This window comes from Streptomyces sp. JK94, from assembly GCF_053613315.1.
Map to the genome: position 1 here is coordinate 114203 of NZ_JBSICH010000025.1, position 55719 is coordinate 169921.

A 55719-nucleotide genomic window follows, 5' to 3' on the forward strand; every position below is an offset into this window, starting at 1 on the left:
ACCGCCGAGCGCTGGGCGAGGCTCGCCGAGGCGTGGCTGACGGCCACCCGCACGCCGGGGGTGGTCGGCGGGCGGGACGCGAAGGACCGCACGCTCTCGGCGCTGGGGCCCAACCTGGACCGTTCGGCGGCTCCGGAGGTACGGCGCCGGGTGCTGGGGCTGCTCGCGGGGCTGCCCGAGGGCGCCTCGCCCACCGAGGAGTCGGTGCTGGCGCGGCTGCGCTGGGAACGCCCGCCGCGTGGACCCCAGCGGGAGCAACGGGAGCCTCGGGAGCCTCGGGAGCCTCGGGAGGAGGACCTGCGCAGCAGGCTGGCCCGGTGGACGCTGTCCGAGGCCGAGCTGCTGGGTGTCACCGGGCGCGGTGCGCTGGCCGCGCCGGGGCGTGCCCTGATCGGGGCGCCCGAGCCGTTGCGTCCGGCACCGCCGACCGGGGAGCCCGAGGGCCCCGGCGACAAGCTCCCCGTCCACCACCGCGCGCTCCCCTCCACGACTCCCCCGACCCCCGCCGAACAGGCCGCCGCCACCGCGTCCGCCGCCCGGCTCCTCGCACCGCTCTTCCCCGAACCGCTGGACCACGTGCTGCTCCAGGCCGACCTGACGGCGGTGGCGCCGGGGCCCCTGGAGCGTCCGCTGGCCGACCTGCTGGGGGTGCTCGCGGACGTGGAGTCCAAGGGGGGCGCGACCGTGTACCGGTTCACGCCGGGCTCGGTGCGCCGTGCGCTGGACGCCGGGCGGACCGCCGCCGACCTGCACGCCGTCCTCGCCCGGCACTCCCGCACGCCGGTGCCGCAGCCGCTCACGTACCTGATCGACGACGTGGCCCGGCGGCACGGGCGGCTGCGGGTGGGCGCGGCCTCGGCGTACGTGCGCTGCGACGACGACACGACCCTGGACGAGATCCTCGCCGACAAGCGGGCGGCCGGCCTCGGCCTGCGCCGGCTCGCGCCGACCGTGCTGGCCGCGCAGGCCGACCCGGCGGCGCTGCTGGAGGGGCTGCGGGCGATGGGGTTCGCGCCGGCCGCGGAGTCCGCCGCGGGTGATGTGCTCATCGCCCGCGCCGACGCCCACCGCACGCCGCCGCGTACGGCACCGGAGCCGGTCCCGGACGGCCCGCCGGTCCCCGACGACACCCTCCTGACGGCGGCGATCCGCGCCGTCCGGGCCGGTGACCTGGCCTCGACGGCCCCGCGCAAGCCCGGCCCGGGTGCCGCCGGGGGCGGTGGCCCGGCCGCGGGTGAGCTGCCCCGCACCGGCGCCGCCGAGACCCTCGCCACCATGCAGGCGGCCGTCCTGACCGGCGAGGCGCTGTGGATCGGCTACGTGAACGCCGAGGGCGCCGCCAGCCAGCGCGTCGTCGCCCCGATCCGGGTCGAGGGCGGCTTCGTCACGGCGTACGACCATACGGCGGACGAGGTGCGCACCTATCCGCTGCACCGGATCACCGGCGTGGCCGAACTGGCCGACGGGGCGACCTGACCGGCCCCTCTTTCGGGCGTACGGGCCGGATCATGCACGCCACGCCGGGTGATTAGCACCTGCGAGGGAGCTTTTTTCATAAAGCGCATCGACCTTCCGGGCCTCGGGCAGCCACCGGGTGTCCTGCACCCAACCGAAAGGAACAGCCTGATGCGTGCCGTTCGTCGAGTCGCCACCGTCCTGACCTCCACCGCCGCTCTGCTGGCGGCGTTCGCCGCCGAGGCCGCGGCCATCGGCATCGACCTCGGTGGAGGCCTCACCCTCTGATCCGACCGTCCCGCGTCCCCACCCGCGGGCCGGGCCCCAGCCCCCAGGGCCCGGCCCGCCGGGGGCCTCCCCGGCCCGCCCGGAGCCTCCCCCGGGCCGCCCGGGATCACCTCCCAGCCGCCCGGGATTCCCAGCCCACCCGGGATTCCCAGCCCGCCCGGGATCACCTCCCAGCCCACCCGGGATCACTTCCCAGCCCGCCCGGGGTCTCCTCCCGGTCCGTTCCGGATCACTTCACGGTTCGCCCGGGACCCCCTCACAGCAGCCCGACCCGCGTCCCCTCCCGTTTCCTCCGTGCTCCCCCTTCTCCCCGAAAGGCCCCCATGCGCGCCAAGCCCGTCGATCCCTCCCGTTCCGCCGCCCGTGCCGCCGTCGCCGTCTCCGTCGCCGCCCTGATCACCGCCGCGGCGCTGTTCGGCGCGCTCGCCCCCGAGGCCGCCGCACTGCCGCTGCCCCTCCCCGTCACCGGCATCGAGCCCCTGGTCACGGAGGGGGTCACCATCGAGGGACCGCTGATCAACAACCTGACTCTCCGCTAGCCCCGCTCCGCGATCAGGCACACTGGACGTTTGGCCGAGCCGTCGTCGGCCGCACGCACGCGAAAGGGTGCCGCCCGTGAATGGTCCGCTGATCGTCCAGTCCGACAAGACCCTGCTCCTCGAAGTCGACCACGAGCAGGCCGGCGACTGCCGTCGGGCCATCGCGCCGTTCGCCGAACTGGAGCGGGCGCCGGAGCACATCCACACCTACCGGGTGACCCCGCTGGGCCTGTGGAACGCGCGGGCGGCGGGTCACGACGCCGAGCAGGTCGTGGACGCGCTCGTCGAGTACAGCCGCTACCCGGTGCCGCACGCGCTGCTCGTCGACATCGCCGAGACGATGGACCGCTACGGCCGCCTCACCCTCTCCAAGCACCCGGCGCACGGGCTGGTCCTGACGACCACGGACCGGCCGGTGCTGGAGGAGGTGCTGAAGTCGAAGCGGATCGCGCCGCTGGTCGGCCACCGCATCGACGCCGACACGGTGGCCGTGCACCCCTCCGAGCGCGGGCAGATCAAGCAGACGCTGCTGAAGCTGGGCTGGCCCGCCGAGGACCTCGCCGGGTACGTCGACGGCGAGGCGCACCCGATCGAGCTGGCCGAGGACGGCTGGGCGCTGCGCCCGTACCAGAAGCAGGCGGTGGAGAACTTCTGGCACGGCGGCAGCGGTGTCGTCGTGCTGCCCTGCGGTGCGGGCAAGACGCTGGTCGGGGCGGGTTCGATGGCGCAGGCCAAGTCGACGACCCTGATCCTGGTCACCAACACCGTCTCCGCACGGCAGTGGAAGCACGAGCTGGTGAAGCGCACCAGTCTCACCGAGGACGAGATCGGCGAGTACAGCGGGACGCGGAAGGAGATCCGGCCCGTCACCATCGCCACGTACCAGGTGCTGACCACCCGCCGCAAGGGCGTCTACCCGCACCTGGAGCTGTTCGACTCCCGGGACTGGGGGCTGATCGTCTACGACGAGGTGCACCTGCTGCCGGCGCCGGTCTTCAAGTTCACCGCCGACCTCCAGGCGCGGCGGCGGCTCGGCCTGACCGCGACGCTCGTGCGCGAGGACGGCCGCGAGTCGGACGTGTTCTCCCTCATCGGCCCGAAGCGTTTCGACGCCCCGTGGAAGGAGATCGAGGCGCAGGGCTACATCGCGCCCGCCGACTGCGTGGAGGTCCGGGTCAACCTCACCGACTCCGAGCGGCTCGCGTACGCCACCGCCGAGGCGGAGGAGAAGTACCGCTTCTGCGCGACGACCGCGACCAAGCGGAAGGTGACGGAGGCCATCGTCCGGCGCTTCGCCGGGCAGCAGATCCTCGTCATCGGCCAGTACATCGACCAGCTCGACGAGCTGGGCGAGCACCTGGGGGCGCCGGTCATCAAGGGCGAGACGTCCAACGCCCAGCGGGAGAAGCTCTTCGAGTCCTTCCGCCAGGGCGAGATCAGCGTCCTCGTGGTGTCGAAGGTCGCGAACTTCTCCATCGACCTGCCGGAGGCCACCGTCGCGATCCAGGTGTCGGGCACCTTCGGGTCCCGGCAGGAGGAAGCCCAGCGTCTCGGCCGGGTGCTGCGCCCGAAGTCGGACGGCCACCAGGCGCACTTCTACTCGGTGGTCGCGCGCGACACGCTCGACCAGGACTTCGCCGCCCACCGCCAGCGCTTCCTGGCGGAACAGGGCTACGCGTACCGGATCATGGACGCGGACGAGCTGCTGACCGAGAGCTGACACCGGGGCCGGCTCCGGGGCGCTCACCTGCGTCGGACGCCGGCCTCCTCGCCGTACTCGCCGAGCACGACCACGTCGAAGGCGGCGCCCGCGAACACCCTGACGGCGCGCAGGGCGTCACCGAGCCGGTGCCGGTGGCTGCCGGCCACGGGCGTGGCACCGGACGCGCGGCCCGGTGCCGGGGCGGGGGAGATGGTTGCTGCGCTCATGTCTCCATGGTGCGACCGCGGGCCCCCGTCCGGCATCGGTCCTCGGGCCCGACCTTTCCCCCCGCCCGGTCCACCTCCGGACGGACCCCGACCCTCAGGCCAGAGGGCCCCGTCCCCTAAGGGTCGCGGGGCACGGACCGGCAAGGATCGCGGGGCACGGACCGGAATATCCGTTGGCACCTGCGGACCCCGCTCCCCTACACTCTCCGCTCCTGCCCGCCTCCTCACGGAGTGCCGCCTTCCGGACGGAAACCGGTCGGCCACCGCGCGAACCCGCGCCCACCACCCAGCGGCCCCCGGAGGCACCCCCTTGTCCACGCCCGTCCACGACGACCCCCTCGCGCGCGAGCGCGCGCACCTCGCCGCGTCCCGTTCCGCCCTGCGCGCCATGCGGGAGGACGTCGAGTCCCTCGACATCACCGACGTCACCGCGAACTGGGTCAACGCCGCGGTCCTGGAGAACCAGATCGCGGAGCGCGTCAAGGCGCTCGCCGACCTCAGCGGGACCCCGCTGTTCTTCGGGCGGCTCGACTACCTGCACGCTCCGGGTGCGGAGCGGGCCGAGGGCGGGGAGGGGGAGCGCTTCTACGTCGGGCGGCGGCACGTGCACGACGCGGACGGCGACCCGATGGTGATCGACTGGCGGGCACCGGTGTCGCAGCCGTTCTACCGGGCGTCGAAGAAGGACCCGATGGACGTCGCACTGCGCCGCCGCTTCGGCTACACCGGCGGGGACCTGACGGCGTACGAGGACGAGCACCTGTCCGACCCGGCCGAGGAGGCGGTCACCAGCAAGCTGCTCCAGCAGGAGATCGAGCGGCCGCGTGTCGGTCCGATGCGCGACATCGTGGCGACCATCCAGCCCGAACAGGACGAGATCGTGCGCGCCGGGCTGGCCGGTTCGGTCTGTGTGCAGGGCGGCCCCGGCACCGGGAAGACCGCCGTCGGCCTGCACCGGGTGGCCTACCTCCTCTACGCGCACCGCGAGCGCCTCGCCCGCACGGGCACCCTCGTCATCGGGCCGAACCGGTCCTTCCTGCACTACATCGAGCAGGTCCTCCCCGCCCTCGGCGAGCTGACGGTCCGCCAGGCAACCGTCGACGACCTGGTGGCCCACGTCGAGGTGCGCGGTGCGGACGAGGCGGCGACGGCGGTGGTCAAGGGCGACGCGCGGATGGCGGAGGTGCTGCGCAGGGCCCTCTACTCGCACGTCACCCCGCCCACCGAGGGGGTCGTCGTGGTGCGCGGCTCGCGGCGCTGGCGGGTGGCGGCGTACGAGCTGGAGGAGATCGTCCGCGAGCTGCTGGCCCGCGACATCCGCTACGGTGCCGCCCGCGAGGCCCTTCCCCAGCGGATCGCGCACGCCGTGCTGGTGCAGATGGAGCGGGCGGGCGAAGCGCCGGACGACCGGGTGCAGAACGCGGTGGCCCGCAACGCCGCGGTGAAGGCGGCGGTGAAGGCCGTCTGGCCGCAGGTCGAGCCCGCCAAGCTCGTCCTGCGCCTCCTGTCGGACGCGGACTTCCTCGCCGAGCACGCCGAGGGCGTCCTGACCGAGGAGGAGCGGAAGGCGGTGCTGTGGGTGAAACCGGCCCGCTCGGTGAGATCGGCGCCGTGGTCGCCCGCCGACGCCGTGCTGATCGACGAGACCACCGACCTGGTCGAGCGCACCCACTCCCTCGGGCACGTGGTCCTGGACGAGGCGCAGGACCTGTCCCCCATGCAGTACCGCGCGGTGGGCCGGCGCTGCACCACCGGCTCGGCGACCGTCCTCGGCGACCTGGCGCAGGGCACCACGCCGTGGGCGACCCGCAGCTGGGCCGAGGCGCTGGCCCACCTGGGCAAGGAGGAGGCCGTGGTGGAGGAGCTGACGGCCGGTTTCCGTGTGCCGACGGACGTCATCGCGTACGCCTCCCGGCTGCTGCCGCACATCGCGCCGGGGCTGACGCCGGTGGCGTCGATCCGCGAGAACCCGGGCCTCTTCGAGGTCCGTACGGCCCCGGGCGGTACGGCGGACGTGGTGGCGGCCTGCCGCGAGCTGCTGGAGCGCGAGGGCTCGGTCGGTCTGATCGCCGCCGACGCGCGGGTGGCGGAGCTGGCGGCGGCCCTCGGGACGGCGGGGATCGGCTACGTCGGCCCCGGCGAGGAGACCACGCGGACCACCCGCCTGACCCTGGTCCCGGCCTCGCTGGCCAAGGGCCTGGAGTACGACTACGTGGTCCTGGACGAGCCGCGGGCCGTGGTCGACGGCGAGCCGGACGAGCGGACGGGGCTGCGGCGGCTGTACGTGGCGCTGACCCGCGCGGTGTCGGGACTGGTCGTGACGCACGGCACGGGGCTGCCTCCGCAGCTGACGGCGTAACCCCGCCGGAACCGGCACCCCACAGCACCCCGGCCCCCGGCACGACCGGCACCCGGCCCCACGACGCGCGGACGGCCGGAACGCGGACGACGACGCGCGCGGACGACCGACGCACGGGCAGCCGGTACGCAGAGCGGCCGGCCCACGGACGACCGGCACACGGACAACCGGCGCGCGGACGACCGACGCGCAGAGCGACCGGTACGCGGACGACCAGCACCGGCACACGGGCAGCCGGCCCCCGGCACGACCGGCACCCGGCCCCACGGCGCGCGGACGGCCGGTACGCGGACGACGGCCCACGGACGACCGGCGCGTGTTACGCGTGCAGCACCCGGCTTACGCGTCCAGCACCCGGCGCCACTCCGCCACGGACTCCGCCGACACCGGGCCGCCCCACCCGGAGGGCCTCGCCGCGCCGCCGATGTGGAAGCCGTCGATCCCGGCGTCCAGGAGCCCCGGCACGTGCTCCAGCCGCAGGCCTCCGCCGACCAGCAGCCGCTGCTCGTACCCCGGCTCCCCCCGCCGTCGCGCCTCGGCGAGCAGCACGGGCAGGCCGTCGTCCACGCCGCCCGCCGCGCCGGCCGTCAGGTAGGTGTCCAGGCCGGGGAGGTCCGCGAGCTGCTTGCGCAGGGCGTCCCGGTCAACGGCGCGGTCGATCGCGCGGTGGAAGGTCCAAGGGCACCCGTCCAGTGCCCCGGCGACCCGCTCCACCACCGCGAGGTCCACGTCACCGTGCGCGTCGAGGAACCCGAGCACGAACTGCGCGGCCCCGGCCTCCCGCAGCTCCGCGGCGAGCCGCACCAGCCGTTCGACGTCCCCGGCGGCGAACCCGTCCGCGAGCCGCAGCATCACCCGTACGTCGATGTCGACGGCCGCGCGGACCGCGGCGACGGTCGCGGTCGACGGGGTCAGGCCGTCGGCCGCCATGTCGGTGACCAGTTCGAGGCGATCCGCGCCTCCGGCCTGGGCGGCGACCGCGTCCTCGACGTCGAGGGCGATCACCTCCAGGACTGCTCGCTTGCTCATGGGACCCCATTCGTCGGCCTACTACAGGTCTAGTCCAATCCAAGACTACGCCCAGACGGCCGGGCCGGGCTCCCCTTCGTCCCCCGGACGCTCGCCCGCGCCGCCGCTCAGCCGCCGAAGAGGTGCAGCTCCGCCGCGTCCACCCCGGCCGGCTCGTACCCGGCCGCGCCGTGCGCGCCGTCGAGGGGCCGGCCCGCGTACAGCCGTACGAGGGTGGCGGCGTCCCCGATGTACCGGCCCGGACGGGCGGGCGAGCGGCGGGCAGGGGCGGGCCGTGTGCGCCGGGAACGGGCCGTGAACGGCATGGACCGGGCGGGTGCCCCCGGCCCGCTGGGAGAATGAGCGCATGGCCGACCTCGACGCCCTGCGCTCCCGCTGGCTGCACGCCCTCCTCCCGGCCCGCGAGGGCGCCGGCCACCCCGATCCGGCCCCGTACGCCGACGCGTTGCTGCGCCGGTGGTCCGAGCCCCGGCGGCGCTACCACACGCCGGCGCACCTGACCGCGGTCCTCGACCACGTCGACGTACTGGAGGAGTACGCCGACGACCCGGCCGCGGTCCGGCTGGCCGCGTGGTTCCACGACGCGGTCCACCTCCCCGACCGTTCCGGGAACGAGGAGCGCTCGGCCCGCCTGGCCGAGCGCGCCCTGCCCGAGGCGGGCGTCCCGGCGGCGCGGACCGCCGAGGTGGCCCGGCTGGTCCGGCTCACCGTCACCCACGCCCCGGCGGACGACGACCGCGACGGGCAGGTGCTGTGCGACGCCGACCTGGCGGTACTGGCCTCGCCGCCGTCGGCGTACGCCGCGTACACGGCGGCCGTGCGCGAGGAGTACCACTTCGTGCCGGACGACGCCTTCCGCGAGGGGCGGGCCGCGGTGCTGCGTCACCTCCTCGGTCTGCCCCGGCTGTTCCACACCCCCTACGGGCGGCGCGCCTGGGAGGCCGCCGCCCGCCACAACCTCACCGGTGAGCTGGAGACGCTGTCGCCCGGCGGCGACCCGGCCCCGTAGCCTGCCCGGCATGCGGAGCATGGGCGGGGACCAGGTGGAGGAGGCCGTCGCGGGCGCCGTCGCGCTGCTGCGGACGGCGACCGACCGGGACTGGGAGGCGGTGCGGGCCGGACGGCTGGAGTGGAGCTGCCGGTCCACGGCGGAGCACGTCGCGGGCGACCTCATCGCCTACGCGGGCCGGCTCGCCGGACGCGCCACCGAGGCCTGCGTCCCCTCCGGGATCGCCCTGGAGGAGGACACCGGCAACGAGGACGTCCTCCAGGTGATCGAGACGGCCGGCGCCCTGCTCGCCGCCACGCTCCGCACCACCCCGCGCGAGGTCCGCGCCTTCCACCCGTACCCCTTCCGCAGCGCGGACCGCGAGGGGTTCGCCGCGATGGGGATCACGGAGGTGCTCGCGCACACGCACGACATCGCTCAGGGCCTCGGACTGGCCTACGAGCCGCCCGCCGGGCTGTGCGCGGACGTTCTCGCCCGGATCTTCCCGCACATCCGCCCCCACGCCGACCCCTGGCGCACCCTGCTGTGGGCCACCGGCCGCGGCGACCTGCCGGGACGCCCGGCGGTCACCGGGTGGCACTGGTGCAGCAACCTGGTGATCGAGGCCGCACGCCTCACCCTCCAGGGCGTCACGCCCGCCGCCGCCGGCGACCTGGCCGCGGGCGGCGACGGCGGCTTCGTCTGGGTCGACGGCGGCCCCTTCCAGGGCACCCGGGATGCCGCCGGGATGCTGCTGAAGGCGTACGGGGCGGGCGTGCACCGGCCGGAGTGGGGGGTGTTCGCGCTCGTGCGCCGCGCGGACGGCCGCGCGGTCGGCGGCATCGGCTTCCACGGCGCGCCGGACGAGGACGGCCGGGTGGAGATCGGCTACGACCTCGCCGAGGCCGCCCGCGGCCACGGCTACGCCACCGAGGGCCTGCGCGCGCTGTCCGCGTGGGCGCTGGCCCGGGACGAGGTGACGTCCGTGTGCGCGACCACCGAACCGGGCAACACCGCGTCGCAGGCCGTCATCGCCCGCGCCGGTTTCCGCCGGGTCGCGGTCGCCGGAACGGACCCCGGCACCGGACAGCACGCCTACGAACTGCGCGGCTGACCGGCCCCCTTGCGCCGCCGCAGCCCCGCCCGGTGCAGCAGCCGCACCACCTCGCGGCTGCCGACCTCCAGCGCCCCGGCGGACACGGCGTCCGCGTACCGCTGGGCGGGGATGTCGTAGTGGTCGCGTTCGAAGGCGCGGCGCGGCACGCCCAGGGTCTCGGCGAACGCGTGCAGTTCGGCGTAGGAGACGTCGCTGACGAGGTGGGACCACAGCCGGCCGTGGCCGGGCCAGGACGGCGGATCGATGTAGACGGTCACCGGGCCGTCCTCACGCCAGGGGGGTGCCGCCGGCGGCACCCAGCGAGCCGACCGCGGCGACCTTCACGCCCGCCTTGCCGCACACCCAGTGCGGGTCGGGGCCGAGTTCCGGCTCGACGTCCAGCGCGTGCGGGTCGCCGGAGCCGCAGACCGGGCACAGCGGCCAGCGGCCGTACCGCTCCAGCAGGGCGTCCTGCACGTCCTGGGCGACCAGGCCCGGCACGAACTCCGCGCCCTGCGGCCACTGCTCGACCCACCAGCGCCGCTGCACGACGGACTCCTCGACCAGGGACACGACGTCCGGCTCGGCGACCTGGCCCGCCACCAGATCGGCGAGCACGAGGGCGCGCGCGGCGTGCAGCGTCTGCTCCAGGGGGCTGATGGGGTCCATGCCCCCATTGTGCGCACTCTTGACCCGCGGGCCGAACCGAAAATATCTTTCACGAGTGACCGACGAAGTGAAGGAAACTTTCGGCGGCGGGGGCGGCGCCGCGTCCGCCGGCCGCCGCGGCGCGGGAGCCGGCGGCACCCCGCCCGCACCCGGCGCCCTCGCGGCCAAGGTGCGCACGCTGGCGCCGTCGATGACCCGTTCCGTGCAGCGGGTCGCCGAGGCCGTCGCGGGCGACCCCGCCGGCTGCGCGGCCCTCACGGTCACCGGCCTCGCCGAGCTGACCGGCACCAGCGAGGCGACCGTCGTCCGCACGGCCCGGCTGCTCGGCTACCCCGGCTACCGCGATCTGCGTCTCGCGCTCGCCGGGCTCGCCGCCCAGCAGCAGTCCGGCCGCGCGCCCGCCCTCACGACCGACATCGCGGTCGACGACCCGATGGCCGACGTCGTCGCCAAGCTGGCCTACGACGAGCAGCAGACCCTCGCCGACACCGCCGCCGGACTGGACACCGTCCAGCTCGGCGCGGCCGTCACCGCGCTCGCCGCCGCCCGCCGCACCGACGTGTACGGCATCGGCGCCTCCGGGCTGGTCGCGCAGGACCTCACCCAGAAGCTCCTGCGGATAGGGCTCATGGCGCACGCCCCCGGCGACCCGCACCTCGCCGTCACCAACGCGGTGCAGCTGCGCGCCGGGGACGTCGCCCTCGCGATCACCCACTCCGGGTCGACGGGGGACGTCATCGAGCCGCTGCGGGTCGCCTTCGAACGCGGCGCGACGACCGTCGCAGTCACCGGCCGTCCCGACAGCCCCGTCACGCAGTACGCCGACCACGTGCTGACCACGTCCACCTCGCGGGAGAGCGAGCTGCGGCCGGCGGCGATGTCGTCCCGGACCAGTCAGCTGCTGGTCGTGGACTGCCTGTTCGTGGGGGTGGCGCAGCGGACGTACGAGTCGGCCGCGCCGGCGCTGGCCGCCTCGTACGAGGCGTTGGCCCACCGGCACGGGCATCGCGGGAGACCGTAAGGGCCGTCGGCCTCCACCGGCATCCACCGGCATCCGCCGGCGACCGCGGACCGTGGGTGGCCGATCGCGCCCACACGGCTCAGCCGTGTGTCGACACGTCCCGCGCCCCCGGGTAAGAACAGGCACCGAGTTGGAGAAGAGCCGCCCCTCATGACCTCGACCCCCCGCCACCCCGACCTCCGTTCCCAGCTGGAGAAGCTGACCACCGAAGCGTTCCGGCCCGAGCTGGCCGGGATCGACCGGATGCCCACCCTCGACATCGCCCGGGTGATGAACGGCGAGGACACCGCCGTGCCCGCCGCCGTCGCCGAGCGGCTGCCCGAGATCGCCGCCGCGATCAACGCCGTGGCCGCCCGGATGGCGCGCGGCGGACGGCTGGTCTACGCGGGCGCCGGTACGGCCGGCCGGCTCGGCGTGCTGGACGCCTCGGAGTGCCCGCCCACCTTCAACACCGCCCCCGGACAGGTCGTCGGCCTCATCGCCGGCGGCCCGGACGCACTGGTCACCTCGGTCGAGGGCGCCGAGGACTCGGCCGAGCTGGCCCGCGCCGACCTGACCGCCCTCGGCCTCACCGCCGACGACGCGGTGGTCGGCGTCTCCGCGTCCGGCCGCACCCCGTACGCGATCGGCGCCGTGCGGCACGCCCGCGCCCTCGGGGCCCTCACCGTCGGCCTGGCCTGCAACGCGGGCAGCGCCCTGGCCGCCGCGGCCGAGCACGGCATCGAGGTCGTCACCGGGCCCGAGCTGATCACCGGCTCCACCCGGCTGAAGGCCGGTACGGCGCAGAAGCTGGTCCTGAACATGCTGTCGACGATCACGATGATCCGCCTCGGCAAGACGTACGGGAACCTGATGGTGGACGTCCGCGCCTCCAACGAGAAGCTGCGCGCCCGTTCGCGCCGTATCGTCGCGCTGGCCACCGGCGCCGCCGACGACGCGATCGAGCGGGCGCTGACCGCCACCGACGGCGAGGTCAAGCACGCGATCCTGGTCCTGCTGGCCGATGTGGACGGCCCGACGGCCGCCCGCCTTCTGGAGGACTCCGGCGGCCACCTGCGTGCCGCGCTGGCGGCGGCGCGGGGCTGACCGCACGCTCGGGGGGTGCACAAGGACCCCCATGCCACGGCCGCCGCGCTGCTCCCCCTGGTCGGCGGCCCCGCCAACGTCGTCTCCGTCGCCCACTGCATGACCCGCCTCCGCCTGGGCCTGGCCGACCGGTCCCGGGTGGAGGGCGAGGCGCTGCGCGCGCTGCCCGGCGTCCTCGGGGTGGTGGAGGACGGCGACTCGTACCAGGTGGTGCTGGGCCCGGGGGTGGTCGGACGGGTGACCGAGGCCTTCGAGACGCTGCTGGCGGCCGACGGCGACGACGCCCCGGCGAACCCACCCGCGAACACCCCCACCGGCACCGCGAACACCCCCACCGGCACCACACCCACCTCCGCCACCACCGCGAACACCCCCACCGACCTCGCAGGCGAGCCCACCGACCCCGCAGGCGCCCCCGCAGGCGCCCCCGACGGCACCGCGGACGCCCTCGCCCGCCGGGGCGCCGAACTGAGGGCGCGGCAGAAGCGGCGCAACGCGACCCCCCTGAAGACGGCCCTGCGCCGCGTCGCCGACATCTTCGTCCCCCTCGTCCCCGCCCTGATCGGCTGCGGGATCGTCGCGGGCGTCGGCGGCCTGCTGACGAACCTGGGACTGCTCCCCGGCATCACCCCCGCCCTGACCGCCGTCTCCTCCGCCTTCATGGCGCTGATCGCGGTGTTCGTCGGCCACAACACGGCGAAGGAGTTCGGCGGCACACCCGTGCTGGGCGGCGCGGTCGCCGCCGTCGTCGTCTACCCGGGCGTCGCGGAGGTGCCGGCGTTCGGCGCCACGCTCACCCCCGGCCAGGGCGGTGTCCTCGGCGCCCTGGCGGCGGCCCTGCTGGGCACCTGGATCGAGAAACGCTGCCGCGCCCGCCTCCCCGGCACCCTGGACGTCCTGCTCACGCCGACCCTGACGGTCCTGGTCTCCGGCCTGGTCACGCTGTACGTCCTCATGTACGCGGCCGGCGAGGTCGCCACGGCCGTCGGCACGGCCGCGGACCGGCTCCTGTCGAGCACCGGGGTCCTGGCCGGGCTCGTCCTCGGCGGTCTCTTCCTCCCGCTGGTGATGCTGGGCCTCCACCAGGCCCTCATCCCCCTCCACACCACGCTCATCGAACAGCAGGGCCACACCGTCCTGCTCCCGGTCCTGGCCATGGCGGGAGCCGGGCAGGTCGGCGCGGCGGCGGCGGTCTACGTGCGGCTGCGCCACGACACGTCCCTGCGCGCGACGATCAGATCGGCGCTCCCCGCCGGCCTGCTCGGCGTCGGCGAGCCCCTGATCTACGGCGTCTCCCTGCCCCTCGGCCGCCCCTTCGTCACCGCCTGCGTGGGCGGGGCGGCTGGCGGCGCCTTCGCCGGCCTGTTCGCGATGCTCGGCACCGACGTGGGGGCGACGGCGATCGGCCCGTCCGGCTGGGCGCTGTTCCCGCTCCTGGCGGGCGGCGGCGGATGGGCGGTGACGGCGGGGGTGTACGGCGGCGGGCTGCTCACCGGGTACGTGACCGGCTTCGCGGCGACGTACTTCTTCGGTCTGGGCGCGGGCACCGTCCGCGCCGTGTGCGACTCTGGGGAACATGAACCACGCCCAGCTGACCGCCCTGGGCCGCGCCCTGCGTCTCCTCGGTGAGCACGGCGAGGCCCTGACCGCCGACACGCCGGACGCCAAGCTGCACGAGGTCCGCGCCGACCTGAAACGCGCGCTGGACCAGCTGGAGGAGAGCGTCGCGACGAGCGCCCCCAGCACCCGCTGCCCCGAGCATCCGAACGGCCCGGTCGACAAGGCGGCCCCCGACCTGTGCCTGCTGTGCGAGACGCGGCGCCGCGCCGCCCGCCGCGCCGAGTACAACGGCGGCCCGCTGCCCACCCGGCCCGCCGAGCCGGTCCAGTCCCGGTACGGGATGCGCGGCGACCGGCCGCAGCCCCAGCAGCGCTGGCTGCCCGAGCTGTGGAACGGGCAGGCGTGGCAGCTGTGCGGCACCCCGCGCCGCGACCGCCGCGAGGCCGAGCTGTACATCGCCGCCCAGCTGCGCGGCCCGCGCGCGGCCGTGGCGTACCGGCTCGTCCACGAGTTCACGGACTACGAGGTGCTGCGGGTGTGGGGGACGCCGGTGCGGGTGGACGTCGAACCGATGGGCGGCCTGTGACCCCTCCGCCCGGCCGCCCCGGCCGGGTGGGACCGGGTGGTGACGGCCGCCGCCGCTGACCGCGCCGTCGCGCCCGGCTAACCCCGCACGCTCTCGTGGTTGGTCCTGCGCAGCCGGGCCCGCATCAGCTCCTCCGGAGGCGCGACCGCCACCGACGCGGCCGGGCAGTCCCACTCCCGGCCTCCACCGACCGGCCGTAGCCGCACGCAGCCGTCGGCGTGCCCCATGACCTCCCCCACCCTTCCGTCCCGCGCGTCCACGGCGTGCGTGCCGACCACCGGCCGCTCCCCCCGCACCACCGACGCCAGCCGCTCGGCGACGCGGACGTTGCACCGGCCCAGCTCCACCAACGCGAACGGCTCGTCGCTCGCACCGGTGACCGGATCGACACACAGGGACGGCAGCACGATGCCGGCCTCCACGAGGGCCCGACGCAAGGACTCGACGACTTCTTCGGTCGACCGCACCCTTCCTCACCTCCACGCTGAGTTTCCATTTCAGCACCCAGCGTGTCCACCCCGCCTCTAACCTGGCCATACAGGACACCCCAACAACCCTTGCTGTACGACCGGGAGTTCCGTCGCCATGCCTGGACCGAAAGACCTCGACCCTTCATCGTCCCCCCGCGCCCTCCTCGGCGCGGAGCTGCGCCACGCCCGCGAGAAGGCCGGGCTGAGCCAGGAGGAACTGGGCGGGCGCCTGTTCGTCAGCGGCTCGTTCATCGGACAGTTGGAAGCCGGTACGCGCAGGATGCAGCCGGAGTACGCGCGCATGCTGGACGACGTCCTCGGGACGGAGGACTTCTTCCAGCGGAACTGCGCGGCCTCGGCGAGGTCGAAGTACCCGGAGCACTTCGCCGAGGCGGCGGAGGCGGAAGCGCAGGCCACGGCGATCAGGCAGTATGCCCCGCTGCTGATCCCAGGCCTGCTCCAGACTCCCGCGTACGCGCGGGCTGTGTTCCGCGCGTACCGGCCGACGGGGTCGGAAGAGAAGATCGATGAGCTGGTGGCGGCTCGTTTGGAGCGGGCTCACATCCTCGACGATCCAACAGAACCCTTGTTGTGGGTGGTAATCGATGAGGCGGCGTTGCGACGTGTGACAGGCGGGCACAAGGTGATGGCGGAGGCCCTGCGTCACATCATCAACGTCGTTCGACGGAACCGGGCCATCGTGCAGGTTCTGCCGTTCAATGCCGGCGCTCACGCGTCGATGGAGGGTTCCATCAAGTTGATGGACTTCAAGGAAGCCCCTCCGCTCATCTACTTCGAGGGTGTGGGCACCGGTCGGCTGGAGGACGACCCCGCCACCGTCAGGTACCAGCGGCACACCTACGAACTCCTGAGCGCCAACGCCCTCTCTCCACAGAAGTCCCTGGCCCTGATCGAGGCCGTGGCGCAGGATTACGCCCATGAGGAGCATTCCTGAGGCGACTTGGTACAAGTCCAGCTACAGCGGCGGCAGCGGCGGCGACTGCCTCGAAGTCGCCCCCGACGGCACCACCGCCATCCCCGTCCGCGACAGCAAGAATCCGCACGGCCCGGAACTCCTGTTCCGAGCCGACGCCTGGACTGTCTTCGTCGACGATCTCAAGGCGTCCCCGGCCTACAGGTGACCGGGGGAGCCACTCGCTTCCTGGCCAGTGAAGCGAGCGAGCGGCCCGGGAAAAGGGGTGGCCCGGGCACGCCGGTCAACACGCGTTCACGCAGGATGAGCGGGTTACGTGTGGGCGATGGGTGGGACGCACGCTCCCCTCACACCCGCGAGCACCGCCCTACGCCCGGCCGCGCGAGGGGGCCCTCCCCAAAAGCGAGGACACTTCGGCCCGAAGTGTCCTCGCTTTTCGAGACCACCCCCGCCCCCACCCACTCACCCCAAGCCGCCGAGACGGCGGGGCGTGCCGTCACCGGAGCCGGCGCGCCCGCACCACCACCCCCCGATCGCCGCTGAACCCGCCCCGCGTGCCGCCACTCGCCCAGCGCACTCCGAACCACCCACTCACCGCAAGCCGCCGAGACGGCGAGGCGTGCCGTCACCGGAGCCGGCGCGCCCGCACCACCACCCCCCGATCGCCGCTGAACCCGCCCCGCGTGCCGCCACTCGCCCAGCGCACTCCGAACCACCCACCCGCCACAAGCCGCCGAGACGGCGAGGCGTGCAGGTGAGGGGCGAACGCGCCCCGCAACCCCGGGTCGTCACACAGCCGGCGTAAGGGACCGGCGTACCCGAGCCACCACTTTCCCCGGGCCGCCCGCTCGCTTCTCCCTCGTGCTGGAGCGAGCCGGGTCAAGGGTCGGCCGCAGGCCGATCGGCGAAGCCGACGCGAAGCGCCCTTGACGCGGCTCGCGGAGGCACGACACTGGCCGAGAAGCGGGCGGCCCCCACGGTCACCTGGAAACCGGCCGTGCCGTGAGGCCGGCTCTCACTCCCCCGGCTTCAGCAGAGGCAGCGCCCCGAACTCGTACCCCTCCCACAGCCGCCGCGACGCCTCCTGCGGGTCCGGCGCGACGACCGGCTCCGCGTCCAGGACCTGGACCAGCCGCCGTTGCGTGTCGTACGCCGGCCAGCCGGGGTCCGACGTGCGGGCGAACGCCGTCCACGAGGCCCGGATACGGGCGGACAGGGCCAGCGCCTCGGCGGACGGTTCCGCACCGGCGAAGAGCAGCAGGCCCAGGTCCGCCTGGAAGGTGCCGAAGAGCAGGGGGACGTCCAGGGCGTGGCACGCGCCGAGGGCGCCGCCGTCGGCGGGGGCCGGCCAGGTCAGCTCGTAGACGTGGGACCGGCCGCCGCCCGCGAGGTGGGCCTCGGCCAGCCGCAGTGACGGCATGGCGAACAGCCAGTCGGTCTGGACGCGTTCGTACAGGTCGTTCGCGGACGCGTCGGGGAACGCCGCGCGGTAGGCCGCCTCGCCGCCCGGCGCGTACAGGCCGAGCGCCGCGCTCGCGCGCTCTCCGCTGATCCGGCCGAGCTTGCCCGCCATGGCGGTGAACAGGCGGTTCTCGTCCCGGTTGTGGCCGACGACCAGGTCGACGTCCCGGGAGGAGCCGGAGACCAGCGCCTGCCACGGGGTGACCGGCAGGACGTCGCCGTCGACGACCGGGGAGAACGGGGTGACCGTGGGCGCGGCCTGGCCCCACCGGGCCACGTTCCGGGGCATCTTCGGTGCCAGCGCCTGGCCGGCCTCGACCAGTTGGTCCGGGGCGACGGCGCAGAGGTCGGCGACCGTGGGCCGCAGGCCGATCTCGTCGGCGAGGGCGGCGCCGATGTCCCGGGCGAGCGCGTCGGAGAAGAAGGTGCCCGGCACGCTCTGCGCGATGGCCCGCCGGAAGAGGCCGGCCGCGCGGGGCATGGCCATCAGGGAGGCGACGGACCCGGCGCCCGCCGACTCGCCGAAGACGGTCACCTGGTCCGGGTCGCCGCCGAACGCCGCGATGTTGTCCCGCACCCACTCCAGCGCGGCCACCTGGTCGAGCAGGCCCCGGTTGGCGGGGGCGCCCTCGATGTGGGCGAAACCCTCCATGCCGAGCCGGTAGTTGAGGGTGACGACGACGAGGTCGCCGTCGGCGGCGATGCGGCGGGCGTCGTAGCCGGGGCTGCCGGAGTGGCCGAGTTTGTAGGCGCCGCCGTAGATCCAGACCATGACCGGGCGGCGGGCGGCCGGGTCCGGGGCGGGGGTCCAGACGTTGACCGTCAGCCAGTCGTCCCCCTCGGGGAGGGCGCCGGCCGGGCCCGCGAGGCCCGTGTCCTGCGGGGGCGGCGGCCCGAAGGCGTACGCGTCGCGTACGCCCTCCCAGGGCCGGGCGGGACGCGGGGCGGCGAACCGGGCCTCGCCCACGGGGGCTTCGGCGAACGGGATGCCCCGGAAGACGGCCAGGCCGTCCGCGGTCCGTCCGCGCACCGCACCGGAGACGGTGCGCACCACGGGGTCGGTCGCGCTCATCGCTCACTCCTCACTGGTTTACCGCAGGCTGTACGCCAGTTGGTGATCTCCGGACCCTACGCCGTGGTGCGCGCCGCGCTCAGCTGAGGGTCTTCATCGACGCGGCCTCGTACGGGGCGAGGGCGTCGAAGCGGCCGGAGAGGACCTTCGCGGCCCACTCGGGGTCCTGGAGCAGCGCGCGGCCGACGGCCACGAGGTCGAACTCGTCGCGCTCCATGCGGTCGAGGAGGTTGTCGAGGCTGCCGACCGGCGAGCCCTTGCCCAGGAAGGACTTGGTGAAGTCGCCGTCGAGACCGACCGAACCGACCGTGATGGCGGTCCTGCCGGTCAGCTTCCTGGTCCAGCCGGCGAGGTTGAGGTCCGAGCCGTCGAACTCCGGGCGCCAGTAGCGGCGCGTGGAGGCGTGGAAGGCGTCGACGCCGGCCGAGGCGAGCGGGGTGAGGACGGCCTCCAGTTCCTCCGGCGTCCCGGCGAGGCGGGCGTCGTAGGCCTCCTGCTTCCACTGCGAGTACCGGAAGATCACGGGGAAGCCGGCCGAGACCCTCTCCCGTACGGCGGCGACGATCTCGGCGGCGAACCTGGTGCGGGAGACGGGGTCGCCCCCGTAGGCGTCGGTGCGGCGGTTGGTGCCCGCCCACAGGAACTGGTCGACGAGGTAGCCGTGGGCGCCGTGGATCTCCACGCCGTCGAAGCCGATGCGCTCGGCTGCGGCGGCGGCCTCGGCGAAGGCGCCGACGACGTCGTCCAGGTCGCGCCGGGTCATCGCCCTGCCGGTGGCCTCGTCCGCGCCGATGCGCAGGCCGGAGGGGCCGACGGCGGGGGCGTCGGCGAAGGGCGGCTCGCCCTGCCTGCGGACCATGCCGATGTGCCAGAGCTGCGGCACGATCGTGCCGCCCGCCGCGTGCACCGCCGCGGCGACCTTCGCCCACCCGGCGAGCTGCTCCTCGCCGTGGAAGCGGGGCACGCGGTCGCTCTGCCCGGCGGACTCGTGGCCGACGTAGGTGCCCTCGGTGACGATCAGGCCGACTCCGGCGGCGGCGCGCCGGGAGTAGTACGCGGCCACGTCGTCGCCGGGGACGCCGCCCGGGGAGAACATCCGGGTCATCGGGGCCATGGCGATGCGGTTGGGCACGGTCAGGCCGTTGATGGTGGCCGGGCGGTCGAGGATCCGGGCGGCGCGGGTGGCGGCCTCGGCGGAGGTGGCGGTCACGTGGGGGCTCCCTGGGAGGTACCGGTCGGTATGTGCATACGCATGCAGCTCTGCCGGGGACAACGGGGCCGCCCGTGCCGCCCATTCCGGCCGCCCGCCCTTCGTGGTCCGGATCACACCCGGGGGGCGTCGCCGCACCGCGGTCCGGCCGCGGGAAAAGCCCGAGGGCGGCACCCCCTGTCGGGGAGTGCCGCCCTCGGTCCGTGGGACGGTTGATCGACCAGGTCGATCAGAAGTCCATGTCACCGCCCGGCATGCCGCCGGGGGCGCCGCCCGGGGCGGCCTTCTCCGGCTTGTCGGCGATGACGGCCTCGGTGGTGAGGAACAGCGCGGCGATGGAGGCGGCGTTCTGCAGGGCGGAACGGGTCACCTTCGCCGGGTCGATGATGCCTTCGGCGATCATGTCGACGTACTCACCGGTCGCGGCGTTCAGGCCGTGGCCGACGGTCAGGTTGCGGACCTTCTCCACGATGACGCCGCCCTCGAGACCGCCGTTGACGGCGATCTGCTTCAGCGGGGCCTCCAGGGCGAGCTTCACGGCGTTGGCGCCGGTCGCCTCGTCACCCGTCAGCTCCAGCTTCTCGAAGACCTGGGAGGCCTGGAGCAGGGCCACGCCGCCACCGGCGACGATGCCCTCCTCGACGGCCGCCTTCGCGTTGCGGACGGCGTCCTCGATGCGGTGCTTGCGCTCCTTGAGCTCGACCTCGGTGGCGGCACCGGCCTTGATGACGGCCACGCCGCCGGCCAGCTTCGCCAGGCGCTCCTGGAGCTTCTCGCGGTCGTAGTCCGAGTCGCTGTTCTCGATCTCGGCGCGGATCTGGTTGACGCGGCCGTTGACCTGGTCGGTCGAGCCGGCGCCGTCGACGATGGTGGTCTCGTCCTTGGTGATGACGACCTTGCGGGCGCGGCCCAGGAGGTCCAGGGTCGCGTTCTCCAGCTTGAGGCCGACCTCCTCGGAGATGACCTCGCCGCCCGTGAGGATGGCGATGTCGCCGAGCATGGCCTTGCGGCGGTCGCCGAAGCCCGGGGCCTTGACGGCGACGGACTTGAAGGTGCCGCGGATCTTGTTGACGACCAGGGTCGACAGGGCCTCGCCCTCGACGTCCTCGGCGATGATCAGCAGCGGCTTGCCCGACTGCATGACCTTCTCCAGGAGCGGCAGCAGGTCCTTGACGTTGCCGATCTTGGAGTTGGCGATCAGGATGTACGGGTCGTCGAGCGACGCCTCCATACGCTCCATGTCGGTGGCGAAGTACGCCGAGATGTAGCCCTTGTCGAAGCGCATACCCTCGGTGAGTTCCAGCTCCAGACCGAAGGTCTGGGACTCCTCGACGGTGATGACGCCTTCCTTGCCGACCTTGTCCATGGCCTCGGCGATCAGCTCGCCGATCTGGGTGTCGGCGGCGGAGATGGAGGCCGTGGAGGCGATCTGCTCCTTGGTCTCGACGTCCTTCGCCTGCTCCAGCAGGGCGGCGGAGACGGCCTCGACGGCCTTCTCGATGCCGCGCTTCAGGGCCATCGGGTTGGCACCGGCCGCGACGTTGCGCAGGCCTTCCCTGACCAGGGCCTGGGCGAGAACGGTCGCGGTGGTCGTACCGTCACCGGCGACGTCGTCCGTCTTCTTGGCGACTTCCTTGACCAGCTCGGCGCCGATCTTCTCGTACGGGTCCTCGAGCTCGATCTCCTTGGCGATGGAGACACCATCGTTGGTGATCGTGGGGGCGCCCCACTTCTTCTCGAGGACGACGTTGCGGCCCTTGGGGCCGAGCGTCACCTTGACGGCGTCCGCGAGCTGGTTCATGCCGCGCTCGAGGCCGCGCCGTGCCTCCTCGTCGAACGCGATGATCTTGGCCATGTGAAGTGGTCCCTCCAGGACTGGGGGTGATTCCTTCGGACCGCGCCCGCGCCCGCGACGGACGGCTCGCCGGCCGTGTGGTTCCTTCCCCACCCGGCCTGCGGGCCTCACCGACCCGGTCCTTCGTTGTCACTCTCACCTTCAGAGTGCTAACGCCAATGATTAGCACTCGCCCCTGTCGAGTGCAAGCGCCTTCCGGGGATCGGCCCGGCCGCCCGGCCGCCCGCACCACCCGGCGCGGCCCCGTGCGGGCCCCCGCGGGCAGGCCGAAGGGCCCGCACCTCCGGGGAGGTGCGGGCCCTTCGGAGAAGAACCGTTCGCTTGCGGTGGCCGAACGTCTCAGGCGCTGAGGCGAACCATGTCGGCCTGCGGGCCCTTCTGACCCTGCGAGATCTCGAACTCGACCCGCTGGCCTTCTTCGAGGGTGCGGTAGCCGTCCATCTGAATCGCGCTGTAGTGGACGAAAACATCCGCACCACCGTCGACCGCGATGAAGCCGTACCCCTTCTCCGCGTTGAACCACTTGACGGTGCCCTGAGCCATGCCTAACTCCCCTATTACTGGCCCTTGCACAGATCCGCACTTCGCGGACCCGGGTCAGACCTCGCCCCCCACGACCGGGGGCGTGCGCCGGAACGCGTCGACCGCGGCTGAATGTATCTGTCCAACTGCCGTCTGCAACAGGTCAGTCGGACGAGAAATCTGGACGCACCCGGCCCGGAATGTGGCGAGAATTCGCCTGAATTCGGGTCAAGTCGGGGCAGACAAAGGGCTCAAAAGCCGCGAAATACGCCCGCATTTTGGCTGCATCTTGTCGGGCGTACCGGGGGAATGCGGGATTCTCGATCTTTCGATCGGCGGCGCTTTCCCCAACTCTACCGCGCTCAATCCCATGGAATTGCCCCCTCCGTTTCTCTTGCGGAGGGGGCGGTCCGATGAACGCGGCGTCACTGCGACGACCGAAGGCAATCGCGGGGCGGGTCAGCCGCCGGCGACCGCCGGGATGATGGAGACGCCCGCGCCGTCCGGGGTGGCGGTCTCCAGGCCCTGCTCGAAGCGCACGTCGTCGTCGTTGACGTAGACGTTGACGAAGCGGCGCAGCTTGCCCTGGTCGTCCAGGACGCGGGCGGCGATGCCGGTGTGGTTCTTCTCCAGGTCGGCGATGACCTCGCCGAGGTTCGCACCGTCGGCGGCGACCTCGGCCCTGCCGCCGGTGTAGGTGCGCAGGATGGTGGGGATGCGGACGGTCACGCTCATGCGAGGCCAGCCTCTCGGAAGGAGTCCAGGTTCGGGCGGATGGTGGCGGTGAGGCCGGTGCCGGCCACCGCGTCGAGGGTCTTCAGACCGTCGCCGGTGTTGAGGACGACGGTGGTGAGGGACGGGTCCAGGACGCCGTTCTCGATCAGCTTCCTCGTGACGCCTACCGTCACGCCGCCCGCCGTCTCCGCGAAGATGCCCTCGGTGCGGGCGAGCAGCTTGATGGCGTCGACGACCTGCTCGTCCGTCACGTCCTCCACCGCGCCGCCGGTGCGGCGCGCGATGTCGAGGACGTAGGGGCCGTCGGCCGGGTTGCCGATGGCCAGCGACTTGGCGATGGTGTCCGGCTTCTGCGGGCGTACGACGTCGTGGCCGGCCTTGTAGGCGGTGGACACCGGCGAGCAGCCCTCGGCCTGGGCACCGAAGATCTTGTACGGCCTGTCCTCGACCAGCCCGAGCCTGATCAGCTCCTGCAGACCCTTGTCGATCTTCGTGAGCTGGGAGCCGGACGCGATCGGGACGACGATCTGGTCGGGCAGCCGCCAGCCGAGCTGCTCGCAGATCTCGTACGCCAGCGTCTTGGAGCCCTCGGCGTAGTACGGCCGCAGGTTGACGTTGACGAAGCCCCAGCCCTCGCCGGCCGGGTCGCCGATCAGCTCGGAGCAGAAGCGGTTCACGTCGTCGTAGTTGCCCTCGATGCCGACGAGCTCTCCGCCGTAGACGGCGGCCATGACGACCTTGCCCTGCTCCAGGTCGTGCGGGATGAACACGCAGGAGCGGAAGCCCGCGCGGGCGGCGGCGGCGCCGACGGCCCCCGCGAGGTTGCCGGTGGAGGAGCAGGAGAGGGTGGTGAAGCCGAAGGCGCGGGCGGCCTCGATGGCCTGGGCGACGACGCGGTCCTTGAAGGAGTGCGTCGGGTTGCCGGAGTCGTCCTTGACGTACAGACCGCCGGTGACGCCCAGCTCGCGGGCCAGGTTGTCGGCCTTGACCAGCTGGGTCCAGCCGGGGTTGATGTTCGGCTTGGTCGCCACGTCGGCGGGGACGGGCAGCAGCGGGGCGTAGCGCCAGATGTTCGCGGGGCCCGCCTCGATGCGCTTCCGCAGCTCCTCGGTGTCGTAGTCCGAGAAGTCGTAGGCGATCTCCAGCGGGCCGAAACACTCCTCGCAGGCGAAGACCGGGCCGAGCGGCACGCGGTGACCGCACTCGCGGCAGGAGAGCGCCGCGGCGGGGCCCAGGTCGACGGAGCCGGCGGGGGTGGTGGTGCTTTCGGCAGTCTGCACAGCCATGTGAGGCGAGGCCCTTTCTCCTCATCTTCCTCACGACGCATCTCGCCGTGAGACGGATTTGGCACCTTCCCTAGTCGGGAGCCTCGCCACGTCCGCGTGACGGGAACCGACTGGAGGGTTGCCGGGGCTTCAACGGGCCGTATCCCTCTGCCCCTCTGGATGAGCGGTATTCGATTGTTGTGCGGGGCGCGTGGCGACCCCCGGCATGCGGTGGTGCTGCGCGTTGTTCAAGACTGTAACCGAAGGCCAGGACGGTTGAGACAGTCGTCCGTACCGCGAGATGGATCACAGAGGAGCCACCGACCGTGCTGGAAGAAGTCGAGCGCTGGCTGGGCGCACGGTCCTGGTCCGTGACGGACCGGCCGCTCCAGCGGCTCCTGACCGCCAAGCGCGCCACCGGGCAGACGGTGAGCGTGGTGCTCCCCGCCCTGGACGAGGAGGCGACGGTCGGCGACATCGTCACGGTGATCCGCCGGGACCTGATGGGCCCGGACCCGCTCGTCGACGAGGTGGTGGTGGTCGACTCCGGGTCGCGCGACCGCACGGGGGCGGTGGCCGCGGCGGCGGGCGCCCGGGTCGTGCACCGCGACGCGATACTCCCCCGCGTCCCGCCCGTCCCCGGCAAGGGTGAGGTGCTGTGGCGCTCGCTGCTGGTCACCGGCGGCGACATCGTCTGCTTCGTCGACGCCGATCTGCGCGAGTTCTCCGCCGACTTCGTCGCCGGGATCGTGGGCCCGCTGCTCACCGACCCGGACGTGCACCTCGTCAAGGCCATGTACGACCGCCCGCTCGGCGCCGCTCCCGGGCAGGGCGGCCGGGTCACGGAGCTGATGGCCCGCCCGCTGCTGAACATGCACTGGCCGCGGCTGGCCGGCTTCGTCCAGCCGCTCGGCGGCGAGTACGCGGCCCGCCGCTCCCTGCTGGAACGGCTCCCCTTCCCCGTCGGCTACGGCGTCGAGCTGGGCCTGCTGGTCGACGCCCTGCACCTGGTGGGCCTGGACGCCCTGGCGCAGGTCGACGTCGGCGTCCGCAGGCACCGGCACCAGGACGGCCAGGCCCTGGGCCGGATGTCCGCCGCGATCTACCGCACCGCCCAGCTCCGGCTGGCCCGCGGCCACCTGGTCCGGCCGTCCCTCACCCAGTTCGAGCGGGGCGCCGCCGGCTTCGAGCCGCGCACGTACTCCGTGGACACCGAGGAACGGCCTCCCATGACGGAGATCGCGGAGTACGCGGCCCGCAGGGTGGCGTGACCCTCCGGGCCGGGCGGGCGCGTCCGCCCGGGACACCGTGTGACCAAATCGGCGCCGGGGTGACGCCCGGGCACGTTTGAGGTTCTGGGGGCCGGGCTAGGTTGAGGCGTATGGCTTCAAGCTTCGGTGCTGCTCAGGTGCTGGTCGCCTCCAATCGGGGGCCCGTCTCGTACGAGGTGCGTGAGGACGGTTCGCTGCACGCGAAACGCGGTGGTGGCGGGCTGGTCTCCGGACTGTCGGCCATCGGGCCGGACGCGGGGGCGCTGTGGGTGTGCTCCGCGCTGAGCGACGGCGACCGCGAGGCGGTACGGCGCGGGGCCGGCGAGGACGGCGTGCGGATGCTGGACGTGCCGGCCGACGTGCACGCCGACGCGTACAACGGGATCGCCAACTCCGTGCTGTGGTTCGTGCACCACATGCTCTACCAGACCCCCCTGGAGCCGGTCTTCGACGCGGAGTTCCGGCGGCAGTGGGCCTCCTACGAGGCGTACAACCGGGCCTTCGCCGAGGCGCTGGCCGAGGAGGCCGCCGAGGGTGCGGTCGCGATCGTGCAGGACTACCACCTGACGCTGGTCCCGGGGATGCTCCGCGAACTCCGTCCCGACCTGCGCATCGGGCACTTCTCGCACACGCCGTGGGCGCCGGTCGACTACTTCCGGATGCTGCCGGACGACATCGCCGGGCAGGTGCTGCGCGGCATGCTCGGCGCCGACCGGCTCGGGTTCCTCACCCGGCGCTGGGCCGACGCCTTCACCGCGTGCTGCGACGCGCTGGTGGGCGGGACGGGCGGCACGGAGATCGGCGTGCACGGGCTCGGCGCGGACGCGGACTTCCTGCGCAAGCGGTCCCACGAGGCCGACGTGGACGAGCGGATGGCCGCGCTGCGGGCGGAGATCGGTGAGGGACGCCGGACGATCGTGCGGGTGGACCGTACCGAGCTGTCCAAGAACATCGTGCGGGGGCTGCTGGCCTACCGGCAGCTGCTCACCGACCGGCCCGAGTGGCGCGAGCGGGTCGTGCACGTGGCGTTCGCCTACCCGTCGCGGCAGGACCTCGCCGTGTACCGGGACTACACCGCCGAGGTGCAGCGGGTGGCCGAGTCGATCAACGACGAGTTCGGGACGGCGGGGTGGACGCCGGTCGTGCTGCACGTGAAGGACGACTTCGCACGGTCGCTGGCCGCGTACCGGCTGGCCGACGTGGCCCTCGTCAATCCCATCCGGGACGGTATGAACCTGGTCGCGAAGGAGGTGCCGGTCGTCTCCGACGAGGGGTGCGTGCTGGTGCTGTCGCGGGAGGCGGGGGCGTACGAGGAGCTGGGCGAGGACGCGGTGGCGGTGAACCCGTACGACGTGTCGGGGACGGCCCGGGCGCTGCACGAGGCGCTGTCGGTCGGCGCCGGGGAACGGGCGGAGCGGTCGAAGCGACTGGCCGCGGCGGGGACGGCGCTGCCTCCGGCACGGTGGTTCCTGGAACAGCTGGACGCGTTGAGGCGCTGACCGCCGGGTGTCCCCGGCCGGGGCAGGGGCCGGTGGGGGCGGGGCACACGGGGCGACGGCGCGGGGCGGGCGCGGGCGGCGACGCCGCCGGGCACGCGGGCCCGGCGGCGCAGAGCAGCACACGGCCCGGCGGCGCAGGGCGGGCCGGCGACGCAAGGCGGGCACGCGGGCCGGCGACGCAGAGCAGCACACGGCCCGGCGGCGCAGGGCGGGCCGGCGACGCAAGGCGAGCACGCGGGCCGGCGACGCAAGGCAGCACACGGCCCGGCGGCGCAGGGCGGGCCGGCGACGCAAGGCGAGCACGCGGGCCGGCGGCGCAGGGCGGGCCGGCGACGCAAGGCGAGCACGCGGGCCCGGCGGCGCGGTGATCCGTGCCGCACGTGACGGTCGCCGGGGGCCCGAGGGCTGCGAGGCCGGGGCCAGGGGGTGGGTGATTGCTCACGCCCGGAGGAGCGGCGCGGGGGAGGAAGCCGGGGCCCGCCCGCTCGGTCGGTGTGCCGTGGGGTGCGTGAGCCAGGCGTGCGCCGCGCCCCGGCGGGATAGGTTCGCGGTATGGGCAGCCACCAGGACTCCATCAGTGACGACTCCCCGGACCACCTGCCGGCCCCCGCGACGGCGGTCGGGCGCGAAGGGCTCGACGCCCTCCTCGCCGACCCCGGCCGCGCGGTGGTCGCGCTCGACTTCGACGGCACGCTCGCCCCGATCGTCGCCGACCCCGACCGGGCCCGCGCCCACCCGGACGCCGTGCCGGCGCTCGCGGCCCTCGCCCCGAAGGTCGCCTCCGTCGCGGTGATCACCGGCCGTCCGGCCGGGGTCGCGGTCCACCACGGCGGCTTCGCGGACGTCCCGGGCCTGGAACACCTCGTCGTCCTCGGCCACTACGGCGCCGAGCGCTGGGACGCCGTCACCGGCACCCTCAGCACACCTCCGCCGCACCCCGGCGTCGCCGCCGTCCGCGCCGAGCTGCCGGGGCTGCTGGAGCGGTCCGGGGCAGAGCAGGGCACCTGGATCGAGGAGAAGGGGCACGCGGTCGCCGTCCACACCCGCCGCGCCCCCGACCCGCAGGCCGCCTTCGACATGCTGCGCGCCCCCCTCGCCGACCTGGCCGCCCGCCACGGCCTGATCGTCGAGCCGGGCCGCATGGTCCTGGAACTGCGCCCGCCCGGCATGGACAAGGGCGCCGCGCTGCGGGCACACGCCCGGGACGTCGGCGCCGCGTCCGTCGTCTACGCCGGCGACGACCTCGGGGACCTGCCCGCCTTCGCGGCCGTGGACACCCTCCGGACGGAAGGCACGGCGGGCCTGCTGGTCTGCAGCGGCAGTGACGAGGTCCCCGACCTCAGGAAGCGGGCGGACGTGGTGGTCGACGGTCCGGCGGGGGTGGTGCGACTGCTGCGCGCCCTGGCCGCCCGGCTCACCTGACCGCCCGCCGCCCGGCGCGGGCGGGCCGGGAGAGGGGGACGGGGGCCGGCGCCGCGTTCCGGTCCGCCCGCTTCGGGAGGGGCCCTACCGCTCCGCGCGGCGGGCCTCCCGTACCCGGCGCAGACGGTTGACCGTGACCGGGTCGGCGGCCAGGGCGCGGGGGTCGTCCAGCAGGGCGTTGAGGAGCTGGTAGTAGCGGACGGGGGCCAGGCCCAGTTCCTCGCGGATCGCGCGTTCCTTCGCGCCGGGGCCGGGGAAACCGCGGCGCTCCAGCGCGAGGATGTTCCGCTCCCTCTGTCCCAGGTCCATGTACGGCACCGTAACGCCCGCCGCCGACAGCGGCCGCTACTCCGCGCTGCCCGCCCGCATCGCCGTCACCTGAATCCGGCCGAGCACCTCCGAGGGGCTGCCGCCGGAGGCGACGGCCTGGCCGATGAGCTTCTTGACGTCCGCGCTGACCGCGGCCCAGGAGGTCTTGCCGACCGGGTAGAGCTCGGAGAGCAGCAGTTCGTCCAGGAACGGCCGGAGGTCCTTGTCCTCCTCCGCGGTGCTCATGACCTGGGAGGCGGAGGTGGTCACCGGGAGCAGGTCGTACCGGCGGGAGAAGTCGAGGACGTTCTCGTCGCTGTAGACGAAGTCGAGGAAGTCGCCGATCTCCTCCTGGTGGCCGTTCTCCTTGAAGGCGGTCATCCAGTCGGTGACGCCGAGCGTGTTCCGGCTCTCCCCGTCGATGCCCGGGGTCGTCACCATGCCGTACTTCACGCCCTGGTCGGACGCCATCTTCATCAGCGAGGGGTGCCCGTTGAGCATGCCGACGTCACCGGCGGCGAAGGCGGCGAAGGCGTCGGCGCGGTCGAGCTCGCCGGGGGCGACGGGGCCGGTGAGGCCCTTGCCGACGAGTTCGTCCCGGAGCCAGGTGAAGGTGGTGACGTTCTGCGGCGAGTCCACGGAGTAGGTGCCGAGGTCGTCGGTGTAGCCGCCTCCGCCGCTGAGCATCCACTGCATGGTCTCGGCCTGCGCCTCCTCGGAGCCCAGCGGCAGCGCGTACGGGTACTTCACGCCCTCCTCCTTGAGCGCCTCGGCGGCGTCCGCGAGGTCGTCCCAGCTCTCGGGCGGCGTGACGCCGGCCTCCTTGAAAAGGGTCTTGTTGTAGAAGAGCACCCGCGTGGAGGCCGCGAAGGGCAGGCCGTACTGGGCACCGCCGACCTGGCCCGCGCCGGCGAGCTGCGAGACGAAGTCGGCCTGGACCGGGATGGAGAGCACGTCGTCGGCCCGGTAGAGCAGGCCCTGGTCCGCGTAGTCGGAGTAGGCGCCGATCTGCGCCATGTCGGGCGCCCGGCCGGCGTCGACCATCTCGCGGACCTCGCGGTCGACGTCGTTCCAGGAGTGGACGGTGACGTCCACGGTCACGTCGGGGTGCTTGGCCTCGTAGGCCCTGGCCAGGTCGTCCCAGTACTCCTGGGAGCCGTTGGCCTCGCTGTCGCCGTAGTCGGCGGCGACCAGCCGCAGGGTCACCCCGTCGGAGTCGCCGGTGAGCCCGCAGCCGCCGAGGACCACCGTCATGCCCAGTGCGGACGCCACCGCGATCGTTCCTGTTCTACGCCGCTGCACCCTGACTCCCCAACCCTGCCGACGATTCGCCGTTCACACGTGTGCGTGTTCGCCGTGTGTTCGCTTGTCCGTTTAACGGATTAAGGTCTACACCAAGGCAGTGGACTAGACCTCTCCCGGGTCCACGGGCCACACTGTGCCCGTGAGACATGTCATCGCCCTCGATGTGGGCGGCACCGGGATGAAGGCCGCCCTCGCCGGGCCGGGGGGCGAGCTGCTCCACCGGGCCCGCCGGCCCACCGGCCGCGACCGCGGGCCCGAGGCGGTCGTCGCGGGCATCCTGGACTTCGCCGCCGAGCTGCGCGCCCACGGCGCCGACCGGTTCGGCGAGCCCGCCGCCGCGGTGGGGGTCGCCGTCCCCGGCATCATCGACGAGGAGCACGGCACCGCCGTCTACGCGGCCAACCTCGGCTGGCGCGACGTGCCCCTGCGGGCGCTGCTCGGCGACCGGCTCGGCGGCATCCCGGTCGCCCTCGGCCACGACGTGCGCACCGGCGGGCTCGCCGAGGGGCGGATCGGGGCCGGGCAGGGCGCCGACCGGTTCCTGTTCGTGCCGCTGGGCACCGGCATCGCGGGGGCCATCGGCATCGACGGCCGGGTGGAGTCGGGCGCCCACGGCTTCGCGGGCGAGATCGGCCACATCGTCGTACGTCCCGGCACCGCCCCGTGCCCGTGCGGGCAGCGCGGCTGCCTGGAGCGGTTCGCGTCCGCGTCGGCGGTCGGCCGGGCGTGGGCCGGGGCGAGCGGCGACCCGGCCGCGGACGCCGCCGGCTGCGCCCGGGCCGTCGAGTCGGGGGACGCCCGGGCACAGGCCGTGTGGCAGGACGCCGTGGACGCCCTCGCCGACGGGCTGGTCACCGCGCTCACTCTGCTGGACCCGCGCGTCCTGATCATCGGTGGCGGCCTCGCCGAGGCGGGGGAAACCTTGTTCACACCGCTGCGGCACGCCGTCCGCCGGCGCGTCACCTTCCAGCGGCTGCCCGAGATCGTCCCCGCGGTGCTGGGGGACACCGCCGGCTGCCTGGGTGCCGGGCTCATGGCCTGGGACCTGCTCGGCACCCGCCCGTCCACCCGGACGGCCCCCACGCCCCCCACCGCGACTCCCCCGGAGGTAACCACCTGATGGCTCCAAGCAAGGTTCTCGCCGGTGCCCGGGTGGTACTGCCCACCGGGACCGTGGACGACGGCCGCGTGATCGTCGACGGCACGCGGATCGCCGCCACGGCGCCCCCGCGGGCCGACGTCCTCGACGTGTCGGGCCACTGGGTGGTCCCCGGCTTCGTCGACCTCCACAACCACGGCGGCGGCGGCGCCTCCTTCGCCGGCGGCACCGCCGAGGAGATCCTCCGGGGCGTCGCCACCCACCGCCGGCACGGCACCACGACGCTGGTCGCCTCCGCCGTCACCGGCGACCTGGACTTCCTGGCCCGGCACGCCGGGGTGCTCGCCGAACTGGCCCAGCAGGGCGACATCGCCGGCATCCACTTCGAGGGGCCGTTCATCTCCCCGTGCCGCAAGGGCGCGCACGACGAGCAGCTGCTGCGCGACCCCGACCCGGCGGAGGTCCGCAAGCTGATCGACGCCGCGCACGGGCACGCGAGGATGATGACGCTGGCCACCGAGCTGCCGGGCGGCCTGGACTCCGTACGGCTCCTCGCGGAGCACGGCGTGATCGCGGCGGTCGGGCACACGGACGCGACGTACGAGCAGACGCTCCAGGCCGTCGACGCGGGCGCCACCGTCGCCACGCACCTGTTCAACGCGATGCCACCGCTCGGCCACCGCGCCCCCGGCCCGATCGCCGCGCTGCTGGAGGACGAGCGGGTCACCGTCGAGCTGATCAACGACGGCACCCACCTGCACCCGGCCGCGCTCCGGCTGGCCTTCCACAACGCGGGCGCGTCCCGGGTCGCCTTCATCACCGACGCGATGGACGCGGCCGGCTTCGGCGACGGCCGCTATCTGCTCGGCCCGATGGAGGTCGAGGTCTCGGACGGCGTGGCCCGGCTGGTGGAGGGCGGTTCGATCGCGGGCTCCACGCTCACCCTGGACCGCGCCTTCAAGCGGGCGGTGACGGTGGACGGGCTGCCCGTCGAGGACGTGGTCCGGGCGATCTCCGCCAATCCGGCGCGGCTGCTCGGCCTGGACGGCCGGATCGGCTCCCTGGAGCCCGGCAAGGACGCCGACCTGGTGGTCCTGGACGCCGCGTTCGACCTGGTGGGCGTGATGCGCCGGGGCGCCTGGGTGGTCGATCCCCAACTGGGCTGATCCGCCCCCGACTCCGGCCCGGTCCGGCCCTCGGTGACCGGCCCCGGGGCTGGGCCCGCCGCCGTCCTTTTGGCATGATCGTGTCCCCGGAGCACTTCGCCGGGGACGCACGGCAGCCGCAGACGATCGGGGGAGGTCGGCCCAGGTGATCCTCACCGTCACGCTGAACACCGCTCTCGACATCACGTACCGCGTCCAGGGTCTGCGGCCGCACGCCTCCCACCGGGTCACCGCCGTGACGGAGCGCCCCGGCGGCAAGGGGCTGAACGTGGCCCGGGTGCTGGCGGCCCTCGGCCACGACGTGACCGTCACCGGCTTCGCGGGCGGCGGCACCGGAGACGTCGTGCGCGCGGGGCTCGCCGGCGTGCACGGGGTGAGGGACGCGCTCGTGCCGGTCGTGGGGGCGACCCGGCGCACCGTCGCCGTCGTCGACGAGCGCTCCGGCGACACCACCCAGCTCAACGAGCCCGGTCCGGCCGTCGCACCCGCCGAGTGGCGCGCCTTCCAGGAGGCGTACGAGCGCCTGGTCGCCGGTGCCCGCGCCGTCGCCCTGTGCGGCAGCCTGCCCCCGGGCGTCCCGGTGGGTGCGTACGCCGGGCTGATACGCACCGCGCGCGCCGCGGGGGTGCCGGTGCTGCTGGACACCAGCGGGGAGCCGCTGCGCCGGGGGGTCGCCGCCCGCCCGGACCTGATCAAGCCGAACGCCGACGAACTGGCCGAGCTGACCGGCTCGCACGAGCCGCTGCGGGCCACTCAGGCCGCCCGGCGGCGCGGGGCCCGCTCCGTGGTCGCTTCACTGGGCGCCGGGGGGCTGCTCGCGCTGACTCCGGAGGGCCGCTGGCGTGCCGCTCCGCCCGCCCCCGTGCACGGCAATCCGGCCGGCGCGGGCGACTCGGCGGTCGCGGGCCTGCTCTCCGGCCTGGTCGAGCGCCTGCCCTGGCCGGACCGCCTGTCCCGCGCGGCCGCCCTGTCCGCGGCGACGGTGCGGGCACCGGTGGCGGGCGAGTTCGACCGGGGGGTCTACGAGGAGCTGCTCGGACGGGTGGCGGTCACCGGCGAGACCGACGCGGCCTGAGGGGTGCCCTGCCGGTGGCCGGGGCCCACGTGCGAGCCGACGGCCACGAGGCGCCCTCGCCGCCACGAGCCGGCCACGGTCCCCTCCCGCGGTCGGCTCCCGACGACCACGAGACTCCCGAGGTCGGCTCTCGACGACCACGAGACTCCCGAGGTCGGCTCTCGACGACCACGAGACTCCCGAGGTCGGCTCGACGACCGCAGTCATCCCGCGATCGGCTCGGCGGTTACTCCTGCAGCCACATCTGGTCGAGGTTCACGTTGCACTGGTTGCCCTCGTTGCACGCGAGCTCGATCGTGTTCGTGCCCTCGTTCAGGTTCACGTTGGCCCAGGTGCTCTGCCAGCCCCGCTCCCAGTCCCCCTCGGGCGACTTGGCGAAGTTCTCCATGTTGAGCGGGCGGGCGTCGGCCTTGCCGTTGACCACCATCGTCGCGTTGGCGTCCACACCGGGAATGCCGTACCGCACGTACAGCCGGTAGGAGCCGGCCTTCTCGATGCCGTCGACGGTCCAGGTGACCGTCGCGCCGACCTGGTTGAAGCCCGCCACGTAGACGCCGCCGTCGGACTGCGCGCCCTCGATCTCCGACGCCGTGTTCACACCGGGCGACAGCCGCAGCGCCTTCGCGTCGATCGACGGGAGTTCCGTCGCGTCCTCGGCGCCGTCGCTCGCCGACGGACTCGGGTCGGTGGTCTCGGACTGGGTGGGGGCCGTGCCGCCGCCCGCCGCGTCACCGCCCTTGTCGTCCTCCGAGCCGCTGCTCGTCATGGCCACGGCGATACCGACGACCACCGCGGCGACGACCGCGACCGCGCCGATCAGCAGGCCCTTGGTGTTCGGGCCCCGGCGTCCGCCGCCCCCGCCGCGCGCCGACTGCTGCGGGGCGGTGGGGGCACCGCCGCCGGGGAAGGTCTCCGGCGCGGCGTAGTGCGCGTTCGGCCGGCCCGGGGCGCCCTGCGGCTGGCCGTAGGCCCCCTGGTGCTGCGGGGCGGCCTGGCCGTAGGCGGCGGTCTGGGCGGCGTGGCCCTGCGGAGCCCCGTACTGCCGTGTGCCGACGGGACGCACCCGGTTGACGGAGTTCGGGTAGCCGTAGCCACCGGACGGCGGCTGGGCCCCCTTGGCCTGCCCGTCGGCGTAGAGGTAGCCGAAGGGGTCGTCGTCCTCGGGCGTGCTCGCGCCGTTGTTGCCGGGCGTCATCCCTTGGTCTCCTAACCAGATGCGGTGCGTGTGCGGTATGGGTCGTGAGAGGGCGAGCCTACCCGCTCCCATTGACCCGAACGGGTGACTCAGACCGCATCAGCGCTCCGACCTGGTGATCATCCGGCTCGGCGGTGCTGTTTGGGACGAGATCGTTTCTCGACGTACATCCGTTCGTCAGCTGACTTCAGCACCTCGTCCGCCGTCATCCCGCAGTGCGCCCATCCGATGCCGAAGCTGGCCCCCACGCGCACGGCCCGTCCCTCGGCCCGGATCGGCTGGATGATCTCGTTGCGCAGCCGTACGGCGAGGTCCTCGGCGTCGGCCCGGCCGAGCCCGTTGGCGAGGATCACGAACTCGTCGCCGCCGAGCCGGGCCACCGTGTCCCCGTCGCGAACGCCGCCGCTGAGCCGGCGGGCCACCTCGATGAGCACGGCGTCACCGGCGTTGTGCCCGAACCGGTCGTTGATCGACTTGAAGCCGTCCAGGTCGCAGAAGAGGACCGCGAGCCCCTTGGTGCCGTCGTCCCGGCCGTCCGCGGGGGCGACGGCGTGCTCGTGGTGGTCGTAGGCGCCGTAGGGCTCGGCCGGCGCGCCGAAGTCGAAAGTGTGTCCGCCGGAGTCGGTCACGGCGGGCCGGCCGTACGCAGCGTCCATGGCGTCGGCCACGGCCGCGTGCGAGGACTGCGGGCGCCGGCACAGCCGGGCGGCCAGGCGGGAGCGCAGCTCGGCCGAGTTCGGCAGGCCGGTGAGGGAGTCGTGGGAGGCGCGGTGGGCGAGCTGGAGCTCGCGGCGCTTGCGCTCCTCTATGTCCTCGACGTGGGTCAGCAGGAAACGCGGCCCGTCGGCGGCGTCGGCGACGACGCTGTTGCGCAGGGAGACCCAGAGGTAGGTGCCGTCGCGGCGGCCCAGGCGCAGTTCGGCCCGGCCGCCCTCGGCGGAGGTGCGCAGCAGGGTGCCGAGGTCCTCGGGGTGGACGAGGTCGGAGAAGGCGTAGCGGCGCATCGCGGAGGCGGGGCGTCCCAGCAGGCGGCAGAGGGCGTCGTTGGTCCTGAGGATGCGGCCGTGCTGGTCGCCCCCCATCTCGGCGATGGCCATGCCGGAGGGGGCGTACTCGAAGGCCTGCCGGAAGCTTTCCTCGCTGGCCCTGAGCGCCTGCTGGTCACGCTCCAGGCGGACCAGGGCGCGCTGCATGTTGGAGCGGAGCCGGGCGTTGCTGATCGCGATGGCGGCCTGGAAGGCGTACATCTGCAAAGCCTCGCGGCCCCAGGCGCCGGGACGGCGGCCGTTGCGGGGCCGGTCCACGGACAGGACGCCGATCAGCTCGCCGCTGTTGCCGCCGCCCTGCGGGCCGGGCGCGTACATGGGGGCGAAGAGCCGGTCCGAGGGGTGCCACTCGTCCTCGAAGCGGGGCGCGGGCCCGTCGGTGTACCACTGCGGGACGTCGTCGTCGTCGAGGACCCAGCCCTCGGTGTGGGGTATGAAGATCAGGTCGCCCCACTGCTCGCCCATGTTCAGGCGCCGGTCCCAGGACTCGCGGGAGCCCGCCCGGCCGGTGATGAGCGCCTCGGCGGCCTGGTTGCCGGAGAAGGCGGCGACGACGAGGTCACCGTCGGGACGGACCAGGTTGACGCACGCCAGCTCGTACCCGAGGGCCTGGACGACGCCGTCGGCGACGGCCTGCAGGGTGTCCGCCAGGCTGCGGGCCTTGTTCATGTCGGCCATGGCCTGGTGCAGTTGCCGCAGGGACGCAAGGCGGACGTAGGGCTCCGACTCGGTCTCCATGCTCGCCCTCCCCCCGAGACCTCGCAGCGAATCAAGGGTTCCCTTCGGCGCCTTCACTGATGGTGCCCTTGCAGGTTCCCCGCCACTGAATCACAGCGCGCTCCCCACTCGGTACACAGGGTCAACAATTACCGCCCCTTGTGACTCAAGTCACAGCTAAAGATGAACAATTGAGTGGAGTTTCTGCGTTTTCCCCATGCGTTTACTGAACGCAAAATTTGTATGTATGCGCGCGTCTCCTTCTGTGGTCCTAGGTCCCGTTTCGGACCGGGGCCCGATGCCGCGCCGCCGGCCCGGAGATTAGCGTGACGGGGTGCCGAACACTTCCCCCCTCGTCTCTCCCTCGCCCCCCGCGGCTCCCGCGGCTCCCGCGGCTCCCGCGGCTGTCTCGTCCGTCTCGTCTCCCGCGTCTGTCTCGTCGCCGTCGCCGGCCGCCGGGCATGCTGAAGGGGTGAGCAACGACGAGTTCCGTGCCGCCATGGCCCGGCTGGCCTCGGGCGTGGTCCTGGTGACCGCGCAGGAGCCGCCGCTCGACCCCGACGACCCGCAGGCACCGCTCGGCGAGGACGTCGGGATGACGGCCACCGCCTTCATGTCGGTGTCCCTGGACCCGCCGCTGGTTCTGGTCAGCCTGCGCGAGGGCTCCCGCATGGACGACCTGCTCGACGAACAGCCCCTGTGGGCGGTCTCCGTCCTCTCCGAGGAGCAGCGCCACATCGCCGGCCGCTTCGCCATGAAGGGCCGCGTCAGCGACCGGCTCCTCTTCGCGGACCTCCCCCGCCTGCGGGGCGAGGCGACCGGATCGCCCCTGGTGGACGGGGCTCTGGCCACCTTGGAGTGCCGTACCGAGCAGCGGGTGCGGGCGGGGGACCACACCCTGGTGATCGGCCGCGTACTGACCGCCTCGCTGCCGAGTGCGGACGGGGGCCCGCTGGCGTACTTCAAGGGGCGGTACCGGCAGCTGGGGTGAGCCGTCATCGGCTCGCCCGCTCCCACGGCGCCCGCCCAGGGTGCCGCGCATGACGATCCCGCCCGCCCTCCGCCTCGGAGAGATCACCCCGGCGAATCTCGACGCCGCCCTCGGCATACGCGTGCGGCCCGAGCAGGAGTTCGCCGTCAGCCCGGTGGTGAAGTCCCTCGCGGAGGCCTACGTCCACTCCGGCGCCGCCTGGCCGCAGCTGATCGTGGACGGCGACCGTCCCGTCGGCTTCCTCATGGCCTTCCTCGACATCGACTGGTACGAGCACGGCAGCGTCCTGCGGTCCGGGCTGTGGCGGCTGAACATCGCGGCCGGGGAGCAGGGCCGGGGCTACGGCCGCTTCGCCGTGGAGTCGGTGGCCGCGGCGGCGAGGAGTGCTACGTGACGTGGCACACCGGCCCGGACGGCCCCGAGGGCTTCTGCCAGGGCCTGGGGTTCCGGCCCAACGGGGAGACCGGCGGAGGGCAGACGGTGGGGGTGCTGGCGCTGGGCCGGTAGCCGGCGCGGGCACCCGTCCGACTGCGGCCTCCGAGGGCGGGTCGTGCCCTGTGCCGGTGACGGCCTGACGGATCGTGCCCTGTGCCGGTGACGGCCTGACGGATCGTGCCCTGTGCCGGTGACGGCCTCCGGGGTCCGGTCCGGTTCCGGCCTGTTGGGTCCGGACCGGTCCGGTCGGTGGTCAGTCCCAGCTCTTCGGGGAGCGGCCCTGCTTGGTCTGGGAGCGCTGCTTCTTCTCCCGCAGCCGGCGTTCGTTGATGCCGCGCGGGATGCGGGTCGGTCTGCGGGGCTTGGGCGGGGGTGCGGTGGCCTCGGCGAGGAGGGCGGCGAGGCGTACGGCGGCGGTCTCGCGGTTGCGCCACTGGGAGCGGTGCTCGGAGGCCCGGACCGTGACGACGCCGTCGGTCAGCCGCCCGGCCAGCCGCTCCAGCGCCCGCCGCTTCCACACCTCGGGCAGCGCCTCGGTCCTCGCCAGGTCGAACCGCAGCTCCACCGCTGTGTCCGTGGTGTTCACGTGCTGCCCGCCGGGCCCCGAGGAGCGCGAGAAACGCCAGACCAGCTCGGCCTCGGGCAGGGAGACGGAGCCGCGGATGACATGGGGACCGGACATGCCGTCCATGTTCCCGTCCCCGCGCGTCCCACGTCACCCGAATATCCTCGGTCCCGGACTCGGTAAAGAAAGTAAAGCGAGCTGGAACCTTGCGGCCCCCTCTCGTCGTTCATGGGGGTAGCTGTAGCTTTCTTGCCGTACGTATACGAGGGAAGGGACTCCCGAACAATGGCTGTAAGCCTGTCCAAGGGTGGCAACGTCTCGCTCACCAAGGAGGCTCCGGGCCTGACCGAAGTCACCGTGGGCCTCGGCTGGGACGTCCGCACCACCACCGGCACCGACTTCGACCTCGACGCCTCCGCGATCGCGGTCAACACGCAGGGCAAGGTCTACTCCGACGCCCACTTCGTCTTCTTCAACAACAAGCAGACGCCGGACAACACGATCGTGCACACCGGTGACAACCGCACCGGTGAGGGCGCCGGCGACGACGAGGCGATCAACGTCAACCTGGCCGGTCTGCCGGCCGACATCGAGAAGATCGTCTTCCCGGTCTCGATCTACGACGCCGAGAACCGTTCGCAGAACTTCGGTCAGGTGCGCAACGCCTACATCCGCATCCTCAACCAGGCCGGCGGCGCCGAGATCGCCCGCTACGACCTGTCCGAGGACGCGGCCACCGAGACCGCGATGGTCTTCGGCGAGCTGTACCGCAACGGCGCCGAGTGGAAGTTCCGCGCCGTCGGCCAGGGCTACGCCTCCGGCCTGGTGGGCATCGCCCAGGACTTCGGCGTGAACGTCTGACGTTCACCCGCCCGTTCGTTCCGTACGAAGGCCTCCCGGTCGTGCGCCCGGGGGGTCTTCGGCGCGTCATGGCAGCAGGCGCCGCTCCTTCGCCACCGCCACCGCGCCGCGCGGGTGTCGACGCCCGGTTGTCGTAGACGCGGCGCAGACGGGTCTTCACCGTGGCCTCGCTGATGAACGGGGCGCGGGCGATCTCCCGGTTGCCGAGGCCGGTGGCGAGCTGGGCGAGGACGTCGCGTTCGCGGTCGGCGAGGGAGGGTCGGGGGCTGCGCATGTTCGCCATGACCCTGCTGGCGACCGGCCCGGACGGCGCCGTGCACCCCCGGGAAGATCCCCACAGCCGCTCCCAACGGGCGTTTCACGTGAAACGCCTCATAGGATCACGACGTGCGCACCGCCCGTCTGCTCGTAGCCGCCGCCACCGCCACCGTCCTCACGGCGTGTAGTGGCGGCGGCTCGGTCGACGGCGCCCCCGGCGGCTCGGGCGTGCGCGATCCCTACTTCCCGAAGGCGGGCAACGGCGGCTATGACATCGGCCACTACGACCTGACCCTGGCCTTCGACCCCGACGCCGGGCACCTCGACGGCACCGCGACGATCACCGCCCGCGCCAGCCGGGACCTGTCGGTCTTCAACCTCGACCTCAAGGGCCTGGAGGTCGAGAAGGTCACCGTCGAGGGCCGGGACGCCCGCTTCAACCGGGCAGGGCAGGAGCTGACCGTCCGCCCGGCTCGCGAACTGGGCGACGGGGAGACGTTCCGCACGACCGTCCGCTACTCCGGCGAGCCCGTGACGGTGACCGACCCCGACGGCTCCGAGGAGGGCTGGCTGCCCACCGAGGACGGCGCCGTCGGACTCGGCCAGCCGACGGGTTCGATGGCCTGGTTCCCGGGCAGCCACCACCCGTCCGACAAGGCCACGTACGACCTCCGGGTGACCGTGCCGAAGGGGCTCGGGGCCGTGTCCAACGGCGAGCTGGCGGACGAGACGACCCGCGACGGCCGGACGACGTTCACCTGGCACACCGCCGAGCCGATGTCGAGCCACGTCGTCACGGTCGCGGTCGGCGACTGGGAGACCGACCGCTCCACCACCGGCGACGGCCTGCCGGTGTACACGGCCGTCGATCCGCAGCAGGCCGAGGCGAGCCGCGCGGTCCTGAAGCGCATTCCCGAGGTCATGGAGTGGGCCCAGGAGAACTTCGGCCCGTACCCCTTCTCCTCCACCGGGGCGATCGTCGACCGCGTGGAGGACGCCGGCTACGCGCTGGAGACCCAGAACCGCCCCTACTTCCCCGGCGCCCCCGACACCGTCCTGCTCGTCCACGAACTCGCCCACCAGTGGTACGGGAACTCCGTCAGCCCGAAGACCTGGCGGGACATGTGGCTCAACGAGGGTTTCGCCACGTACGCCGAGTGGCTGTGGGAGGAGGACGAGGGCGGCGACACCGCGCAGGAGACCTTCGAGGCGCTCTACGACGGGACCTACTACCCCGACGAGGACGCGAACGCCTCCATCTGGGCCTTCCCGCCCGCGGACCCGCCCGGCGCCGAGGACATCTCCGCGAGCCCCGTCTACCAGCGCGGCGCGATGGTCCTGCACAAGATCCGCCGGACGGTCGGCGACGACGCCTTCCTGGCCCTCCTGCGGGGTTGGGCCGGCGCCCACCGGCACGGCAACGCGGACACCGGGGACTTCACGGCGTACGTGGAGAAGTCGGCGCCGGACGAGGACTTCACGCAGATCTGGGAGGACTGGCTGTACGGGGACGGCCGGCCGGAGAACTCCTGAGGAGGTCCGGGGCGAGCGGGAAGGCAGGGGGTGGTCATGATCTGGGCGGGCCCCCGACCTCCGACGCCCTGGGTGGCGGGCCGGCCCTCGGCGGCGTGTCCGGCCCCGCCGCCATGACACCATCACCTGCGTGCTCGACATCGGCTACGCCCTCTCCACCCGCTTCCCCGACCCGCCGCAGACGGACTACCGCCGGGCGGACGTGCGCGCCCTGCGGCACGACCTGTTCTGCGGGGACGTGTACCTCGCCGACACCAAGGCGGACCGGGAGTTCTCCACAGCCTGGGGATGGGTGCCGGTGCTCGACTTCGCCTGGGCGCTGTGCGACATCGTGGAGCGCGTCGACCGTGACCCGGCGGGGTCCCGGGCCGCCCGGCCGCAGCGGGCGGAGCTGGACTTCACCGAGTCCACCGACCGCCTGCTCTTCGAGCGCCGTTTCGGCTGGGTCGACATCGAGGCGGAGTGGCTGCCGGCGACCGAGCCCCCGCTCTCCTTCTCCCACGCCGAACTGCGCCGAGAGGCCCGCGACTTCCTGCACGACCTGCTCGCCGACCTCACCGACCTGCACGACGACCTGGCGGACAACCCGGCGATCTGGACACTTCAGGCACGCTTCCCGCGCGTCTCCTGACACCGATCAGGGAGCGAACCACCCGACCCCGGCCCCGATCCCGTCCACACCGCCCGCCCACGCGCCGAACGGCCGACCCCGCCCCGCGCCACCGACCGGGGTCAGCCCCACCCACCAGGCCCCGCACCACCAACCACGGCCCACCCCACCCCGTACGGCCCACCCCCCGTGCCACACCGCCCCGCCCCCGCGCCGCACACCGCTCCACCACGCACCCCACCGCCGCCCTACCCCTCCGCCAGCACCCGCACCCCCAGCTCCGCCGCCAGTACCGGTGCCAGGTCCAGGAGCTGGGCGGGGCTGATCACCGCCCCCGACAGCCGGTCCACGCCCCGGGACAGCTCCAGCGGTGCCGCGCCGCGCAGGTCGACGTCCGTGAGGGCCGCCGCGCTGAAGTCCGCCCCCTTCAGGGCGCAGTCCACGAACTCGACCCGCTCCAGGCGGGCGCCCCCGAAGTCCGGCTCGACCAGGACGCAGCTCTCGAAGACGACGTCCTTGAGCCGGGACCGGCGCAGATTCACGTAGTCGATCTTGCCGCCGCGGATCAGGACCCGCTCCAGCACGGCACCGTGCAACTGGGTGCCGCCCAGCCGGGCGCCGACCAGCTCGACGTCGCGCAGGGTCGCCTCGGCGAGCCGCGTACCGACCCCCCGGACGCCGGTGAGGACCGAGTCGAGCACCCGGGCCCGGGGCAGCGACGTCTCGTCCAGCACGCACCCGGTCAGCGCGCAGTCCATGAAGCGGGCGCCCGCCCCGTCCTGCCCGGCGAGGTCCGCCTCCCGGAACTCCAGCCCGTCGTAGTCCCCGTCCGCCTCCAGCCCACCGCCGTCGTACGGCTCCAGCGGCGGCAGCCGCACCTCCGGGCGGCGTGCCGCCCGCACCTTCGCCGTACCGCCGCCGCCCCCGCCGCCCACCGCTCTCCTCACCATGCCCCCATGCTGCACCCCACCACTGACAACCCCCAGGGAGCCGCCTTCACCAGCGCGTTGACGGCGGTGTCCCCCGCCCTCGGCGGGCGGGAGCTTGACCTCAAGCATGGCCGGGGTCGTTGGGTGGGGCCCTCAGCCCGCTCGGCCTTGGGGCCCCCATGTCGCGCCATCCGTCTGCCCGCCTTCGGCCCGGCCGACGAGAACCTCGCCCCCGAAGAGGCCGAGGACCCGCGGCCGGGCCCGGGCGCAGGGGATCGGCCCGGTGATGCTGGAGAGGGCCGGCGGCGCCGACCCCCTGCGCACCCTCGAACTGTGTGCTCTCACCGAGGCCGCCGAGGGCCGGCTCACCCCGGCCGTGCACCGCTTCCCGCTCGCCGGGGCCGCCGCCGCGCACGGCGCGCTGGAGACCCGGCGAACGATCGGGAAGGTGGTCCTGGAGCCCTGACCGAGCGGTGGCGGGTGACGGCCCGTCCAACGGGATGCGGTACATCCCGATTCATGGTCTTCTGGCCAGATGAGTGGCACCCGGACAAGTGAGCCGGCCGCGCCCACGGATGCCGATCCCCGCCGCTGGTGGGGGCTGGTGGTGATCGCCCTGGCCCAGTTGATGGTCGTCCTGGACGCGACCATCGTGAACATCGCCCTGCCGTCGGCCCAGCGCGACCTCGGCATGTCCGACGGCAACCGGCAGTGGGTGATCACCGCCTACACCCTCGCCTTCGGCGGCCTGCTGCTGCTCGGCGGCCGGGTGGCGGACCTGGTGGGACGCAAACGCACCTTCGTCATCGGGCTGATCGGCTTCGCCGCCGCCTCCGCGATCGGCGGCGCCGCCGACGCCCCGGTGATGCTCTTCGGCGCCCGCGCCCTGCAGGGCGTGTTCGCCGCCCTCCTCGCGCCGTCCGCGCTGTCCCTGCTGACGACGACCTTCACCGACCCGAAGGAACGCGGGAAGGCCTTCGGCATCTACGGCGCGCTGGCCGGCAGCGGCGCCGCCGTCGGATTCATCGTCGGCGGTGTGCTCACGGAGTACCTGAACTGGCGCTGGTGCCTCTACGTCAACGTCCCCATCGCCGTCGCCGCCGTGATCGGTGCCCTCGTGCTGCTGCACGACCGGCCCGGCCACACCGGCGCCCGCCTCGACGTGCCGGGCGTGCTCCTCGGCTGCGGCGGACTCGTCTCCCTCGTCTACGGCTTCAGCGAGGCGCAGCCCCGCGGCTGGACCGACCCGCTGGTGGTGGCGCTGTTCGCCGCGGGCGTCGTCCTCCTGGCGGTCTTCGTGTGGTGGCAGACCCGGTCCCCGAGTCCGCTGCTGCCGCTGCACATCGTCCGCGACCGCAACCGGGCCGGCTGCTTCCTGACGATGATGCTGGCCGTCATCGGCATGTTCGGGCTGTTCCTGTTCATGACGTACTACCTCCAGGAGATCCTCGGCTACTCCCCCGTGAGGACCGGCCTGGCCTTCCTGCCGATGACCGCCGCGATCGTCATCGGTTCCACCCAGATCTCGGCCCGGCTGCTGCGCCACGTGGGCCCGCGCATGCTGATGGCCCCCGGCATGCTCCTCGCCTCCGGCGGCATGGTGATCCTCACCCAGCTCACCGTGGACTCCCGGTACGCCACCGCGATCCTGCCCGCCCTGCTGCTGATGGGCCTCGGCATGGGCCTGACCTTCATGCCGGTCTTCTCCACCGCCACCGCCGGGGTCGCCCCACGGGACTCCGGCGTGACCTCGGCGACGGTCAACACCTCGCAGCAGGTGGGCGGCTCGATCGGCACGGCGCTGCTGAACACGATCGCGACCAGTACCAGCGCGTCCTACATCGGCTCCCGCCTCACCGACCCGTCCGGGCGGGAGGCGGTCGTGCGGGAGGGCATCGTCCACGGCTACACGGTCGCCATCTGGCTGGCCGCCGGCATCATGCTGCTGGCGGGCCTGGTCGCGGGCCTGATGGTGACCGCCAAGGCCCCGAAGCACGGCGCCCCGGCGGACCGTCCGGTACCGGAACCGGTGGCCTAGCCAGGGGAAGGGCCCCGCGGCGTCCGCGTCCGCGGGGCGTTTCGCCCGGGTCAGTCGCGGCCCGCCACGCGGTCCGCGATCCGCGCCAGCCGGGACGATGCGGCGCTGGAGGACGTGCGTTCGCGCCGGTCGGCCTCGCGGTAGACGGCGTACATGCCCTGGACGCCGAGCCGGCGCAGCGGCTCCGGTTCCCAGCGGCGCACCCGGTGGTTCACCCACGGGAGTTCCGTGAGGTCGGTACGGCCGCCCTGTCCCGAGTCCCGCTGGACCAGGTCGCGCAGGGTACGGACGGCGAGGTTGGCGGTGGCGACGCCAGAGCCGACGTAGCCGCCCGCCCAGCCGAGGCCGGTGGAGCGGTCCAGGGTGACGGTCGCGCACCAGTCGCGGGGCACGCCCAGGACACCCGACCAGGCGTGCTCGATCCGCAGCCCGGCCAGGGAGGGGAAGAAGCGGACGAGGATTCCGCGCAGCGCCTCGACCGTCGCCCCCCGCGTCGTGCCGTCGTTGTCGGTGCGGGAGCCGAAGCGGTACGGCACTCCGCGCCCGCCCAGCGCGATCCGGCCGTCGGCGGTGCGCTGGGCGTACAGGTAGGCGTGCGCCAGGTCGCATGTGAACGGTTCGCGCCCCCTGTTGTGGCCGTTTCCGCCGAATGGCCGCCATGCCGTGCGGCACCGCCCGTCCGGCAACAGCCTGAGGCCATGCCCTCAGCACGAGCGATATCCACCGCTGCCCTCCTGTCCACGGCCACCCTGCTCGCCTGCTCCCTGGCGTCCTGCGCACCGGCGGCGCAGGACGGCAGCCGACGCGGTGACGGCGGCGCGGCGACCGAGGGCCGGGGTGAGGCCCGGTTCCGGGAGCAGACCCTGCACTGGAGGGACTGCCCGGCCCCCTCGCCCCTCCAGGGCGGCGGCGAGGTCCCCGCCCCCCTCCCGGACGGCACCCGGTGGCAGTGCGCCACCCTGCGGGCGCCGTTGGACTGGGAGAAGCCCTCCGGGGAGTCGATGGGCGTCGCACTGATCCGGGCCCGCTCCAGCGGCGGCGCCGAGGACCGCATCGGTTCGCTGCTCTTCAACTTCGGCGGCCCCGGCGGCTCCGGAGTCACCGGCCTGCCCGGCCTCGCCCCCGGCTACGAGAATCTCCGCTCCCGGTACGACCTGGTGAGCTTCGACCCGCGTGGCGTCGGCGACAGCCGGGGCGTGCGCTGCCTGGACGCCGGCGCCGCCGAGGCGGCCGAGACCGAGATCGACGACATCCCCGACGACGGCGGCGACGAGTCCGAAGCGCTGGCCGGCTTCCACCGGCTGACGGCGGCCGCGTGCCGGAAGAACTCCGGCGATGTCCTCCCCCACGTCGGCACCGCCGGGGCCGCCCGGGACATGGACCTGATGCGTCATGTCCTCGGCGACGAGAAGCTCCACTACTTCGGCGTCTCGTACGGCACCGAACTCGGCGGCGTGTACGCCCACCTGTTCCCGGACAACGTCGGCCGGGCCGTGCTGGACGGCGTCGTCGACCCCACCCGCGACGCGATGGAGGAAGCCCTCGGACAGGCCGCGGGGTTCCAGCTCGCCTACGAGCACTTCGCCGCCTGGTGTGCCGAGCAGCGCTGCACGCTCGGCGGCAGCACCGAGGAGATCGTGGAGGCCGCCGTCGCCCTGGAGGCCGCCCTGGACGAGGCACCGCTGCGCGTCTCGGACGGCGGCGAACTCGACGGTGACGAGCTGATCGACGCCATCAGCGGTTCGCTCTACAGCCGGCGCCTGTGGCCCGCGCTCCTGGTGGGTCTGGAGGCGCTGACCAGGGGCGACGGCGACGTACTGCTGGACCTGGCCGAGACCCTCGGACAGCACGGCGCCGACGGGGACCCGGACGACGGCACCGACGGCACCGACGGCACCGACGAGAACGCGAGCAACGGGAGCAACGGGAGCAACCAGAACGACGCCTTCCGGGCCATCACCTGCGCCGACTCCAGCAGCCGCTACACCGTGGCCGAGGTGGAGGAGAAGCTGCCCGAGTTCGTCGAGGCGTCCCCCCTGTTCGGCCCGGCCCTGGCGTGGAGCACCCTCGCGTGCGCCGGCTGGCCGGTCCCCGGAGAGGCCGAGCGCCCCGACGTGAGCGCACCCGGCGCCGCGCCGGTCCTGCTCATCGGCAGCACCGGCGACCCCGCCACCCCCTACCAGGGCGCCGCCCGCATGGCCGAACGCCTCGGCCGGGGCGTCGGCTTCGCGCTCACCTACCGAGGCGAGGGACACGGCGCCTTCGACAGCGGCAACGCGTGCGTACGGGACGCCGTCCACACGTACCTGCTCGACGGGAGGCTCCCGGAGCGCGGCGCGGTGTGCGAGGCGGAACAGGTCTCGGGAGGGAAGTAGGAACCGGGGAGCACGGAGGCCCCGCCGCCCACGGGCGGCGGGGCCTCCGGCCCGGTGTTCCTGCGAGCCCCCTGTCGGATTCGAACCGACGACCTACGCATTACAAGTGCGTTGCTCTGGCCATCTGAGCTAAGGAGGCGTCGCGCGGCGGCGCGCGCGGAGGCGGCTCCACTGTACACAGAGCCGGTGAACGATGTGACGCGAGAATTTCGACGAAGTTCACAGGCCCACAGGTACTGACAGAGCAGGTGAACGCCAGGTACCGTCCTGAGCCAGTCCACCCGTGTGGACTACACCACACCACCTTCCTACAACGGATCGTCCGGCACGTTCCTGCCGGTAGAAGGGGGCCCATCACCATGGCCACTGTTACGTTCGACAAGGCGACCCGTGTCTACCCGGGTTCCACGAAGCCCGCCGTCGACGGTCTCGACATCGACATCGCGGACGGCGAGTTCCTCGTCCTGGTCGGCCCGTCCGGTTGTGGCAAGTCCACCTCGCTCCGCATGCTCGCGGGGCTCGAGGACGTGAACGGCGGCGCCATCCGCATCGGCGACCGCGACGTCACGCACCTGCCGCCGAAGGACCGGGACATCGCCATGGTGTTCCAGAACTACGCGCTGTACCCGCACATGTCGGTCGCCGACAACATGGGCTTCGCACTCAAGATCGCCGGCGTCAACAAGGCGGAGATCCGGCAGAAGGTCGAGGAGGCCGCGAAGATCCTCGACCTGAGCGAGTACCTGGACCGCAAGCCGAAGGCCCTCTCCGGCGGTCAGCGCCAGCGTGTGGCGATGGGCCGCGCGATCGTGCGTGAGCCGCAGGTGTTCCTCATGGACGAGCCGCTGTCCAACCTGGACGCCAAGCTCCGCGTCTCCACCCGTACGCAGATCGCCTCCCTCCAGCGCCGTCTCGGCATCACCACCGTCTACGTCACCCACGACCAGGTCGAGGCCATGACGATGGGCGACCGGGTGGCGGTCCTCAAGGACGGTCTGCTCCAGCAGGTCGACAGCCCGCGCAACATGTACGACAAGCCCGCGAACCTCTTCGTCGCCGGCTTCATCGGTTCCCCGGCCATGAACCTGATCGAGGTCCCGATCACCGACGGCGGCGTGAAGTTCGGCAACAGCGTGGTGCCGGTCAACCGGGACGCCCTGAAGGCCGCCGCCGACAAGGGCGACCGCACGGTCACCGTCGGCGTCCGCCCCGAGCACTTCGACGTGGTCGAGCTGAACGGCGGGGTCTCCGCGTCCCTGTCGAAGGACGCCGGCGACGCTCCGGCGGGCATGGCCGTCTCCGTGAACGTCGTGGAGGAGACCGGCGCCGACGGTTACATCTACGGCTCGGTCGAGGTCGACGGCGAGAGCAAGGACCTCGTGGTCCGCGTCAGCAGCCGCGCGGTGCCGGAGAAGGGTTCCACCGTCCACGTCGTGCCGCGGCCGGGCGAGAGCCACGTCTTCTCCTCCTCCACGGGCGAGCGCCTCACCGACTGACGTCTCCCGGCCGGCTCCTTCCCGACGGCCCTCGCGCCCTGAGGGCCCGGCCCTCGTGTCCCGACGGCCCTCGGGCCCCGGAAGCGGGGCACCGGGAAACCACGCGACCGGGTGAAATCACCCTCGTTGACGAAAAGAGCCCCGCGGCCTGCTGCGGGGCTCTTTTCGTCGTCGACGAACACCCCGGCACACCGGACGTTTCGAGCGATACGCGTCAACCCTCTACCCATTCGAGAGCGCTCCTTCCTCCCCCGAAAGGGTGACTAAATGTCGCCAAATCATTACCGGGCGCTACCCTCACTCGCGTGAAGCACTCCGTGAAGCACTCCAGCACCCGACAGACGCGACGCGGCCGGGGCCCCGCCCGCCGGATCGGCCGCTCTCTCGCCTTCGTCCTGCCCGTCGTCCTGGTGCTCTCCGGGACCCTCGCGGTCACGCGGGTCAACTGGTCGGGGGATCCCTCCGACTCGGTACTCGCCGCGTCGGAAGCCTCCTCGTCCAAGGCCTCCTCCCGGGCCGCCGCCCGCGCGCCGCACGAGGTGCTGCGCGACCGGCTGCTGACCGAGCTGCAGGAGGAGGACCCGGGCGTGGCCCTCACCCACCTCCAGCAGGCCGTGGACGAACGCCCGTCGCTGGCGGGCCACTGCGCGTCCATCGCCCGCGCCCTCGGCCGCGCCGCGGTCAAGGTGTACGGCCCGACGCGCGCCCAGTCGTACGCGCGCCCCGTCTGCGACACCGCCTTCGCCTCGGGCGTGCTGGCCGCGCACGGCTGAGCCCCCTTCAGGGGCCGGCGCACGGCCGAGCGCGCCCCAGGGACCGGCACACGGCCGAGCATCCCCCAGGGGAGGGGCACCACAGCCCCGGGCACCCTCCAGGAGGCGGCGCACGGCCCGGGCACCCTCCAGGAGGCGGCGCACGGCTGAGTGCCCTTCAGGGGCCTGTACACGGCCGAGTGCCCAGCAGGGGACCTGCGCACGGCCGGGCGCCCTTCAGGGGCCTGCGCAACAGCCGAGTGCCCTTCGGCGGCCAGTGGGGCGCCGCGTACAGTTCGGGCATGACCGATCCGAACGCCGCGTCCCGCCGCCCCGTTCAAGCCGTCGTCCTGGCCGGCGGACAGGGTTCCCGGCTGCGCCCCTACACCGACGACCGGCCCAAGCCGATGGTCGAGATCCCGGGCACGGGGACTCCGATCATCGGCCATCAGCTCGCCTGGCTCGCCGAGGAGGGCGTGACGGACGTCGTCGTCTCCTGCGGCCACCTGGCCGAGGTGTTGCAGCGGTGGCTGGAGAGCGCCGACCTGCCGCTCTCCGTCACCACCGTGGTCGAGACCGAGCCCCTCGGCCGGGGCGGCGGCCTCAAGTACGCCGCCGCGCGCCTGCCGCACCCGGACCAGCCCTGGTACGCGACGAACGGTGACATCTGGACCCGTTTCTCGCTGCGCGACATGGCCGACTTCCACGCCGAGCGGGACGCCGTCGCGACCCTCTCCCTGGCCCGTCCGCGCCTGCCGTGGGGCGCCGTGCAGACGGACGGCTTCGGCCACATCACCGACTTCATCGAGGCACCGCCGTCGACCTTCGAGATCAACGCCGGTGTGTACGTCTTCTCGCCCGCCTTCGCGGCGATGCTCCCGGAGCGCGGTGACCACGAGCGCACGACGTTCCCGAGGCTGGCCCGGGAACGCCGGCTGGCCGGTTTCCCGATCCCGCAGGGCTCCTACTGGCGCGCGATCGACACCGCCAAGGACCTGACGGAGGCGGCCCGGGAACTGGCGACCCAGAGCCGCTGAGCCCCGGCCCGCCGGAGCCCGGCCGGCCCCGTAGCTCCCCGGCACACGAGAAGGGCCCCGCACGACGTGCGGGGCCCCTCGGCACGGGTGGGGCGGGTCAGCCCAGGAGGCCGCCCACCAGGCGGCTGCCCGGTTGTCCGGTGGAGGAGGATTCCTCGCCGTCGCCGGTGCTTTCGGCGCCGCCACCGCCGGTCGAGCCGCCGCCACCGCCGGTCGCGGTACCGCCGGAGGCCGGCCCCGACGTGGTGGTCGGCGCCTGACCGACCGGGGAGGACTGCTGCGGCGGAGCCTGGCCCGTGGTGCCCTGGGTCTGGGTGGGGGTGCCGCCGGTGACGGTGCCGCCGCCGCTCCCGCGGGTCGCGCCCGGGGTGGCCGCGGCGCCCGCGGAGGGGGTGGCCGCGCCGCTGGTGGCGCCCTGGGTGGGCGAGGCGGAGGCCGAGGGGGCCTTCGGCTTCCGGGTGCCGGGCTCCTGCGGGAGCGGGCTGCCGGGCAGTTCGTTGCGCGGTGCCTCGCCGGGGCCGGGGACGACCACGCGGTCGGCGTCCCGGACGGCACCGCCGAGGAGCGAGCCGACGAGGAGGGTGACGCCGGCGACCAGGAACGTGACGAGGGCGCCGCGGCGCAGGACGTAGCGGCGCAGATCCCAGATGTCGGCGCGGGGGCCGAGCCGTCGCCAGGCGCTGCCGGCGAACCGGCCGTCCACGGAGTAGACGGGCGCACCGGCGATGATCAGCGGGGACCAGGCGGCGAGGTAGATGATGTCGGGCGCGTCGTAGACCGGAACGCTCTTCCAGCTGACGGTGACCAGGAGCGCGGCGGACAGGCCCGCGCCGACGACGGCGGCGACGCGCTGCCAGCAGCCCAGGACGGTCAGGACGCCCACGAGGACCTGGAGGAAGGCGATGACGAGGCCGGCGCCGACGGGGTGGTCGAGGGCGAACTGGCGCAGCGGCTCGGCGACGTCCCAGGGGTGCAGGGAGTTGAGCCACTTGACCATGGAGCCGCGCTCGCCGCCGTCGAAGTAGACGGGGTCGCAGAGCTTGCCCATGCCGGCGTAGATGGAGATGAAGCCGAGGAAGACGCGCAGCGGGAGCAGCACGACGCCGAGGTTCATCCGCCGGCCGGGGAAGTAGGCGTGCCGCGCCGGGTCGTCGGCGCGGCGCCTGCTGCGCGGCTCGGCCGGTTCCGGCTCGTCGTCGTAGCCGTCGGCCCCGGGGGCGAAGTCCTCGCCCGCGTAGGCGGGTTCGTCGTAGGCGCTGCCGACGGTGCGCATGGCGGGCAGCAGCCGGGTGCCGTCGGGGACGGGGCCCCGCTGGGCGCCTACGAGGGGGGTCTCGAGGGTCTGGGTGGCGGGGCCGTCGTCGTAGGCGTCGTAGCCGTCGTGGCCCGGGGCGCCCCCGTCGATGCCCACGCGGGGGATGACCTGGGTGGCACCGGCTTCCGCCGAGGGGTCGGCGGCCGGGTCCGCGAGGTGCCGGCCGGCTCCGGCCCGCACCGCTTGGAGCAGCCGGTGGGCGCCGGTGTCGTCCGGGTCGGAGCGTCCGCTCCAGACGACGGCGCGGCGGCGGGCGGCGGCCGGGGCGGCGGAGCTCGCGACGGTGCCCACGACGGGCATGCGGGCGGTGTCCTGGGTGGCGCTCAAGTGCCGCGCGACCCGCGGGGACCGGGTCCGCCCGGCGGAGGCACCGAGCTGCACGCGGAAACTCGCGTGATTGACGATGACCTGGGCCGGATCGCTCGGCACCTTCACCATGCTCAGCGCGGGAGCGTCGTCGATTCCCGACGAGCGGTCCCCCGTGGGTGTGCGGGGTGTTCTGGTGTCCACACTCATCTAACCGAGTGACGTGTCGTTAGGACACTGTCTTGACCGCCCGGATCTGTCCGGACCGCGTCAAGCATGTCCGGACCGTCCGGAACACCCCGTACGGGCTACGGCGTCGAACCCCCGTTCCACAACACCGGGCGCGCCGCCCCGGGGAGCAGGGACCCCGCACCCCCGCACTCGCGCGCCGGCCGCCGTCAGCCGCGCCGGCGCGCCGCCTCGTACAGCACGATCCCCGCGGCCACACCGGCGTTGAGGGACTCGGCCCCACCCGGCATCGGGATCCGCACCCGGACGTCGCAGGTCTCCCCGACGAGCCGGGACAGGCCCTTGCCCTCGCTGCCGACCACGACGACCACGGGGCCGTCCAGCGCCTCCAGGGCGCCGAGTTCGACCTCGCCGTCGGCGGCGAGGCCCACGACCGTGATCCCGGCCTTCTGGTACGACTCCAGCGCGCGCGTGAGGTTGGTGGCGCGGGCCACCGGCGTACGGGCGGCCGTACCGGCGGACGTCTTCCAGGCGCCCGCCGTCATGCCGGCCGCGCGCCGCTCGGGCACGACGACGCCGTGACCGCCGAAGGCGGAGACGGAACGGACGACGGCACCGAGGTTGCGCGGGTCGGTCACGCCGTCCAGGGCGACGATCAGCGGGTCCGCGCCCTCGTCGTGGGCGGCGGCGACCAGGTCCTCGGGGTGCGCGTACTCGTACGGCGGGACCTGGAGGACGAGCCCCTGGTGGTTGAGCCCGTTGGTCATCCGGTCCAGTTCGGGACGCGGCGCCTCCATCAGGTTGATGCCGCCGCGCTCGGCCGCGAGCTGGAGCGCCTCGCGCACCCGCTCGTCGTTGTCGATGAACTGCTGGACGTAGAGCGTCGAGGCGGGCACGCCCTCGCGCAGGGCCTCGTAGACGGGGTTGCGGCCGACGACGAGTTCGGACGTCGACCGTCCGCCGCCGCGCCGCTGCTGGGTGCGGCCCGTGGCGCGGCGCGCCTTCGCGTTGGCGACGCGCTGCTTGGCGTGCCCCTTGCGCATCTCGGCGGGAGGCGTCGGCCCCTTGCCTTCCAGGCCCCGGCGTCGCTTGCCGCCGCTGCCGACCTGCGCGCCCTTCTTGCCGGACATGCGGCGGTTGTTCGCGGCCATGAGTTACCTGTCTCCGCTCTCTACGGGAGTATGCGTGGTACGTGCGTCTTGTGCAGTGTGCCGCCCGGGAGGCCGGGCGGCACAATCGATCTACGGGCGGGACTCCGTGACCGGGCGGGTCAGCGGGAGCCGAGGCTCCAGCGGGGCCCCTGCGGGCCGTCCTCGACGACCAGACCCGAGTGGCCGAGCTGGTCGCGGATGGCGTCCGCGGTGGCCCAGTCCTTGCGTGTCCGCGCGGCCTCGCGCTGGTCGAGGACGAGGCGTACGAGACCGTCGACGACGTGCCGCAGTTCCTCGCCCCGCTCCTGCTCCCCGGCCCAGTGCGGGGCCTGCGGGTCGAGGCCGAGGACACCGAGCATGGCACGGACCTCGGCGAGACGGCCCACGGCCGCTTCCTTGTCGTCGGCGGCCAGCGCGCCGTTGCCCTGCCGGACGGTGGTGTGCACGATCGCGAGGGCCTGCGGGACGCCCAGGTCGTCGTCCATCGCCTCGGCGAAGGCGGGCGGCACCTCGGCGGCGGGCTCGACGGTCCGGCCGGCCAGTTCGGTGACGCGTTGCACGAAGCCCTCGATCCGCGCGTACGCCGCCTCGGCCTCGCGCAGGGACTCCTCGCCGTACTCGATGGTGGAGCGGTAGTGCGGGGTGCCGAGGTAGTACCGCAGCACGACCGGGCGCCACTGCTTGACCATCTCGCTCACGAGCACGCTGTTGCCGAGCGACTTCGACATCTTCTCGCCGCTCATGGTGACCCAGGCGTTGTGCACCCAGTACCGGGCGAAGGCGTCGCCGAAGCCCTTGGCCTGGGCGATCTCGTTCTCGTGGTGGGGGAAGATCAGGTCGATGCCGCCCCCGTGGACGTCGAACTCCTCGCCCAGGTACTTGTGCGCCATGGCGGAGCACTCCAGGTGCCAGCCCGGCCGCCCGCGCCCCCACGGCGTCTCCCAGCTGGGCTCACCGGGCTTGGCCGCCTTCCACATGGCGAAGTCCCGCGGGTCCCGCTTGCCGGTCTCGCCCTCCCCGGACGGCTGGCGCAGGTCGTCGAGGTCCTGGTTGGACAGCGCCAGGTACCCGGGCAGGGAGCGTACGTCGAAGTAGACGTTGCCCTCGGCCTCGTAGGCGTGCCCGCGCTCGACGAGGCCGCGCATCATCTCGACCATCTCGGTGATGTGGCCGGTGGCGCGGGGCTCGTAGGTGGGCGGCAGGCAGCCCAGGGCGGTGTAGGCGTCGTTGAAGGCCCGCTCGTTCTCGTAACCGATGGACCACCAGGGGCGGTTCTGCTCCGCCGCCTTCCTGATGATCTTGTCGTCGATGTCGGTGACGTTGCGGACGAACGTGACGTCGTAGCCGCGGTACGCGAACCAGCGGCGCATGATGTCGAAGTTCAGGCCGGACCGGATGTGCCCGATGTGCGGGGCGGCCTGCACGGTGGCACCGCACAGGTAGATCGAGACGCAGCCCGGCGTGAGGGGGGCGAAGTCACGGATCTGCCGGGCGCTGGTGTCGTACAGGCGAATAGTCACGCCTCCCAGGGTAGTAGGCGGCAGGCAGTGCCACGGGCACGCCTGCCCGCTTGTTACCCGCCCGCGCCGACGCGGGGCGCTCCCCGCCCGGGGCCGGTGGGCGGAAGCGGCCCTTTGTCCGTCCGGGCCGGTGGGGCGGGGGCGGCCTCCCGTCCGTGCGGGCCGGTGGAGGTGGAGGGGCCGGCGGAGGTGGAGGGCGGGCGGAGGGGCGAGCGGTGTGCGTCGGCTCACCGGCCCGGGCGGCGCGGGGGTGTCTCGCGCGGTCCCCGTCGGCTCACCGGCCCGGGCCGCACGGAGGCACCGCGCGCGGTCCCCCGTCGGCTCACCGGCCCGGGCGGCGCGGGGGCGTCTCGCGCGGTCCCCGTCGGCTCACCGGCCCGGGCCGCACGGAGGCACCGCGCGCGGTCCCCCGTCGGCTCACCGGCCCGGGCGGCGCGGAGGCGCCGTGCACGGTCCGCTCCTCACCGCCGCCCCGGTACCGTCGCGCCCCGCCCCGCGGGGCCCGTCACCCCGCCCGGACCACCAGCGCCGTGGCCACCGCCATCAGCCCCTCCCCCCGCCCGGGAAACCCGAGCCCGTCCGTCGTCGCCCCCGAGACGGACACCGGCGCCCCCACCGCCGCGGACAGCAGTTCCTGCGCCTCCTCGCGCCGCTTGCCGATCTTCGGCCGCGGCCCGACCACCTGCACCGCGACGTTCCCGATCCGGAACCCCGCCGCCCGCACGATCCGCGCCGCCTCCGTCAGCAGCGTCACGCCCGACGCCCCGGACCACTCCGGCCGTCCGGTGCCGAAGTGCTGCCCCAGGTCCCCGACCCCCGCCGCGGAGAAGAGCGCGTTGCACGCCGCGTGCGCGACGACGTCCGCGTCGGAGTGCCCGGCCAGTCCGGCCCCCTCGCCCTCCCACTTCAGCCCGGCGCACCACAGCTCACGCCCGTCCTCGAAGGCGTGGATGTCCGTGCCGATCCCGACCTGCGGCAGCGGCATCGGCAACCCGTCCGTCTCAGAACCCATCGTTCAGCCTCCTGCGCGCCAGGACCGCCTCCGCGAGCACCAGGTCGAGGGGCCGCGTCACCTTGAACGCCTCCTCGTGCCCCGGCACCACCACCACCGTCAGGCCGAGCTGT

Annotated in this window: 51 protein-coding genes, 1 tRNA gene, 3 pseudogenes and 1 riboswitch (2 of these 56 only partly in view); of the genes and pseudogenes, 29 read left to right on the forward strand and 26 right to left on the reverse strand. The window is 73.7% G+C overall.

The window, feature by feature from the left end; genetic code table 11:
* The 3 genes from ACVV2G_RS22470 to ACVV2G_RS22480 all read left to right on the forward strand — a co-directional run.
* Positions 1 to 1476, forward strand: the 3' portion of a protein-coding gene (locus tag ACVV2G_RS22470) for a helicase-associated domain-containing protein (RefSeq protein ID WP_453844541.1). The gene continues 1125 nt to the left of window position 1, outside the view; the window shows 1476 of its 2601 coding nt (coding positions 1126–2601); its start codon lies off the left edge, out of view; its stop codon occupies positions 1474 to 1476.
* Positions 1477 to 2066: 590 nt separating this feature from the next.
* Entirely contained in the window at positions 2067 to 2282 is a 216-nt protein-coding gene (locus tag ACVV2G_RS22475; protein WP_453844542.1) for a hypothetical protein, read from the forward strand.
* A gap of 76 nt (positions 2283 to 2358) precedes the next feature.
* Positions 2359 to 4002: a DNA repair helicase XPB gene (locus ACVV2G_RS22480; protein WP_453844543.1), complete on the forward strand. Its 1644-nt coding sequence runs from the start codon at positions 2359 to 2361 to the stop codon at positions 4000 to 4002.
* A gap of 23 nt (positions 4003 to 4025) precedes the next feature.
* On the opposite strand, the gene ACVV2G_RS22485 is transcribed toward ACVV2G_RS22480, so the two are convergent.
* Positions 4026 to 4211: a hypothetical protein gene (locus ACVV2G_RS22485; RefSeq protein WP_053132991.1), complete on the reverse strand. Its 186-nt coding sequence runs from the start codon at positions 4209 to 4211 to the stop codon at positions 4026 to 4028.
* Between the two features lie 310 nt (positions 4212 to 4521).
* On the opposite strand from ACVV2G_RS22485, the gene ACVV2G_RS22490 reads away from it, so the two are divergent.
* Positions 4522 to 6570 carry a HelD family protein gene (locus ACVV2G_RS22490; RefSeq protein WP_453844544.1) on the forward strand — a complete coding sequence of 683 codons (2049 nt, stop codon included), beginning with the start codon at positions 4522 to 4524 and terminating at the stop codon, positions 6568 to 6570.
* Between the two features lie 339 nt (positions 6571 to 6909).
* Here the strand turns inward: ACVV2G_RS22490 and ACVV2G_RS22495 are convergent, their stop codons facing one another.
* Both ACVV2G_RS22495 and ACVV2G_RS22500 read right to left on the reverse strand, forming a co-directional pair.
* Positions 6910 to 7599: a copper homeostasis protein CutC gene (locus ACVV2G_RS22495; protein ID WP_453844545.1), complete on the reverse strand. Its 690-nt coding sequence runs from the start codon at positions 7597 to 7599 to the stop codon at positions 6910 to 6912.
* A gap of 107 nt (positions 7600 to 7706) precedes the next feature.
* Positions 7707 to 7904 carry a hypothetical protein gene (locus ACVV2G_RS22500; protein ID WP_453844546.1) on the reverse strand — a complete coding sequence of 66 codons (198 nt, stop codon included), beginning with the start codon at positions 7902 to 7904 and terminating at the stop codon, positions 7707 to 7709.
* A 41-nt stretch (positions 7905 to 7945) separates the two neighbouring features.
* Here ACVV2G_RS22500 and ACVV2G_RS22505 point away from each other — a divergent pair, with 41 nt between their 5' ends.
* Entirely contained in the window at positions 7946 to 8608 is a 663-nt protein-coding gene (locus ACVV2G_RS22505) for an HD domain-containing protein (RefSeq protein ID WP_453844547.1), read from the forward strand.
* Between the two features lie 10 nt (positions 8609 to 8618).
* Entirely contained in the window at positions 8619 to 9701 is a 1083-nt protein-coding gene (locus ACVV2G_RS22510; RefSeq protein ID WP_453844548.1) for a GNAT family N-acetyltransferase, read from the forward strand.
* Here ACVV2G_RS22510 and ACVV2G_RS22515 read toward each other — a convergent pair.
* Together ACVV2G_RS22515 and ACVV2G_RS22520 are read right to left on the reverse strand one after the other, a co-directional pair.
* Positions 9683 to 9961: a DUF4031 domain-containing protein gene (locus ACVV2G_RS22515; protein WP_453844549.1), complete on the reverse strand. Its 279-nt coding sequence runs from the start codon at positions 9959 to 9961 to the stop codon at positions 9683 to 9685. The genes ACVV2G_RS22510 and ACVV2G_RS22515 overlap by 19 nt on opposite strands.
* A gap of 10 nt (positions 9962 to 9971) precedes the next feature.
* On the reverse strand, positions 9972 to 10352 hold the full coding sequence (locus ACVV2G_RS22520) for a hypothetical protein (protein WP_453844550.1): 381 nt from the start codon (positions 10350 to 10352) through the stop codon (positions 9972 to 9974).
* Between the two features lie 55 nt (positions 10353 to 10407).
* Here ACVV2G_RS22520 and ACVV2G_RS22525 point away from each other — a divergent pair, with 55 nt between their 5' ends.
* From ACVV2G_RS22525 to ACVV2G_RS22540, 4 genes are all read left to right on the forward strand, one after another.
* On the forward strand, positions 10408 to 11373 hold the full coding sequence (locus tag ACVV2G_RS22525; RefSeq protein ID WP_453844551.1) for a MurR/RpiR family transcriptional regulator: 966 nt from the start codon (positions 10408 to 10410) through the stop codon (positions 11371 to 11373).
* A 150-nt stretch (positions 11374 to 11523) separates the two neighbouring features.
* Complete coding sequence (gene murQ, locus ACVV2G_RS22530) at positions 11524 to 12459, forward strand: N-acetylmuramic acid 6-phosphate etherase (protein ID WP_453844552.1); 936 nt, start codon at positions 11524 to 11526, stop codon at positions 12457 to 12459.
* 15 nt (positions 12460 to 12474) lie between these two features.
* Positions 12475 to 14088, forward strand: coding sequence for a PTS transporter subunit EIIC (locus ACVV2G_RS22535; RefSeq protein WP_453844553.1), 1614 nt, complete (start codon positions 12475 to 12477; stop codon positions 14086 to 14088).
* The gene (locus ACVV2G_RS22540; protein ID WP_453844554.1) at positions 14036 to 14605 is read left to right on the forward strand and encodes a hypothetical protein; all 570 of its coding nucleotides are present in this window, start codon (positions 14036 to 14038) and stop codon (positions 14603 to 14605) included. The genes ACVV2G_RS22535 and ACVV2G_RS22540 overlap by 53 nt, the downstream gene beginning before the upstream one ends.
* Positions 14606 to 14682: 77 nt before the next feature.
* Here the strand turns inward: ACVV2G_RS22540 and ACVV2G_RS22545 are convergent, their stop codons facing one another.
* A complete protein-coding gene (locus ACVV2G_RS22545; RefSeq protein ID WP_453844555.1) occupies positions 14683 to 15072 on the reverse strand; it encodes a hypothetical protein in 390 nt (129 codons plus the stop codon).
* Between the two features lie 118 nt (positions 15073 to 15190).
* Here ACVV2G_RS22545 and ACVV2G_RS22550 point away from each other — a divergent pair, with 118 nt between their 5' ends.
* On the forward strand, positions 15191 to 16030 hold the full coding sequence (locus ACVV2G_RS22550) for a helix-turn-helix domain-containing protein (protein WP_453844556.1): 840 nt from the start codon (positions 15191 to 15193) through the stop codon (positions 16028 to 16030).
* Positions 16014 to 16217: a DUF397 domain-containing protein gene (locus tag ACVV2G_RS22555; protein ID WP_453844557.1), complete on the forward strand. Its 204-nt coding sequence runs from the start codon at positions 16014 to 16016 to the stop codon at positions 16215 to 16217. Before ACVV2G_RS22550 ends, ACVV2G_RS22555 begins: the two co-directional genes overlap by 17 nt.
* Positions 16218 to 17024: 807 nt before the next feature.
* Here the strand turns inward: ACVV2G_RS22555 and ACVV2G_RS22560 are convergent.
* From ACVV2G_RS22560 to thrC, 6 genes are all read right to left on the reverse strand, one after another.
* Complete coding sequence (locus tag ACVV2G_RS22560; RefSeq protein WP_453844558.1) at positions 17025 to 18542, reverse strand: carboxylesterase/lipase family protein; 1518 nt, start codon at positions 18540 to 18542, stop codon at positions 17025 to 17027.
* 79 nt (positions 18543 to 18621) lie between these two features.
* Positions 18622 to 19752 (reverse strand): NADH:flavin oxidoreductase, encoded by a 1131-nt coding sequence (locus tag ACVV2G_RS22565; protein WP_453844559.1) that lies wholly within the window; start codon positions 19750 to 19752, stop codon positions 18622 to 18624.
* Positions 19753 to 19981: 229 nt separating this feature from the next.
* Positions 19982 to 21607, reverse strand: a complete 1626-nt coding sequence (gene groL / locus ACVV2G_RS22570) for a chaperonin GroEL (RefSeq protein ID WP_453844560.1) — start codon at positions 21605 to 21607, stop codon at positions 19982 to 19984.
* Positions 21608 to 21946: 339 nt separating this feature from the next.
* Entirely contained in the window at positions 21947 to 22150 is a 204-nt protein-coding gene (locus tag ACVV2G_RS22575; RefSeq protein ID WP_004929928.1) for a cold-shock protein, read from the reverse strand.
* 438 nt (positions 22151 to 22588) lie between these two features.
* Positions 22589 to 22864, reverse strand: a complete 276-nt coding sequence (locus ACVV2G_RS22580) for a MoaD/ThiS family protein (protein WP_453844561.1) — start codon at positions 22862 to 22864, stop codon at positions 22589 to 22591.
* The gene (thrC, locus tag ACVV2G_RS22585) at positions 22861 to 24150 is read right to left on the reverse strand and encodes a threonine synthase (RefSeq protein WP_453844562.1); all 1290 of its coding nucleotides are present in this window, start codon (positions 24148 to 24150) and stop codon (positions 22861 to 22863) included. The genes ACVV2G_RS22580 and thrC overlap by 4 nt, the downstream gene beginning before the upstream one ends.
* Positions 24151 to 24168: 18 nt before the next feature.
* Positions 24169 to 24316, reverse strand: a riboswitch (SAM riboswitch).
* 139 nt (positions 24317 to 24455) lie between these two features.
* Between thrC and ACVV2G_RS22590 the strand changes: the two genes are divergently transcribed.
* The 3 genes from ACVV2G_RS22590 (at position 24456) to otsB (ending at position 28321) form a co-directional block, all read left to right on the forward strand.
* Positions 24456 to 25400 carry a glucosyl-3-phosphoglycerate synthase gene (locus tag ACVV2G_RS22590; protein WP_453844563.1) on the forward strand — a complete coding sequence of 315 codons (945 nt, stop codon included), beginning with the start codon at positions 24456 to 24458 and terminating at the stop codon, positions 25398 to 25400.
* Positions 25401 to 25510: 110 nt separating this feature from the next.
* A complete protein-coding gene (locus ACVV2G_RS22595) occupies positions 25511 to 26899 on the forward strand; it encodes an alpha,alpha-trehalose-phosphate synthase (UDP-forming) (RefSeq protein ID WP_453844564.1) in 1389 nt (462 codons plus the stop codon).
* A gap of 552 nt (positions 26900 to 27451) precedes the next feature.
* Positions 27452 to 28321, forward strand: coding sequence for a trehalose-phosphatase (gene otsB / locus ACVV2G_RS22600; RefSeq protein ID WP_453844565.1), 870 nt, complete (start codon positions 27452 to 27454; stop codon positions 28319 to 28321).
* An 84-nt stretch (positions 28322 to 28405) separates the two neighbouring features.
* Here otsB and ACVV2G_RS22605 read toward each other — a convergent pair whose 3' ends face one another.
* Both ACVV2G_RS22605 and ACVV2G_RS22610 read right to left on the reverse strand, forming a co-directional pair.
* On the reverse strand, positions 28406 to 28630 hold the full coding sequence (locus ACVV2G_RS22605; RefSeq protein WP_453844566.1) for a DUF3263 domain-containing protein: 225 nt from the start codon (positions 28628 to 28630) through the stop codon (positions 28406 to 28408).
* A gap of 36 nt (positions 28631 to 28666) precedes the next feature.
* The gene (locus ACVV2G_RS22610) at positions 28667 to 29932 is read right to left on the reverse strand and encodes an ABC transporter substrate-binding protein (protein ID WP_453844567.1); all 1266 of its coding nucleotides are present in this window, start codon (positions 29930 to 29932) and stop codon (positions 28667 to 28669) included.
* A gap of 142 nt (positions 29933 to 30074) precedes the next feature.
* On the opposite strand from ACVV2G_RS22610, the gene ACVV2G_RS22615 reads away from it, so the two are divergent.
* From ACVV2G_RS22615 to ACVV2G_RS22625, 3 genes are all read left to right on the forward strand, one after another.
* Positions 30075 to 31055 (forward strand): ROK family protein, encoded by a 981-nt coding sequence (locus ACVV2G_RS22615; RefSeq protein ID WP_453844568.1) that lies wholly within the window; start codon positions 30075 to 30077, stop codon positions 31053 to 31055.
* A complete protein-coding gene (nagA, locus tag ACVV2G_RS22620) occupies positions 31055 to 32200 on the forward strand; it encodes an N-acetylglucosamine-6-phosphate deacetylase (RefSeq protein ID WP_453844569.1) in 1146 nt (381 codons plus the stop codon). The genes ACVV2G_RS22615 and nagA overlap by 1 nt, the downstream gene beginning before the upstream one ends.
* Before the next feature lie 145 nt (positions 32201 to 32345).
* Positions 32346 to 33275 carry a 1-phosphofructokinase family hexose kinase gene (locus ACVV2G_RS22625; protein ID WP_453844570.1) on the forward strand — a complete coding sequence of 310 codons (930 nt, stop codon included), beginning with the start codon at positions 32346 to 32348 and terminating at the stop codon, positions 33273 to 33275.
* Between the two features lie 226 nt (positions 33276 to 33501).
* On the opposite strand, the gene ACVV2G_RS22630 is transcribed toward ACVV2G_RS22625, so the two are convergent.
* Together ACVV2G_RS22630 and cdgB are read right to left on the reverse strand one after the other, a co-directional pair.
* Entirely contained in the window at positions 33502 to 34470 is a 969-nt protein-coding gene (locus ACVV2G_RS22630; protein WP_453844571.1) for a CBM35 domain-containing protein, read from the reverse strand.
* Positions 34471 to 34589: 119 nt separating this feature from the next.
* Positions 34590 to 36254: a diguanylate cyclase CdgB gene (gene cdgB, locus ACVV2G_RS22635; RefSeq protein WP_453844572.1), complete on the reverse strand. Its 1665-nt coding sequence runs from the start codon at positions 36252 to 36254 to the stop codon at positions 34590 to 34592.
* 451 nt (positions 36255 to 36705) lie between these two features.
* Here cdgB and ACVV2G_RS22640 point away from each other — a divergent pair, with 451 nt between their 5' ends.
* Both ACVV2G_RS22640 and ACVV2G_RS22645 read left to right on the forward strand, forming a co-directional pair.
* A complete protein-coding gene (locus ACVV2G_RS22640; RefSeq protein ID WP_453844573.1) occupies positions 36706 to 37224 on the forward strand; it encodes a flavin reductase family protein in 519 nt (172 codons plus the stop codon).
* A 49-nt stretch (positions 37225 to 37273) separates the two neighbouring features.
* Positions 37274 to 37731, forward strand: a pseudogene (locus ACVV2G_RS22645) (GNAT family N-acetyltransferase).
* A 181-nt stretch (positions 37732 to 37912) separates the two neighbouring features.
* Here the strand turns inward: ACVV2G_RS22645 and arfB are convergent.
* On the reverse strand, positions 37913 to 38350 hold the full coding sequence (gene arfB / locus ACVV2G_RS22650) for an alternative ribosome rescue aminoacyl-tRNA hydrolase ArfB (RefSeq protein ID WP_383644361.1): 438 nt from the start codon (positions 38348 to 38350) through the stop codon (positions 37913 to 37915).
* A 159-nt stretch (positions 38351 to 38509) separates the two neighbouring features.
* On the opposite strand from arfB, the gene ACVV2G_RS22655 reads away from it, so the two are divergent.
* Entirely contained in the window at positions 38510 to 39085 is a 576-nt protein-coding gene (locus ACVV2G_RS22655) for a TerD family protein (protein ID WP_007450822.1), read from the forward strand.
* Between the two features lie 66 nt (positions 39086 to 39151).
* Here ACVV2G_RS22655 and ACVV2G_RS22660 read toward each other — a convergent pair.
* Positions 39152 to 39401 (reverse strand): annotated as a pseudogene (locus ACVV2G_RS22660) (LuxR C-terminal-related transcriptional regulator); the annotation flags it as partial.
* 71 nt (positions 39402 to 39472) lie between these two features.
* Between ACVV2G_RS22660 and ACVV2G_RS22665 the strand changes: the two are divergent.
* Together ACVV2G_RS22665 and ACVV2G_RS22670 are read left to right on the forward strand one after the other, a co-directional pair.
* On the forward strand, positions 39473 to 40876 hold the full coding sequence (locus tag ACVV2G_RS22665) for a M1 family metallopeptidase (RefSeq protein WP_453844574.1): 1404 nt from the start codon (positions 39473 to 39475) through the stop codon (positions 40874 to 40876).
* 130 nt (positions 40877 to 41006) lie between these two features.
* Entirely contained in the window at positions 41007 to 41507 is a 501-nt protein-coding gene (locus ACVV2G_RS22670; RefSeq protein ID WP_453844575.1) for a hypothetical protein, read from the forward strand.
* Between the two features lie 227 nt (positions 41508 to 41734).
* On the opposite strand, the gene ACVV2G_RS22675 is transcribed toward ACVV2G_RS22670, so the two are convergent.
* A complete protein-coding gene (locus ACVV2G_RS22675) occupies positions 41735 to 42436 on the reverse strand; it encodes a pentapeptide repeat-containing protein (protein WP_453844576.1) in 702 nt (233 codons plus the stop codon).
* Between the two features lie 247 nt (positions 42437 to 42683).
* Here ACVV2G_RS22675 and ACVV2G_RS22680 point away from each other — a divergent pair.
* Positions 42684 to 42881 (forward strand): annotated as a pseudogene (locus tag ACVV2G_RS22680) (zinc-binding dehydrogenase); the annotation flags it as partial.
* 69 nt (positions 42882 to 42950) lie between these two features.
* A complete protein-coding gene (locus ACVV2G_RS22685) occupies positions 42951 to 44453 on the forward strand; it encodes an MFS transporter (RefSeq protein WP_453844577.1) in 1503 nt (500 codons plus the stop codon).
* Positions 44454 to 44503: 50 nt separating this feature from the next.
* Here ACVV2G_RS22685 and ACVV2G_RS22690 read toward each other — a convergent pair whose 3' ends face one another.
* Positions 44504 to 45139, reverse strand: a complete 636-nt coding sequence (locus ACVV2G_RS22690) for an FAD-dependent oxidoreductase (RefSeq protein ID WP_453844578.1) — start codon at positions 45137 to 45139, stop codon at positions 44504 to 44506.
* A gap of 12 nt (positions 45140 to 45151) precedes the next feature.
* Between ACVV2G_RS22690 and ACVV2G_RS22695 the strand changes: the two genes are divergently transcribed.
* A complete protein-coding gene (locus ACVV2G_RS22695) occupies positions 45152 to 46828 on the forward strand; it encodes an alpha/beta hydrolase (RefSeq protein ID WP_453844579.1) in 1677 nt (558 codons plus the stop codon).
* A 65-nt stretch (positions 46829 to 46893) separates the two neighbouring features.
* On the opposite strand, the gene ACVV2G_RS22700 is transcribed toward ACVV2G_RS22695, so the two are convergent.
* Positions 46894 to 46967, reverse strand: a tRNA-Thr gene (locus tag ACVV2G_RS22700).
* A 220-nt stretch (positions 46968 to 47187) separates the two neighbouring features.
* On the opposite strand from ACVV2G_RS22700, the gene msiK reads away from it, so the two are divergent.
* The 3 genes from msiK to ACVV2G_RS22715 all read left to right on the forward strand — a co-directional run bounded on the left by msiK (position 47188) and on the right by ACVV2G_RS22715 (position 50113).
* Entirely contained in the window at positions 47188 to 48324 is a 1137-nt protein-coding gene (gene msiK / locus ACVV2G_RS22705; protein ID WP_453844580.1) for a diacetylchitobiose ABC transporter ATP-binding protein MsiK, read from the forward strand.
* A gap of 317 nt (positions 48325 to 48641) precedes the next feature.
* Positions 48642 to 49097, forward strand: coding sequence for a hypothetical protein (locus ACVV2G_RS22710; RefSeq protein ID WP_453844606.1), 456 nt, complete (start codon positions 48642 to 48644; stop codon positions 49095 to 49097).
* A 281-nt stretch (positions 49098 to 49378) separates the two neighbouring features.
* On the forward strand, positions 49379 to 50113 hold the full coding sequence (locus ACVV2G_RS22715; RefSeq protein ID WP_453844581.1) for a nucleotidyltransferase family protein: 735 nt from the start codon (positions 49379 to 49381) through the stop codon (positions 50111 to 50113).
* 97 nt (positions 50114 to 50210) lie between these two features.
* Here ACVV2G_RS22715 and ACVV2G_RS22720 read toward each other — a convergent pair whose 3' ends face one another.
* The 5 genes from ACVV2G_RS22720 to ispD all read right to left on the reverse strand — a co-directional run.
* Positions 50211 to 51944 carry a DoxX family protein gene (locus tag ACVV2G_RS22720; protein ID WP_453844582.1) on the reverse strand — a complete coding sequence of 578 codons (1734 nt, stop codon included), beginning with the start codon at positions 51942 to 51944 and terminating at the stop codon, positions 50211 to 50213.
* A gap of 188 nt (positions 51945 to 52132) precedes the next feature.
* Positions 52133 to 53074 (reverse strand): 23S rRNA (guanosine(2251)-2'-O)-methyltransferase RlmB, encoded by a 942-nt coding sequence (gene rlmB / locus ACVV2G_RS22725; RefSeq protein WP_453844583.1) that lies wholly within the window; start codon positions 53072 to 53074, stop codon positions 52133 to 52135.
* Between the two features lie 119 nt (positions 53075 to 53193).
* Positions 53194 to 54594, reverse strand: a complete 1401-nt coding sequence (gene cysS / locus ACVV2G_RS22730) for a cysteine--tRNA ligase (RefSeq protein ID WP_453844584.1) — start codon at positions 54592 to 54594, stop codon at positions 53194 to 53196.
* A 505-nt stretch (positions 54595 to 55099) separates the two neighbouring features.
* A complete protein-coding gene (ispF, locus tag ACVV2G_RS22735; RefSeq protein WP_453844585.1) occupies positions 55100 to 55606 on the reverse strand; it encodes a 2-C-methyl-D-erythritol 2,4-cyclodiphosphate synthase in 507 nt (168 codons plus the stop codon).
* On the reverse strand, positions 55596 to 55719 hold the 3' portion of the coding sequence (gene ispD / locus ACVV2G_RS22740; RefSeq protein ID WP_453844586.1) for a 2-C-methyl-D-erythritol 4-phosphate cytidylyltransferase. Its footprint extends 653 nt past the window's final position; only the last 124 of its 777 coding nucleotides appear in the window; its start codon lies beyond the right edge, outside the window — the gene reads right to left on this strand; its stop codon occupies positions 55596 to 55598. The genes ispF and ispD overlap by 11 nt, the downstream gene beginning before the upstream one ends.

What these genes read in the sequence shown, in the direction of transcription:
- ACVV2G_RS22675 (WP_453844576.1), bottom strand. Translation starts at nt 42,436, where the DNA reads ATGGTGAGGAGAGCGGTGGGCGGCGGGGGCGGCGGCGGTACGGCGAAG.
- ACVV2G_RS22580 (WP_453844561.1), bottom strand. Translation starts at nt 22,864, where the DNA reads ATGAGCGTGACCGTCCGCATCCCCACCATCCTGCGCACCTACACCGGC.
- ACVV2G_RS22505 (WP_453844547.1), top strand. Translation starts at nt 7,946, where the DNA reads ATGGCCGACCTCGACGCCCTGCGCTCCCGCTGGCTGCACGCCCTCCTC.
- ispF (WP_453844585.1), bottom strand. Translation starts at nt 55,606, where the DNA reads ATGGGTTCTGAGACGGACGGGTTGCCGATGCCGCTGCCGCAGGTCGGG.
- msiK (WP_453844580.1), top strand. Translation starts at nt 47,188, where the DNA reads ATGGCCACTGTTACGTTCGACAAGGCGACCCGTGTCTACCCGGGTTCC.
- arfB (WP_383644361.1), bottom strand. Translation starts at nt 38,350, where the DNA reads ATGGACGGCATGTCCGGTCCCCATGTCATCCGCGGCTCCGTCTCCCTG.
- ACVV2G_RS22595 (WP_453844564.1), top strand. Translation starts at nt 25,511, where the DNA reads ATGGCTTCAAGCTTCGGTGCTGCTCAGGTGCTGGTCGCCTCCAATCGG.
- ACVV2G_RS22485 (WP_053132991.1), bottom strand. Translation starts at nt 4,211, where the DNA reads ATGAGCGCAGCAACCATCTCCCCCGCCCCGGCACCGGGCCGCGCGTCC.
- ACVV2G_RS22555 (WP_453844557.1), top strand. Translation starts at nt 16,014, where the DNA reads ATGAGGAGCATTCCTGAGGCGACTTGGTACAAGTCCAGCTACAGCGGC.
- ACVV2G_RS22560 (WP_453844558.1), bottom strand. Translation starts at nt 18,542, where the DNA reads ATGAGCGCGACCGACCCCGTGGTGCGCACCGTCTCCGGTGCGGTGCGC.
- ACVV2G_RS22475 (WP_453844542.1), top strand. Translation starts at nt 2,067, where the DNA reads ATGCGCGCCAAGCCCGTCGATCCCTCCCGTTCCGCCGCCCGTGCCGCC.
- ACVV2G_RS22695 (WP_453844579.1), top strand. Translation starts at nt 45,152, where the DNA reads ATGCCCTCAGCACGAGCGATATCCACCGCTGCCCTCCTGTCCACGGCC.
- ACVV2G_RS22605 (WP_453844566.1), bottom strand. Translation starts at nt 28,630, where the DNA reads ATGGACCTGGGACAGAGGGAGCGGAACATCCTCGCGCTGGAGCGCCGC.
- ACVV2G_RS22510 (WP_453844548.1), top strand. Translation starts at nt 8,619, where the DNA reads ATGCGGAGCATGGGCGGGGACCAGGTGGAGGAGGCCGTCGCGGGCGCC.
- ACVV2G_RS22655 (WP_007450822.1), top strand. Translation starts at nt 38,510, where the DNA reads ATGGCTGTAAGCCTGTCCAAGGGTGGCAACGTCTCGCTCACCAAGGAG.
- rlmB (WP_453844583.1), bottom strand. Translation starts at nt 53,074, where the DNA reads ATGGCCGCGAACAACCGCCGCATGTCCGGCAAGAAGGGCGCGCAGGTC.
- ACVV2G_RS22715 (WP_453844581.1), top strand. Translation starts at nt 49,379, where the DNA reads ATGACCGATCCGAACGCCGCGTCCCGCCGCCCCGTTCAAGCCGTCGTC.
- ACVV2G_RS22550 (WP_453844556.1), top strand. Translation starts at nt 15,191, where the DNA reads ATGCCTGGACCGAAAGACCTCGACCCTTCATCGTCCCCCCGCGCCCTC.
- ACVV2G_RS22720 (WP_453844582.1), bottom strand. Translation starts at nt 51,944, where the DNA reads ATGAGTGTGGACACCAGAACACCCCGCACACCCACGGGGGACCGCTCG.
- ACVV2G_RS22495 (WP_453844545.1), bottom strand. Translation starts at nt 7,599, where the DNA reads ATGAGCAAGCGAGCAGTCCTGGAGGTGATCGCCCTCGACGTCGAGGAC.
- murQ (WP_453844552.1), top strand. Translation starts at nt 11,524, where the DNA reads ATGACCTCGACCCCCCGCCACCCCGACCTCCGTTCCCAGCTGGAGAAG.
- ACVV2G_RS22500 (WP_453844546.1), bottom strand. Translation starts at nt 7,904, where the DNA reads ATGCCGTTCACGGCCCGTTCCCGGCGCACACGGCCCGCCCCTGCCCGC.
- cdgB (WP_453844572.1), bottom strand. Translation starts at nt 36,254, where the DNA reads ATGGAGACCGAGTCGGAGCCCTACGTCCGCCTTGCGTCCCTGCGGCAA.
- thrC (WP_453844562.1), bottom strand. Translation starts at nt 24,150, where the DNA reads ATGGCTGTGCAGACTGCCGAAAGCACCACCACCCCCGCCGGCTCCGTC.
- ACVV2G_RS22575 (WP_004929928.1), bottom strand. Translation starts at nt 22,150, where the DNA reads ATGGCTCAGGGCACCGTCAAGTGGTTCAACGCGGAGAAGGGGTACGGC.
- ACVV2G_RS22630 (WP_453844571.1), bottom strand. Translation starts at nt 34,470, where the DNA reads ATGACGCCCGGCAACAACGGCGCGAGCACGCCCGAGGACGACGACCCC.
- nagA (WP_453844569.1), top strand. Translation starts at nt 31,055, where the DNA reads ATGGCTCCAAGCAAGGTTCTCGCCGGTGCCCGGGTGGTACTGCCCACC.
- groL (WP_453844560.1), bottom strand. Translation starts at nt 21,607, where the DNA reads ATGGCCAAGATCATCGCGTTCGACGAGGAGGCACGGCGCGGCCTCGAG.
- otsB (WP_453844565.1), top strand. Translation starts at nt 27,452, where the DNA reads ATGGGCAGCCACCAGGACTCCATCAGTGACGACTCCCCGGACCACCTG.
- ACVV2G_RS22540 (WP_453844554.1), top strand. Translation starts at nt 14,036, where the DNA reads ATGAACCACGCCCAGCTGACCGCCCTGGGCCGCGCCCTGCGTCTCCTC.
- ACVV2G_RS22685 (WP_453844577.1), top strand. Translation starts at nt 42,951, where the DNA reads ATGAGTGGCACCCGGACAAGTGAGCCGGCCGCGCCCACGGATGCCGAT.
- ACVV2G_RS22520 (WP_453844550.1), bottom strand. Translation starts at nt 10,352, where the DNA reads ATGGACCCCATCAGCCCCCTGGAGCAGACGCTGCACGCCGCGCGCGCC.